General features: G+C 56.7%; 52 protein-coding genes, 4 tRNA genes, 1 pseudogene and 1 riboswitch (1 of these 58 running past the window's edge). Of the genes and pseudogenes, 38 read left to right on the forward strand and 19 right to left on the reverse strand.

Annotated elements, in window-relative coordinates:
• From HHJ16_RS02620 to HHJ16_RS02645, 6 genes and pseudogenes are all read left to right on the forward strand, one after another.
• Positions 1-351: F0F1 ATP synthase subunit epsilon (locus HHJ16_RS02620; RefSeq protein ID WP_293640418.1), on the forward strand; the 351-nt coding region annotated here is incomplete at its 5' end.
• Positions 344-667: an AtpZ/AtpI family protein gene (locus tag HHJ16_RS02625; protein ID WP_293640419.1), complete on the forward strand. Its 324-nt coding sequence runs from the start codon at positions 344-346 to the stop codon at positions 665-667. The genes HHJ16_RS02620 and HHJ16_RS02625, both read left to right, overlap by 8 nt.
• A gap of 16 nt (positions 668-683) precedes the next feature.
• Complete coding sequence (locus HHJ16_RS02630; protein ID WP_293640775.1) at positions 684-923, forward strand: VirB8/TrbF family protein; 240 nt, start codon at positions 684-686, stop codon at positions 921-923.
• The gene (trbG, locus tag HHJ16_RS02635; RefSeq protein ID WP_293640421.1) at positions 920-1,780 is read left to right on the forward strand and encodes a P-type conjugative transfer protein TrbG; all 861 of its coding nucleotides are present in this window, start codon (positions 920-922) and stop codon (positions 1,778-1,780) included. The genes HHJ16_RS02630 and trbG overlap by 4 nt, the downstream gene beginning before the upstream one ends.
• A 2-nt stretch (positions 1,781-1,782) precedes the next feature.
• A pseudogene (locus HHJ16_RS02640) lies at positions 1,783-3,043 on the forward strand (TrbI/VirB10 family protein).
• On the forward strand, positions 3,040-3,306 hold the full coding sequence (locus HHJ16_RS02645) for a DUF2274 domain-containing protein (protein WP_293640422.1): 267 nt from the start codon (positions 3,040-3,042) through the stop codon (positions 3,304-3,306). The pseudogene HHJ16_RS02640 and the gene HHJ16_RS02645 overlap by 4 nt, the downstream one beginning before the upstream one ends.
• 840 nt (positions 3,307-4,146) lie before the next feature.
• Here the strand turns inward: HHJ16_RS02645 and HHJ16_RS02650 are convergent.
• From HHJ16_RS02650 to HHJ16_RS02690, 9 genes are all read right to left on the reverse strand, one after another.
• Positions 4,147-4,220, reverse strand: a tRNA-Cys gene (locus HHJ16_RS02650).
• Between the two features lie 85 nt (positions 4,221-4,305).
• Positions 4,306-4,381 (reverse strand) — tRNA-Gly (locus HHJ16_RS02655).
• A 63-nt stretch (positions 4,382-4,444) separates the two neighbouring features.
• Positions 4,445-6,892: an endopeptidase La gene (gene lon / locus HHJ16_RS02660; RefSeq protein ID WP_293640423.1), complete on the reverse strand. Its 2,448-nt coding sequence runs from the start codon at positions 6,890-6,892 to the stop codon at positions 4,445-4,447.
• A gap of 117 nt (positions 6,893-7,009) precedes the next feature.
• Positions 7,010-8,275 carry an ATP-dependent Clp protease ATP-binding subunit ClpX gene (gene clpX, locus HHJ16_RS02665; RefSeq protein ID WP_293640776.1) on the reverse strand — a complete coding sequence of 422 codons (1,266 nt, stop codon included), beginning with the start codon at positions 8,273-8,275 and terminating at the stop codon, positions 7,010-7,012.
• Positions 8,276-8,397: 122 nt separating this feature from the next.
• Positions 8,398-9,054 carry an ATP-dependent Clp endopeptidase proteolytic subunit ClpP gene (gene clpP, locus HHJ16_RS02670; RefSeq protein ID WP_293640424.1) on the reverse strand — a complete coding sequence of 219 codons (657 nt, stop codon included), beginning with the start codon at positions 9,052-9,054 and terminating at the stop codon, positions 8,398-8,400.
• Positions 9,055-9,145: 91 nt separating this feature from the next.
• On the reverse strand, positions 9,146-10,456 hold the full coding sequence (gene tig, locus HHJ16_RS02675; RefSeq protein WP_293640425.1) for a trigger factor: 1,311 nt from the start codon (positions 10,454-10,456) through the stop codon (positions 9,146-9,148).
• Between the two features lie 115 nt (positions 10,457-10,571).
• Positions 10,572-10,658: transfer RNA gene (locus HHJ16_RS02680), tRNA-Leu, on the reverse strand.
• 52 nt (positions 10,659-10,710) lie between these two features.
• Positions 10,711-13,977, reverse strand: coding sequence for an efflux RND transporter permease subunit (locus HHJ16_RS02685; protein ID WP_293640427.1), 3,267 nt, complete (start codon positions 13,975-13,977; stop codon positions 10,711-10,713).
• Positions 13,978-13,984: 7 nt separating this feature from the next.
• Positions 13,985-15,103, reverse strand: a complete 1,119-nt coding sequence (locus HHJ16_RS02690; protein WP_293640429.1) for an efflux RND transporter periplasmic adaptor subunit — start codon at positions 15,101-15,103, stop codon at positions 13,985-13,987.
• A 122-nt stretch (positions 15,104-15,225) separates the two neighbouring features.
• On the opposite strand from HHJ16_RS02690, the gene hpnC reads away from it, so the two are divergent.
• The 3 genes from hpnC to hpnE are packed head-to-tail and all read left to right on the forward strand — an operon-like array spanning position 15,226 to position 18,282.
• Positions 15,226-16,074, forward strand: coding sequence for a squalene synthase HpnC (hpnC, locus tag HHJ16_RS02695; RefSeq protein WP_293640430.1), 849 nt, complete (start codon positions 15,226-15,228; stop codon positions 16,072-16,074).
• Between the two features lie 52 nt (positions 16,075-16,126).
• Positions 16,127-16,969, forward strand: a complete 843-nt coding sequence (gene hpnD / locus HHJ16_RS02700; RefSeq protein WP_293640431.1) for a presqualene diphosphate synthase HpnD — start codon at positions 16,127-16,129, stop codon at positions 16,967-16,969.
• 17 nt (positions 16,970-16,986) lie between these two features.
• Positions 16,987-18,282, forward strand: coding sequence for a hydroxysqualene dehydroxylase HpnE (hpnE, locus tag HHJ16_RS02705; RefSeq protein WP_293640432.1), 1,296 nt, complete (start codon positions 16,987-16,989; stop codon positions 18,280-18,282).
• Positions 18,283-18,319: 37 nt separating this feature from the next.
• On the opposite strand, the gene HHJ16_RS02710 is transcribed toward hpnE, so the two are convergent.
• On the reverse strand, positions 18,320-19,015 hold the full coding sequence (locus HHJ16_RS02710; protein ID WP_293640433.1) for an HAD-IA family hydrolase: 696 nt from the start codon (positions 19,013-19,015) through the stop codon (positions 18,320-18,322).
• Between the two features lie 19 nt (positions 19,016-19,034).
• Here HHJ16_RS02710 and hemH point away from each other — a divergent pair, with 19 nt between their 5' ends.
• The gene (hemH, locus tag HHJ16_RS02715; RefSeq protein ID WP_293640435.1) at positions 19,035-20,138 is read left to right on the forward strand and encodes a ferrochelatase; all 1,104 of its coding nucleotides are present in this window, start codon (positions 19,035-19,037) and stop codon (positions 20,136-20,138) included.
• Between the two features lie 233 nt (positions 20,139-20,371).
• Positions 20,372-20,785, forward strand: coding sequence for a S4 domain-containing protein (locus tag HHJ16_RS02720; protein WP_293640436.1), 414 nt, complete (start codon positions 20,372-20,374; stop codon positions 20,783-20,785).
• A 196-nt stretch (positions 20,786-20,981) separates the two neighbouring features.
• Here HHJ16_RS02720 and HHJ16_RS02725 read toward each other — a convergent pair.
• From HHJ16_RS02725 to cysS, 6 genes are all read right to left on the reverse strand, one after another.
• Positions 20,982-21,074: transfer RNA gene (locus HHJ16_RS02725), tRNA-Ser, on the reverse strand.
• A gap of 34 nt (positions 21,075-21,108) precedes the next feature.
• Complete coding sequence (locus HHJ16_RS02730) at positions 21,109-22,377, reverse strand: aspartate kinase (protein ID WP_293640437.1); 1,269 nt, start codon at positions 22,375-22,377, stop codon at positions 21,109-21,111.
• 135 nt (positions 22,378-22,512) lie between these two features.
• The gene (gene tilS / locus HHJ16_RS02735) at positions 22,513-23,472 is read right to left on the reverse strand and encodes a tRNA lysidine(34) synthetase TilS (protein WP_293640439.1); all 960 of its coding nucleotides are present in this window, start codon (positions 23,470-23,472) and stop codon (positions 22,513-22,515) included.
• 55 nt (positions 23,473-23,527) lie between these two features.
• Positions 23,528-24,508, reverse strand: coding sequence for an acetyl-CoA carboxylase carboxyltransferase subunit alpha (locus tag HHJ16_RS02740; protein ID WP_293640440.1), 981 nt, complete (start codon positions 24,506-24,508; stop codon positions 23,528-23,530).
• A 24-nt stretch (positions 24,509-24,532) separates the two neighbouring features.
• Positions 24,533-25,258, reverse strand: a complete 726-nt coding sequence (locus HHJ16_RS02745) for a DNA-3-methyladenine glycosylase 2 family protein (protein ID WP_293640441.1) — start codon at positions 25,256-25,258, stop codon at positions 24,533-24,535.
• 52 nt (positions 25,259-25,310) lie between these two features.
• Positions 25,311-26,699 (reverse strand): cysteine--tRNA ligase, encoded by a 1,389-nt coding sequence (gene cysS, locus HHJ16_RS02750; RefSeq protein WP_293640442.1) that lies wholly within the window; start codon positions 26,697-26,699, stop codon positions 25,311-25,313.
• A 294-nt stretch (positions 26,700-26,993) separates the two neighbouring features.
• Here cysS and HHJ16_RS02755 point away from each other — a divergent pair, with 294 nt between their 5' ends.
• The 7 genes from HHJ16_RS02755 to HHJ16_RS02785 all read left to right on the forward strand — a co-directional run bounded on the left by HHJ16_RS02755 (position 26,994) and on the right by HHJ16_RS02785 (position 33,066).
• Positions 26,994-28,040 carry a tetratricopeptide repeat protein gene (locus HHJ16_RS02755; protein ID WP_293640444.1) on the forward strand — a complete coding sequence of 349 codons (1,047 nt, stop codon included), beginning with the start codon at positions 26,994-26,996 and terminating at the stop codon, positions 28,038-28,040.
• Between the two features lie 79 nt (positions 28,041-28,119).
• A complete protein-coding gene (locus tag HHJ16_RS02760) occupies positions 28,120-29,400 on the forward strand; it encodes a L,D-transpeptidase family protein (protein ID WP_293640445.1) in 1,281 nt (426 codons plus the stop codon).
• Entirely contained in the window at positions 29,400-30,050 is a 651-nt protein-coding gene (locus HHJ16_RS02765) for a peptidylprolyl isomerase (protein WP_293640778.1), read from the forward strand. The genes HHJ16_RS02760 and HHJ16_RS02765 overlap by 1 nt, the downstream gene beginning before the upstream one ends.
• A gap of 20 nt (positions 30,051-30,070) precedes the next feature.
• Positions 30,071-30,577 (forward strand): peptidylprolyl isomerase, encoded by a 507-nt coding sequence (locus HHJ16_RS02770; RefSeq protein ID WP_293640446.1) that lies wholly within the window; start codon positions 30,071-30,073, stop codon positions 30,575-30,577.
• Between the two features lie 33 nt (positions 30,578-30,610).
• Complete coding sequence (locus tag HHJ16_RS02775; protein ID WP_293640447.1) at positions 30,611-31,447, forward strand: UDP-2,3-diacylglucosamine diphosphatase; 837 nt, start codon at positions 30,611-30,613, stop codon at positions 31,445-31,447.
• A 36-nt stretch (positions 31,448-31,483) separates the two neighbouring features.
• A complete protein-coding gene (locus HHJ16_RS02780; RefSeq protein WP_293640449.1) occupies positions 31,484-32,269 on the forward strand; it encodes a M90 family metallopeptidase in 786 nt (261 codons plus the stop codon).
• 248 nt (positions 32,270-32,517) lie between these two features.
• Complete coding sequence (locus HHJ16_RS02785) at positions 32,518-33,066, forward strand: cytochrome b/b6 domain-containing protein (RefSeq protein WP_293640450.1); 549 nt, start codon at positions 32,518-32,520, stop codon at positions 33,064-33,066.
• Between the two features lie 332 nt (positions 33,067-33,398).
• Here the strand turns inward: HHJ16_RS02785 and HHJ16_RS02790 are convergent, their stop codons facing one another.
• The gene (locus HHJ16_RS02790) at positions 33,399-34,088 is read right to left on the reverse strand and encodes a hemolysin III family protein (RefSeq protein WP_293640451.1); all 690 of its coding nucleotides are present in this window, start codon (positions 34,086-34,088) and stop codon (positions 33,399-33,401) included.
• The gene (locus HHJ16_RS02795) at positions 34,085-36,958 is read right to left on the reverse strand and encodes a DUF349 domain-containing protein (RefSeq protein ID WP_293640452.1); all 2,874 of its coding nucleotides are present in this window, start codon (positions 36,956-36,958) and stop codon (positions 34,085-34,087) included. The genes HHJ16_RS02790 and HHJ16_RS02795 overlap by 4 nt, the downstream gene beginning before the upstream one ends.
• A 1,439-nt stretch (positions 36,959-38,397) precedes the next feature.
• Here HHJ16_RS02795 and HHJ16_RS02800 point away from each other — a divergent pair.
• The 20 genes from HHJ16_RS02800 to tolA all read left to right on the forward strand — a co-directional run bounded on the left by HHJ16_RS02800 (position 38,398) and on the right by tolA (position 56,204).
• Entirely contained in the window at positions 38,398-39,282 is an 885-nt protein-coding gene (locus tag HHJ16_RS02800; protein WP_293640453.1) for a lytic transglycosylase domain-containing protein, read from the forward strand.
• Between the two features lie 26 nt (positions 39,283-39,308).
• Positions 39,309-39,439, forward strand: a riboswitch (ZMP/ZTP riboswitch).
• A gap of 47 nt (positions 39,440-39,486) precedes the next feature.
• A complete protein-coding gene (gene glyA, locus HHJ16_RS02805) occupies positions 39,487-40,731 on the forward strand; it encodes a serine hydroxymethyltransferase (RefSeq protein ID WP_293640455.1) in 1,245 nt (414 codons plus the stop codon).
• Positions 40,732-40,767: 36 nt separating this feature from the next.
• Complete coding sequence (nrdR, locus tag HHJ16_RS02810; RefSeq protein ID WP_293640457.1) at positions 40,768-41,217, forward strand: transcriptional regulator NrdR; 450 nt, start codon at positions 40,768-40,770, stop codon at positions 41,215-41,217.
• An 84-nt stretch (positions 41,218-41,301) separates the two neighbouring features.
• Positions 41,302-41,844 (forward strand): GspH/FimT family protein, encoded by a 543-nt coding sequence (locus HHJ16_RS02815; RefSeq protein WP_293640458.1) that lies wholly within the window; start codon positions 41,302-41,304, stop codon positions 41,842-41,844.
• Positions 41,841-42,401 (forward strand): type IV pilus modification protein PilV, encoded by a 561-nt coding sequence (gene pilV / locus HHJ16_RS02820; RefSeq protein ID WP_293640459.1) that lies wholly within the window; start codon positions 41,841-41,843, stop codon positions 42,399-42,401. The genes HHJ16_RS02815 and pilV overlap by 4 nt, the downstream gene beginning before the upstream one ends.
• A 50-nt stretch (positions 42,402-42,451) precedes the next feature.
• The gene (locus HHJ16_RS02825) at positions 42,452-43,390 is read left to right on the forward strand and encodes a PilW family protein (protein WP_293640461.1); all 939 of its coding nucleotides are present in this window, start codon (positions 42,452-42,454) and stop codon (positions 43,388-43,390) included.
• A gap of 22 nt (positions 43,391-43,412) precedes the next feature.
• Complete coding sequence (locus tag HHJ16_RS02830) at positions 43,413-44,141, forward strand: PilX N-terminal domain-containing pilus assembly protein (RefSeq protein WP_293640463.1); 729 nt, start codon at positions 43,413-43,415, stop codon at positions 44,139-44,141.
• A gap of 127 nt (positions 44,142-44,268) precedes the next feature.
• Positions 44,269-45,630 carry a hypothetical protein gene (locus tag HHJ16_RS02835; RefSeq protein ID WP_293640465.1) on the forward strand — a complete coding sequence of 454 codons (1,362 nt, stop codon included), beginning with the start codon at positions 44,269-44,271 and terminating at the stop codon, positions 45,628-45,630.
• Positions 45,631-45,712: 82 nt separating this feature from the next.
• Positions 45,713-46,177: a type IV pilin protein gene (locus HHJ16_RS02840; protein ID WP_293640466.1), complete on the forward strand. Its 465-nt coding sequence runs from the start codon at positions 45,713-45,715 to the stop codon at positions 46,175-46,177.
• A gap of 59 nt (positions 46,178-46,236) precedes the next feature.
• A complete protein-coding gene (gene ribD, locus HHJ16_RS02845; RefSeq protein WP_293640779.1) occupies positions 46,237-47,322 on the forward strand; it encodes a bifunctional diaminohydroxyphosphoribosylaminopyrimidine deaminase/5-amino-6-(5-phosphoribosylamino)uracil reductase RibD in 1,086 nt (361 codons plus the stop codon).
• Positions 47,323-49,476 (forward strand): O-antigen ligase family protein, encoded by a 2,154-nt coding sequence (locus HHJ16_RS02850; protein WP_293640467.1) that lies wholly within the window; start codon positions 47,323-47,325, stop codon positions 49,474-49,476. It begins immediately after the preceding gene.
• 87 nt (positions 49,477-49,563) lie between these two features.
• A complete protein-coding gene (locus HHJ16_RS02855; protein WP_293640469.1) occupies positions 49,564-50,214 on the forward strand; it encodes a riboflavin synthase in 651 nt (216 codons plus the stop codon).
• Positions 50,211-51,317 carry a bifunctional 3,4-dihydroxy-2-butanone-4-phosphate synthase/GTP cyclohydrolase II gene (gene ribBA / locus HHJ16_RS02860; protein WP_293640470.1) on the forward strand — a complete coding sequence of 369 codons (1,107 nt, stop codon included), beginning with the start codon at positions 50,211-50,213 and terminating at the stop codon, positions 51,315-51,317. The genes HHJ16_RS02855 and ribBA overlap by 4 nt, the downstream gene beginning before the upstream one ends.
• 25 nt (positions 51,318-51,342) lie before the next feature.
• Positions 51,343-51,807 (forward strand): 6,7-dimethyl-8-ribityllumazine synthase, encoded by a 465-nt coding sequence (ribH, locus tag HHJ16_RS02865; protein WP_293640471.1) that lies wholly within the window; start codon positions 51,343-51,345, stop codon positions 51,805-51,807.
• A gap of 38 nt (positions 51,808-51,845) precedes the next feature.
• Entirely contained in the window at positions 51,846-52,361 is a 516-nt protein-coding gene (gene nusB / locus HHJ16_RS02870; protein WP_293640472.1) for a transcription antitermination factor NusB, read from the forward strand.
• A 36-nt stretch (positions 52,362-52,397) separates the two neighbouring features.
• Positions 52,398-53,594 carry a pyridoxal phosphate-dependent aminotransferase gene (locus HHJ16_RS02875; protein WP_293640473.1) on the forward strand — a complete coding sequence of 399 codons (1,197 nt, stop codon included), beginning with the start codon at positions 52,398-52,400 and terminating at the stop codon, positions 53,592-53,594.
• A complete protein-coding gene (locus HHJ16_RS02880) occupies positions 53,587-54,066 on the forward strand; it encodes a tol-pal system-associated acyl-CoA thioesterase (protein ID WP_293640475.1) in 480 nt (159 codons plus the stop codon). Before HHJ16_RS02875 ends, HHJ16_RS02880 begins: the two co-directional genes overlap by 8 nt.
• Before the next feature lie 13 nt (positions 54,067-54,079).
• Entirely contained in the window at positions 54,080-54,772 is a 693-nt protein-coding gene (gene tolQ / locus HHJ16_RS02885; protein WP_293640477.1) for a protein TolQ, read from the forward strand.
• Between the two features lie 17 nt (positions 54,773-54,789).
• On the forward strand, positions 54,790-55,224 hold the full coding sequence (locus HHJ16_RS02890; RefSeq protein WP_293640479.1) for a biopolymer transporter ExbD: 435 nt from the start codon (positions 54,790-54,792) through the stop codon (positions 55,222-55,224).
• Between the two features lie 335 nt (positions 55,225-55,559).
• The gene (tolA, locus tag HHJ16_RS02895) at positions 55,560-56,204 is read left to right on the forward strand and encodes a cell envelope integrity protein TolA (RefSeq protein ID WP_366557453.1); all 645 of its coding nucleotides are present in this window, start codon (positions 55,560-55,562) and stop codon (positions 56,202-56,204) included.
• Between the two features lie 68 nt (positions 56,205-56,272).
• On the opposite strand, the gene dnaE is transcribed toward tolA, so the two are convergent.
• Positions 56,273-57,671, reverse strand: the 3' end of a protein-coding gene (dnaE, locus tag HHJ16_RS02900) for a DNA polymerase III subunit alpha (RefSeq protein WP_293640481.1). 2,111 nt of this gene lie beyond the right edge of the window; only the last 1,399 of its 3,510 coding nucleotides appear in the window; its start codon lies off the right edge, out of view; it ends in the stop codon at positions 56,273-56,275.

Raw genomic sequence — 57,671 nt, forward strand, 5'->3', positions numbered from 1 at the left:
GACGAGGCCGATGTGTCGCGCATCGTCGCGCAGACCCCCGAGGGATCGTACGGCCTGTTGCCGCACCGGCTCGACTGCGTCGCGGCGCTGGCGCCGGGCATCCTGATCTACGAGAACGCGGGCGGCCACGAGGTCTGCCTCGCTGTGGATGAAGGCGTGATGGTCGAGACCGGGGCGCAGGTGCTCGTGTCCGTACGGCGCGCCACGCCCGGCAAGGACCTGGGCCAGCTGCTGGACGCAGTGACGCAGCAGTTCCTGGCCCAGGACGCGCAGGACCGCAGCCTGCGCTCGGTGCTGGACCAGCTCGAGAGCGGCTTCCGGCACCGCTTCGCGGGGTTCCAGTATGAATGAGAACCGCACGGATGGCCCCAGCCTGGCCGACCAGGTCGGCGTCAAGGCGCAGCGCAAGCTCAAGGCGCGTCGCGACGGAACGCCTGGCGTGTGGCTCGGCCTCGGGACAATGGGCATCATCGGCTGGTCGGTCGCGGTGCCTACGCTGCTGGGCGCGGCTCTGGGCCTGTGGCTGGACCGCCACCATCCGGGCACCCATTCGTGGACGCTGGCGCTGCTAGTGGCGTGCCTGACCCTGGGCTGCCTGAACGCGTGGCACTGGGTCGCACGCGAAGACCGGGCCATGCGCGACGACCGCGAGGACGGCGATGCCTGACACGCTACCCGCACTGATGCCGTCGCTGCTGGCCGTCCTGGCCGGCGCAGCGATCGGCGCCGTGTTCTACGGTGGCCTCTGGTGGACGGTGCGCCGTGCGGCGAAGTTTCGCCGGCCGGGCCTGGCCGTGCTGTCCGTGGTGTTGCAGCCGCCGCGCACCGAAGAGCGACTGCGCAAAAACCCGCTCGGAATTTATATCAACGGCCTGTCCTGGAGCCGTGAACTCGACGCGACCGAAGGAGTGAAGAAACCATGAAAACCCAAATCCGCATTGTCGCTTTGCCGCTGATCCTGAGTGTCAACTTGGCATCCGTCACCTGCTGCGCCACGCATGGACAGCCGCCACCTGACTTCACGCTGGATGATTCTGTCGCGGCACACGCGTTAGCCGAACCGCCCAAACCCATTGAGGTGGTCGAAGTGCCGAAACTGCTGCCGCTGCCCAAGCAGTTGAAGTCCTTGCGGAACGCACCCGAGGACAAAACGGTGGCTGAATCACTCGACGAGAAAACTCGTGTGGCGCGCGCCAATGCCAAAGCCACTGTGCGCTGGATCGTCGGCGACACGACCAGCGGTGCGGGCACCAACCAGCGTGTGAATATTCTCGTGAAACCAACGCGCATCGGGCTGAAGACGAACCTGGTCATCACCACCAATCGCCGCACCTACCTGCTCGAACTGTCTTCGACGCCGCAGGCATGGATGGCGTCCGCATCGTGGGACTATCCGAAAGACCGCCTGCTGGCCTTGCAAAAGCAAGCGCAGCAAGCTCAGACGGCTGCGCCGGTGGACTCCGGCTTGTCGCTGGAGCAGATCAAGTTCCGCTACGCGATTTCCGGCGACAGCCCACCGTGGAAGCCGCTGCGCGCCTTCGACGACGGCAAGCGGGTTTACATCCAGTTCCCCGCTGGCATCGCGCAAGGCGAGTTGCCGCCGCTGTTCGTGATCGGAGCGCAGGGCGATGGCCAGCTCGTGAACTACCGCTTCCGCTCGCCGTACTATGTGGTGGATCGGTTGTTCGGTGCGGCCGAGTTGCGGCTGGGTGCGGATAAGGCTGTCGTGGTTCGCATCGAGCGCACCGATGGCGTGGGCAGTCCGGCACGGAGGCATTGAGCATGAGCACGTCCGCCACGCCGCAGATACCACCAATTGGGCCGAATAAGGCAGACCCGGACACATTGGCTCTGCGCGCTTCGCCGCGCCCGGTCACGCGACTGAACCGACGCATGCTGGCCGTCCTTGCGGGAACGCTGGGTGCTGTCGTGTTGGGTGGCACGCTATGGTCGCTGCAATCGCACAAGCGCGAGCGCAACGCTGCCGCCGAGCTGTACAACGTGGATCGCGTCTCTCGTGCCGAGAGTCTCGACCAGTTGCCCAAGGACTATTCCAAGGTGCCGTCGGCTGCCAAGCCGGTACCCGTTTTGGGCGAGCTATTGCCGGGCGACTTGGGTCCGGCCATCGTGGCGCAGCGTAATGCGGGAGCGCCCGCACAGACTGGGCGCATTGCACAGTCGGGTGATGCCGAGGAGGCAGCACGCTCAGCGGTTTTCTTTCGCAGCGGTGCGGTGAAGGCAGCACCGTCGCCCACTGCGAGTACGGCCATGCCCGAGCCGGTATCGGGCAACCAGCCGTTGAATCCGATGGCATCGGCGTCGGCACAGCCTGCTGACCCAACGGCGGTACAGAACCGACGGGATCAGAAACAAGCCTTCGTCGCCACTGGCGGCGACACCGCCACCCGCAATCCGCAATCCGGCCAGCCTGCAACTACCAGTCTCGCCCTACCAAGTGATGGCGGGCACCATCATTCCGGCAGCGCTGGTAACGGGCATCAACTCCGACTTGACCGGACAGGTCATCGCCAACGTCACCGAGGCGGTCTACGACACGGCCACCGGTCGCTTCCTGCTGATTCCGCAGGGGTCGCGCCCGATCGGCCGCTACGACAGCCAGGTGTCATTCGGTCAGCGGCGCGTATTACTTGTGTGGACGCGGCTGATCCTGCCCGACACGTCGTCCATTTCGCTCGACCGCCTGCCCGGCATTGACCCGGCCGGCTATGCCGGGCTGGAGGATGGCGTCGATTGGCATTGGGATCGCATCCTCGCCGGTGCTGCGTTGTCCACGCTGCTCGGCGTGGGCGCCGAGCTGGCTGCGCCTGATCGTGGCGGCAGCGACGGCAAGGTCGTCATCGCCACGCGCCAGAGCGCGCAGGACACCGTGAACCAGGTCGGTCAGGAGATCACCAAGCGCAACGTGAGCATCCAGCCGACGCTGCCCATCCGGCCCGGTTTCCCGATGCGGGTCATGGTGAACAAGGATCTGGTCCTGCGGCCGTACCATCCGCTGTTCTTCCAGAGGGGATCGTCGCAATGAGCCAGTCTGCCGGCAAGCTGCGGCTGGGGCCGCTGCCCAAGGTCGCGAACGTCAAAGTCACCATCGCGCTCACCACGACGTTGAAGGCCGATTTGGAACGCTATGCCGCGTTGCATGCGCAGACCTACGGCGAGCCGATTGATGCCACCACGCTGATCCCGCACATGCTCGAAGCGTTCATGGCGCGGGATCGAGGATTCAAGCGAGCAGCGCGACCGCGCACCGTCGCCACGCAGCGAAATGAAAAAGCCGTCCCTGATTGAACAAGGACGGCTCTCCAAATTGGTGCCCGAGGCCGGAATCGAACCGGCACGACCATTTCGAGTCGAGGGATTTTCTTACCACTTCGACTTTCGCCGCCAGCGTAACCGCTGTTCGTGGTCTGGAGCACGCCTTCACCATAGTCTTGCGACCGTAGGTGCCCGCCGTCTGCTCTCTACACCTTCCATCGAACCTTTCGGATCGAGGCTTGGCTCGGCGTTGGCTCGGATGCTTGCAGCATCCAGGGCTTTCGCCGAATTTGACGGGCTTCACCTCCGAGGTTTCCCCTGGAGGGCTCAAATTGCTTTAAGTCCCTTGTGTCTACCGATTTCACCACTCGGGCTAGCTTGGTTCGTTACCGAACCGATGTTTCGCCTAGCTACGCTAGGCTTGTTCCAACTGTACCTCTCTACTGACCCCTACATGACACCTAGAAGCCGGAGGGCTGTTGGTGCCATTTGCACTAAAGCCCGGGAAACCCGCGCCATTTCAAGCTCTGCGCCGACATCCCCGATGAGAAAAAGACTTAACAAAGGAGATTTTAAGTCCCATGCGGCTACCATTACGCCACTCCCGCCACAAGAAAACGTTCACGATGAACTGCATCTCTTTTCTGGTTCCAGCTAAACCCTATACATTTAATAATTAAGCTTATTTCCGTGAAAAATGCAGGAAAGGGAAGATTCTAGTCCCGCATAACATGACTTAACTTGTTGAGTTTTTTGCCAGTGCGTTTAAATACGGAGCAATTCGGATTTGCTGTTCATGCCCAGTTCACTACGCCGGAAAAAGATGCGGGTGAACATAAAATTCAGTATGGCAGGCTACGGGCGTCGACTTAATGGAGGCGCGGCCCAGAGTCGAACTGGGCTAGCCGGATTTGCAATCCGGTACATAACCGCTTTGTTACCGCGCCCTATTCTTTCTGCTTTGGCAAAGCCAATAAATTTACCAACTACTCCAACAAAAAAGGGCAGCATTTTAAGTGCTGCCCTTTGAACTGGAGCGGGAGAAGAGTCTCGAACTCTCGACCTCAACCTTGGCAAGGTTGCGCTCTACCAACTGAGCTACTCCCGCGATGACATGGTCAAATTATAACGTAATTTTTAAGCTTTCCGAGGGCCGCTTAAAGAGTTTCATTCAATGTTTTACGGGTCCCGCTGCTTCGCCGGGAACAGCAACTCCGGCAGGCGAAGCGACACCAGCAGCAGAGGCAACTATGACCTCTTCATCGGTCAGCGGAATAGGTTGGCGCTCAAGCGCCACCTGCAACACCTGGTCTATCCATTTCACTGGCACGATCTTCAGACCGGTCTTCACATTGTCAGGAATCTCTTGCAGATCTTTGGCGTTCTCCTCAGGGATCAGCACCGTCTTGATTCCACCACGCAAAGCAGCCAGTAACTTTTCCTTCAAACCACCGATGGCGGTCACCTCGCCACGAAGAGTAATCTCCCCGGTCATGGCAACATCGCCGCGGACAGGAATGCCTGTCAGTGCGGAGACAAACGCAGTCGTCATGGCGGCGCCGGCGCTCGGCCCATCTTTGGGCGTCGCACCATCCGGCACGTGAATATGGATGTCCCGTTTTTCAAACATCTCATCCTTGATGCCTAAAAGTTTTGCGCGACTGCGAACCACCGTACGGGCGGCCTCGACGGATTCCTTCATGACATCGCCGAGCGATCCGGTACGGGTAATCACACCTTTACCAGGCATGACCGCCGCCTCAATCGTCAGCAAATCGCCGCCAACTTCGGTCCATGCCAGCCCGACCACCTGGCCCACCTGGTTTTGCTGCTCTGCACGGCCATAACTAAATTTTTGAACACCCAGAAAATCGTTAAGGTTGTCCGCTGTAACAACCACCTTGGGCTCCATTTTCTTGAGTTGAATACCTTTGACCACCTTGCGGCAAATTTTGGAGAGTTCCCGCTCGAGAGAGCGTACGCCCGCTTCACGCGTGTAATAACGCACGATGTCACGCACCGCCGACTCGGAAACATCCAGTTCGTTTTCCTTGACGCCATTGTTCTTCAACTGCTTGGGCAAAAGGTAACGCATGGCAATGCTGGTTTTTTCGTCTTCCGTATAGCCTGAAAGTCGAATAACCTCCATGCGGTCCAGCAGCGCAGAGGGAATATTCATCGAATTCGAAGTTGCCACAAACATCACATCGCTCAGGTCGAAATCGACTTCAACGTAATGATCACCGAAGGTGTGGTTCTGTTCAGGGTCCAGCACTTCCAGCAAGGCGCTGGAAGGGTCTCCGCGGAAGTCCGTTCCCAGCTTGTCGATTTCGTCCAGCAGAAACAGCGGATTGCGCGTTCCTGCCTTCGCCAGACTTTGCAGCACCTTGCCGGGTAAGGCGCCAATGTAGGTGCGGCGATGACCGCGAATTTCTGCCTCATCTCGCATACCGCCCAAAGCCATGCGCACATACTTGCGCCCTGTGGCGTTGGCAATGGACTGTCCAAGCGAGGTTTTACCAACGCCCGGTGGGCCTACCAGGCAAAGAATAGGCGCTTTAAGTTTATCGACGCGTTGCTGCACCGCAAGATATTCAACAATGCGATCTTTGACTTTTTCAAGGCCATAGTGGTCTTCATTAAGCACCTTCTCTGCATTGACCAGATCATGCTTGATCTTGGTTTTTTTGCTCCATGGCAAGCTGGTTAAGACATCTAAATACGTGCGCACCACCGTCGCCTCAGCAGACATGGGCGACATGAGCTTGAGTTTTTTAAGCTCGCTCTCGGCTTTTTTGCGCGCCTCCTGCGGCATTTTGGCCGCCTTGATCTTCTTTTCAATCTCTTCGATGTCGGCGCCATCTTCGCCCTCACCGAGTTCTTTCTGGATCGCTTTTACCTGCTCATTCAGGTAAAAGTCGCGCTGGTTCTTTTCCATCTGGCGCTTGACACGACCACGAATTTTTTTGTCAACATTAAGGATGTCGACCTCACGCTCAAGCTTCTCATAAAGATTTTCTAGACGCGCTTTGACATTGTCGAGATCGAGAATCACTTGCTTGGCATCGAGTTTGAGAGGCAAGTGAGCCGCAATCGTATCGGCCAAACGGCCCGCATCGTCAATGCTTGAGATTGACGTCAGGATTTCTGGAGGAATCTTTTTATTCAGTTTGACATAGTGATCAAACTGCTGCATCACGGCGCGGCGCAGGGCCTCGATTTCACTTCCCTTGTCGCCGGCGACCGCGGCTGCCGGTTCAACAGGCGTGACGCTGGCCGTAAAGTGCTGCTCGCCTTCTTCAATTTTGTTGACCTTGGCGCGCTGTTGCCCCTCGACCAGGACTTTGACCGTACCGTCTGGCAACTTGAGTAGCTGCAGGATAGTGGCAACACAGCCCACCTCGAACATATCCTCCACCGAAGGCTCATCCTTGGCTGCAGTTTTTTGGGCCACCAGCATGATGCGTCGTTCGGCTTCCATGGCCGATTCCAGCGCCTTGATACTCTTGGGACGACCCACGAAAAGAGGAATCACCATGTGCGGGAACACCACCACATCGCGCAAAGGCAACAGCGGCAGATCGAGCGGGGCGGAAGGTAAGAAAGTTTGTCCGGACATATAACCCTTAAACGTAATACGCTCAGACCTTTTTCGCGGTCTGGCGGAACTCAGTCAATTCAGAAGTGGGGCGAAGGGCCCGCTTTTCAAGCGTTCCCGCCTAGCCCTTTCTCACGTTCAGGCTTTCTTTGCAGTTTCGCGATAGACCAGCAGCGGCGCCTTGTTTTCATCGATCGTCGATTCATCGACAACCACTTTGTCTACATTACTGGTATTCGGCAAGTCAAACATGGTGTCGATCAAGGATTGTTCCAAAATGGAGCGCAAGCCACGCGCACCCGTTTTACGTGCCAAGGCTTTTCGGGCAATGGCTTTCAAGGCGGAAGGCCGAATCTCCAAATCCACACCTTCCATCGAGAGCAGTTTGCTGAACTGCTTGACCACGGCATTTTTCGGTTCAGTCAGAATTCGCACCAGCGCATCTTCACTGAGTTCGGCCAATGTAGCAATCACCGGCATACGGCCCACCAACTCTGGTATCAGTCCGAACTTGATGAGATCTTCTGGCTCGACCTCTTTGAACGCATCAGTCAGAGTACGTGTCTTTTTGCTTTTGACGGTGGCGCCAAAACCAATACCGGAAGCCTCGGTTCGATTTTCGATAACCTTTTCCAACCCCGAGAAAGCGCCTCCGCAAATAAACAGGATGTTGGTGGTATCCACCTGCAAGAAATCCTGGTTAGGGTGCTTGCGCCCGCCTTGTGGTGGCACCGATGCCATCGTGCCTTCGATCAGCTTGAGCAGCGCCTGCTGTACCCCTTCGCCTGAAACGTCACGGGTAATGGAAGGGTTGTCGGATTTACGGGAAATCTTGTCGATCTCGTCGATATACACAATACCTTGCTGTGCGCGATCAACTTCGTAATTACAACTCTGCAACAATTTTTGGATGATATTTTCCACGTCCTCACCCACATATCCCGCTTCGGTCAACGTAGTGGCGTCGGCCATGACGAAGGGGACGTTAAGTGTGCGCGCCAGCGTTTGAGCCAGCAAAGTCTTACCTGAGCCGGTCGGTCCAATCAGCAAAATATTGCTTTTGGTCAGCTCCACATCATCTTTTTTGGCGATTTCCTTGTGGCGCAGGCGTTTGTAGTGGTTGTACACGGCAACCGCCAGCGTCCGCTTTGCCGGGTCCTGTCCAATCACGTACCCATCCAGCGTCGCCTTGATTTCTGCGGGCGTCGGCAACTCACTGCGCGTCTCGCGCACATCACCTCCAGCCGGCAGTTCGTCACGGATGATCTCGTTGCAAAGATCTATACATTCATCGCAGACAAAAACCGACGGGCCAGCGATCAGTTTCTTTACTTCGTGCTGGCTCTTACCGCAGAAGGAGCAGTAGAGAGTTTTTTCGCTGGAGGAGCCTTTTTTCTCGGCCATTGGTGGGATGCCTTTAACGTGACTTGGGAAACTATTGGCTAATGATAACCAATAAAAAAACGGCGTTTCTGTTGCCAAAAACGCCGCTGTTGCAGTGCAACTTCAGACTATTTCGCTCTCAATCAGGCACGCTTGGAGATAACCTGGTCCACCAGGCCGTATTCTTTAGCATCCTCTGCAAACATGAAATAGTCGCGTTCCGTGTCGCGTTCAATTTTTTCAATGGTTTGCCCTGTGTTGGCTGCCAGAATGCGATTGAGTTGGTCCCGCGTTTTCAGAATGTCACGGGCATGAATTTCAATGTCCGATGCCTGCCCTTGTGCGCCGCCCGAGGGCTGGTGAATCATCACGCGCGAATTAGGCAAAGTAAACCGCTTACCCTTGGCGCCGGCTGACAATAAAAACGCGCCCATGCTGGCTGCCATCCCCACGCACAGGGTAGATACATCCGGCTTGATGAATTGCATGGTGTCGTAAATCGCCATGCCAGCCGTCACAGAGCCGCCAGGCGAGTTGATGTAGAAAGAAATATCCTTGTCAGGATTTTCGCTTTCCAAGAACAGCAGCTGGGCCACCACCAGATTCGCCGTCTGATCATTGACGGGGCCGACCAGAAAAATGACGCGCTCCTTCAGCAGGCGCGAATAAATATCGTATGACCGCTCACCCCGGCCGGATTGCTCAATCACCATCGGCACCATGCCCAGGCCTTGCGTTTCCTGGGAAACGGATGGTGAGTGACCGTAGGCACCCTCGTATAAACTGTTTCGAATCATCATGTTTTCTCCAGAGATGTATGTACTGTACCGAACATGAATTGGGGTCTGTAGCGCAAAGCACAAGCCCCCAAGCCGGGAGGAACTAGCCTCGTTAGTTCTGCCCCATGAGCTCATCGAAAGAAATAACCTTGTCCTGGATCTTCGCCTTGTTCAAGACAAAGTCGGTCACGTTGTTCTCGATGACCACGGCTTCCACCTCGGCCATACGGCGGTTGTCACCCAGATACCAACGCACCACGTCTTGCGGCTTTTCGTAGCTGGCAGCCAACTCTTCAATGTGTGCTTTGAGCTGCTCCGGTTTGGCTTGCAGGTCGTTGCCTCGCACCAGTTCGGCAACGACCAAGCCCAGCCTTACGCGCTTTTCAGCTTGCGGACGAAAAATGTCATCTGGAATCGGTGCTTTATCGGCGTCCTTGATGCCGCGCTGTTTTAGATCGGCTCGCGCGCCTTCAATCATCCGGTCAACTTCGGCTTGCACGCTGGACTTGGGCAAGTCGAGTTCGGCGTTTGCGACCAACGCCTCCATCACGGCGTTTTTATTGCGTGCCAACACGCGAAACTTAACTTCACGTTCCAGGTTTTTCTTGATGTCGGCGCGCAGACCTTCCACGGTTGCATCCGCAATACCGAGCGATTTAGCCAGCGCCTCGTTGATCTCAGGCAGGTGGGCCGCTTCGATTTTCTTGACCGTGACCAAGAAGTCCGCCTGTTTGCCAGCGACGTCTTTGCCATGGTAATCGGCGGGGAAGCTTAGCGGGAAAGTCTTGCTTTCACCACTTTTCATGCCGCGCACGGCCGCTTCAAACTCCTTCAGCATCTGGCCTTCGCCGACCAGAAACTGGTAAGCCTCAGCTTTACCACCGGCGAAAGTCTCGCCGTCGATCTTGCCTTCAAAGTCGATAGTGGCTCGGTCACCTTCCTGTGCCGGCGCATCGGCGGCACGCTGGGCAAAAGTACGGCGTTGCTTGCGCAGAATGTCTACCGTTTTGTCAATCGCTGCGTCGCTGACTTCAGCGCTTACTTTTTCCACTTCAGCACCTGCGAGATCGCCGATCTTGACTTCAGGGTAAATCTCAAACACCGCATCGAAAACCAGTTCGCCCTCCGGAGAACCTTCTTTTTCACTGATACGGGGCTGACCAGCCACACGCAGTTTGGCTTCATTGGCCGCAACGGAAAATGCCTCGCCCACTTTGTCATTCATGACTTCGTAATGAACCGAATAACCATATCGCTGTGTCACCACGCTCATGGGCACTTTACCCGGTCGGAAACCGTCCATTTTCACCGTACGGGCCAGACGTTTCAGGCGCGAGTCGACTTCCGACTTGATGGTATTAATGGGCAGCGTCAGCGTCATTTTGCGCTCTAGCTTTTCAAGAGTTTCAACGGTCAAAGCCATGGTAGTTTCCTAAAATCAAAAATATTCAAAACAGGGCTTGAACCTGACATGCTGCGTAAGTGCAGCAAAACCTGATCGCTCAAAGGCCCAAATGCCGCCCGTGAAGCCTCAGGGTTGGTGCGCGGGGGGGGACTCGAACCCCCATACCATTGCTGGCGTCAGGACCTAAACCTGGTGCGTCTACCAATTTCGCCACCCGCGCGCCTGAAATACCCACTGAAGTCCGAAATTCCAGATTTTTCGTTTGAAATCAGTTAGCTTTCTATTTTAGCCTGTATCGACGTTGTTTTAAGAGCACCGACTTCCCGGTTAACGCGAAACCATGCGGCATACATGGCCGGTAGCGCGAGCAGCGTTAGCGCGGTAGCTACCACAAGCCCCCCCATAATTGCGACGGCCATCGGGCCCCAGAACACACTGCGCGACAGCGGAATCATGGCAAGCACAGCCGCAGCTGCCGTCAGCATGATCGGCCGCGAACGGCGCACCGCTGACTCAACAATCGCGTCCCATGGCGGCACACCCCGAGCACGGTCCTGTTCGATTTGGTCAATCAATATGACGGAATTGCGCTGAATCATTCCCATGAGCGCGATCACGCCCAGCAGAGCTACAAAGCCGAAGGGCCGGCCCAGCACAATCAACGCGCCGGCCACACCGGCAATGCCGAGCGGCCCTGTCAAAAATACCAGCATCGCGCGGCTGAAACTGTGCAGCTGCAGCATCAGCAGTGTGAAGATCAGAAACAGCATGATGGGAATCCCGGCGGCGATGGATGCCGAGCCTTTACTACTTTCTTCCACCGCACCTGCCACCTGGATGCGATAGCCCGTCATACCACTGCTCAGCCACCTGGCTTCCAAGGCTTTCAACTTTGGCTGCAATTCCTGCGTCACAGTGGCGCCCTGCAGACCCTCGACGATGTCACTCTGAACGGTAATCGCGTATTCGCGGTTTTCGCGCCACATGACCCCCGGCTCCCAGGCAAACACCGGTTTAGCGATCTGAGTCAGAGGGATCGATTTACCCGCGCTGGTCGGCAGATAGGCATTGCCGACAGCGGTAATCGCGTTGCGTTCATCCAGCGGCTGACGCAGTACGATGTCGATCAGCTTGTCGTCCTCCCGAAACTGGCCTACCGTTGTGCCCGACAAGAGCGTCCGGGAAGCCTGCGCGATCGACTGGCTGGTGACACCCAGCGCGCGCGCCTTGGACTGATCCACCTCCAGACGCAGCACCTTGACCGACTCATTCCAGTTGTCGTTGACGCCGCGCGTGTTGGTGCTTTCGCGCATCACCGCCTTGACTTCATCGGCGCGCTCTCGCAACACCAGCGGGTCGGCTCCCAGTACGCGAAACTGCACCGGATACGGCACTGGCGGCCCGTTGGGCAATAACTTGACTCGACCGCGCACCTCGGGAAATTCCGTTGCCAGCAGGGCCGGCAGCTTGATACGCAAGGACTCGCGTAGCGCTAAATCCCTGGGCAAGACGATCATTTGTGAGACGTTGGTCTGCGGGAACACCTGGTCCAGCGGTAAATAGAATCGCGGCACGCCCGAACCCACCCAGGTGCTCACGGAAGTTACCCCCTCCTCTCGCATCAGGCGCTGCTCGACGCGTTTGGCGGTCCGTTCATTGGCCGCAAAGGAAGTGCCCTCGGGAAACCAGATATCCACCATGATTTCGGGTCGGCTGGAATCCGGGAAAAATTGTTGCTGCACGCGACTCATACCCACCACGCCTAAAACAAACAGCAGCACCGTGGCGCCAATCGTGATCCAGCGGTACTGGACACACCAGTTCACAGCCCGACGAAAGTGGTTGTAAAACGGACTGTCAAACATCTCGTGCGGACCCTCGTTGTGAATAGCCCCTTCTTTCACGTGTGGCGGCACTTTGAGCAGCAGCGTGCCGAGGTACGGAACGAAGTACACCGAGACGATCCAGCTAAGCACCAGCGCAATAACGGTTACCGCGAAAATCGCGAAGGTGTATTCGCCAGTGACTGATTTGGCGAGGCCAATGGGCAAAAACCCGGCAGCGGTGATCAGCGTCCCGGTCAACATCGGCATGGCCGTAATTTCGTAGGCGAAGGTGGCGGCACGCACTTTGTCATAGCCCTCCTCCATCTTTCGCACCATCATCTCAACGGAAATGATGGCATCGTCGACCAGCAGACCCAACGCAATAATGAGAGAACCCAGCGATATCTTGTGCAGGCCAATGCCGAAATACCACATGGCAAGAAACGTCATGCCCAGCACCAGCGGTATGGTGATACCCACCACCAGGCCTGGCCGAATATCTATGTAATATCGCCTCCACAGGGGTAACGGGTGAGCGCTTTCACCCGCGTTGGGACTGGTGCGTTTGTGAAAACCCAAGCTAACGAAACTGACCACCAGAACAATCGCGACAGCCTCGATCAGCGCTCGGACGAACTCATTGACAGACGTTGACACCGCTTTGGGCTGATCCTGAATGTCAACGAGCCGGATGCCGGCGGGCAACGTTTTAGCGAAACCTTGCGACAATTTCGTCAGTGCCTTACCCAGTGCAATGATGTCACCGCCTTTGGACATCGACACCCCCAACGCAATCACTTCCTTGCCCTGAAAGTGAACCTTGACGGTCGGTGGATCGACATACCCGCGCTTGATGTCGGCTATATCACCCAGGCGCAATTCGTTACCCGAGCTGCCGCGAATCGGCATGGCGCGCAGCTGCTCCACCGCTTCAAACTGGCCCGCTACACGCACTTGCACCACGTCCAGCGGGGTCTGCACCGCCCCCGCTGATTCAATTGCGTTTTGCTGGTTCAACTGCGCTAGCACCTGATTCAGATCCAAGCCGAGTTGCGACAAACGTTTCTGTGAAATTTCAACGAAAACCTGTTCATCCTGCACGCCGAACAGCTCCACCTTGCTCACATCGGGCACGCGCAACAGTTGCTGGCGCACGTCGTCGGCAAAGGTCTTGAGTTCAGCGTAGTTGAAACCGTCGGATTCCAGGGCGTAAATAACGCCAAAGACATCGCCAAAATCATCGTTGAAGAACGGCCCCTGAACTCCCCCAGGCAGCGTGTTTCGCATGTCCCCGATTTTCTTCCGGACCGAATACCACGCATTGGGGACCTCCGCCGACTTGGAAGAATCCTTAATCTGGAAAATGATCTGCGACTCTCCGGGTTTTGAGTAGCTGCGTATCCTGTCGGCATAGGGGACTTCCTGAAGCGTGCGCTCCAGTTTGTCGGTCACTTGTTCCGCGACCTGCTGCGCCGTGGCGCCCGGCCAGTAGGTGCGTACCACCATGGCGCGGAAAGTAAACGGAGGATCTTCGTCCTGCCCCAGCTGGAAGTAGGCCGCAATGCCCAGCACCGTCAGCACCAGCAACAGGTAACGGGTCAAAGCCGAGTGATCGAGCGCCCACTTGGACAAATTAAACTTGGAGGCCCGGGCGCCGCTGTCAGCGGGCGCACTGCTCGCAGCATGGCCGGTGTCGTCGTTTGGTTGCGTCATATCAGCTTCACTTCGCGGCGGACGCTGCTCGGGAAGAAACCGCCGGGGCAGGCATCTCTTTTGCTTGATAAATAGTGACTTTCTGGCCGGGTGACAATACGTGAACGCCGGCACTGACCACCAGCATGCCGGGCTGCAAACCCGCCGCCACAACGACCTGGTTGCCGTCGGCTGTGGCGATCTGGATCGCCTGCAATTTGACGGTCATGAGGCTTTTGTCGAGTACCCACACCGCCGTGTTCTTGCCCTGCTGCACCAAGGCGGAGCTTGGGAGTTTGATGAGCGGCACAGCCGCCGCGACGCCGATTTCTGGGACCACATAGACCGTGGCACCCAGCGGCGGCGGCGCTTCTGTACCAATGGCAACCTTGACGAGATAGGTTCGCGTGACCGGATCGCTGCTCGCGGCCACCTCGCGCACTTTACCCGGCAGCTCGGTATCTTTTGCCCACACACGAATCCTCACTGGTGCGCCGACCTTTATGTCGGCTATCCGGTCTTCGGGCACGGAGAACACCGCATCGCGCGCGCCGTCTGCCGCTATGCGCACCACTGGCGAACCAGCCGCCACAACTTGACCCGGTTCGGCTTCGATGGCAGTCACGAAGCCCGACACATCGGCCAGCAGTGACGTATAGGTGGCCTGATTCCCTTGCACCGCCAGCTGGGACTGGGCCTGGTCCAGTTGCGCCTGGGCGGCCTTGAGCGTGGTCTCGCGCCGTTCCAGCTCAGCACCACTGATGAAGCTCTGGTCTTTCAGTAGTTTGTAGCGCTTGAAATCCGCGACCGCCAAATCCCGGTTGGTCGCTGCTACAGCGACTTGGGCTCGGGCTGCATCCGCGGCGAGCCTGTAGTCCTGCGGGTCCAATTGCGCCAACACCTGGCCCGACTTGACGTGCTGACCAAGTTCGGCTTGCCGTTTGATGAGCTTGCCGCCGACCCGAAAACCCAGCCGAGACTCGAGCTGTGCCCTGACTTCACCCGAGTACTCGTGGCGCCAAGACAGGTCGTTGGCTCCGACCCTGATTACTTTGACAGCCCGAACTGGCTCTGCAGGCGGCGCGGGTTTAGAACAGGCTGCCAACAAGACGGCCATGCTAGCCAAAATTAAAACAATTTTTTTCATGCTCTTATGAAATGAGAAACCCGGGAGGAATCGAAGCGCTAAGTGCTTAAAGCGCCAGTTAATGACTGACTGGTTAGTAATTTAGGTTAAAGACGCAGGGGTGTCAAGCGACAATCTGCTGTATGAAACACGGCACACCGCAACCATTTGGCCAGGGCGTGAGCCATTATGAGAATTTTCCGGTGGCGTCCCGCTTGTGTCCTCCGCATCTGCGCCCGGCTATTGTCGCGATTTACTGGTTCGCGCGGACCGCTGATGACCTTGCAGACGAGGGCAATGCCACACCCCAGATGCGCCTTACTGCCCTTGCGGCCTATCGCGCCGACTTGATGGCCACCGACGCCGGCCAGCCCCCCTCGCTCCGCTGGGCCTCTGTGTTCAATCGTCTGCGACCGATGATTTTGAAATTCGGGCTGCCCATCCAGTTGCTGGCCGACCTGCTCAGCGCCTTTGAGCAGGACATTGTCAAGCAGCGCTATGCCACAGAGGATGAACTACTCGCTTACTGCAAGCTCTCGGCCAACTCGGTGGGACGCCTGCTGTTGCATCTCTACGGAGTTCACGACGAGCGCTCGCTGCAACAGAGCGACTGCATCTGCACCGCCCTGCAACTTATCAATTTCTGGCAAGATCTGAGCCTGGATATCGCACGCGGACGTCTCTATCTACCCGCCGATGCTTTGCAAGCGCACGGCGTGGATGAAGCACAGTTACTGGCACTCAGCCTCCACCCAAGCACTATTAGTCTGATCGCTGACTGCGTCATATCAGCAAGAGCCAGAATGCTAAAAGGGTCAGACTTGGTAAAGAAAATACCGGGTCGTGGCGGCTGGGAGTTGCGGCTGGTGGTGCAAGGAGGTCTACGCATTCTGGACAAGATTGAGGCGTTGAACTTCAACACGCTCACACAACGTCCCACGCTAGGCCCCTGGGACATCGTGGTGATGGGCTGGCGTGCTTTATGGATGTAAGCGCCATCCCAGCGCCTCTGCAAGCGCCGTTTTCGCATGCAACAATCAGCGTATGACGCCCGAGCAATATGTCCAGCAAAAAGCCGCCGCCTCCGGTAGCAGTTTCTATTACGCGTTTCTGTTTTTACCTCAAGAGCGCCGGGCCGCCATAACGGCGTTTTACGCTTTCTGCCGCGAGATTGACGATGTGGTGGATGAAGTCGCTGACCCCGGCGTGGCGCGAACCAAGCTGGCCTGGTGGCACGGCGAAGTCGTCAAGTCCTATGCCGGCAACCCCACCCATCCTGTCATGAAGGCGCTCATGCCGCGGGCAGCCAGGTACCACATCGAGGCGCATCATCTGGAGGCGGTTATTGAAGGCTGCCAGATGGACCTGGAGCAAAATCGTTATCTCGACTTTCCCGGACTCACCCGCTACTGCCACTTGGTGGCGGGCATCGTTGGCGAGGTGGCTGCCCGCATTTTTGGCCAGACACAAGAAGCGACCACAGCTTACGCGCACAAGCTCGGCCTGGCGTTTCAGCTCACCAACATCATCCGTGATGTGGGTGAAGACGCACGACGAGGCCGCATTTACCTGCCGATGAATGAGTTGCAGCAGTTTGAAGTGAAGACCCACGAAATTTTGAATCGTCAGTATTCGGAACGCTTCAACGCGCTGATGAAGTTCCAGACCCAGCGCGCGCTAACCCTTTATGACGAGGCGTTGGCGCTGCTACCCGAAACTGACCGCCGGGCCCAAAAACCTGGCCTCATGATGGCCAGCATTTACCGCACGCTGCTGCGGGAAATTGCAGCCGACGGCTACCAGGTGCTGCACCAGCGCGTGAGCCTTACGCCGTTGCGCAAATTCTGGCTGGCGTGGAAAACGCAAGCCTTTGGTCGCGTGGTGTAGGGCATGTCATTCAGATCATGAAGGTCGCGGTTGTCGGAGCAGGATGGGCGGGCTGCGCAGCTGCGGTCGAGAGCATGCGACTGGGTCACCAGGCCACCCTGTTTGAGACCGCGCGCACAGCCGGTGGGCGCGCCCGGCGGGTTGCCGCGACAGTATCGGGCCAGCCTGTCACCCTCGACAACGGCCAGCACATCCTGATTGGCGCGTATTCCGAAACCCTGCGTCTGATGACCGAACTTGGCATAGACGTGGAGGCTTCCTTGCTGCGTTTGCCGCTGACGCTGCAGTCCTTTGACGGCAGCGGAATCAAATTACCCCGGCTGCCCGCTCCGCTAGACGCATTCACAGGCATCCTGACCGCACGAGGATGGTCTTGGGCTGACAAGCACTCGCTCCTCAAGGTAGCGATTGGCTGGCAACTCCGCGGGTTTAAATGCGGGACCGGTGAATCGGTCACCGACTTGAGCAAAGCCCTGACACCGGGTGTCATCGCCTCATTGATCGAGCCGCTATGCGTCTCCGCGCTGAACACGCCGCCAGAACGCGCCAGCGGGCAGGTGTTCTTGCGGGTGCTGCGTGATGCGCTATTTTCGAAAAGTGGTGGCTCCAACCTACTGCTGCCGCGGGTAGACCTGAGCACCCTGTTGCCCGACGCCGCGCTGGCTTGGCTCGCCGTTCGAGGTGGACTCACGCATCTGGGCGCGCGGGTGCATTCTGTGACCCCCGCCGCCTCGGGCTGGAGGGTCATTACCGACACCCACACCATTTTTGACCGCGTGATATTGGCCTGCCCCCCGCACGAGGCGGCGCGCCTCGTCGAAGGAAGCGGCGTTGCGGCTGACGGATGGCTGGCGCAGGCGCGCAGTTTGCAACACGAGGCACTGACCACGGTGTATGCCCAAGCGCCTGATGCGCGCCTGAGCCAGCCGATGCTGCTCCTGCGTCCCGGCATCAACGAACCAGCCCAGTTTGTATTCGACCGCGGCCAACTGGGAGGTCCGGCGGGTTTACTCGCTTTCGTGATCAGTGCCAGCTTGGGCGACAGCGCAACCTTGACGTCGCAAGTGCTGGCGCAAGCCGCCCGGCAATTAGGACTCAGCACGCCTAAATCCGTGCAAACCATTGTGGAAAAGCGCGCGACCTTTGCCTGCACACCGGGACTGCAACGCCCCGCAGCAGAAGTGGCAGCGGGCCTGCTGGCGTGCGGTGACTACATTGCCGGGCCCTATCCGGCCACCCTGGAAGGGGCCGTGCGCTCGGGCTTGGAAGCGGCCCGCCGAGGTTCTGCAAAGCCATGCCCGCGTTTTATTTGAGCGTCATTTGAGACGGCTCCAAAACAGCTTGCCGAACTCAGGTGGGGAACAACGCACACAGTTCCGTCAGCGTGGCGACGGTCTTATGCGGTACGGCAGCGTGCGTCCATACCTGCTCAGACCGATTAACCCACACGGTCTGCATGCCGCAATTGAGTGCGCCCAGTACATCCAAAGCAGCGTCGTCCCCAACATGCAGCACCTGACTCGGTGCGACCTCAGCGGCGGCGGCGGCTGCGTGAAAAATGCGGGGATCGGGCTTGCCCACCCCAAGCTGTTGGGCACTAATGCTGGCGCAAAAATACGAATCAATTCCAATGCGTTTGATGTCCGCATTGCCATTGGACACTGCCACCAACGGAAAACGAGTAGCTAAAAATTTAAGTGTCGGTAAAGCGCAGTCAAATAGCGTGACCCGGTTACGCTCCACAAAAAAAACATCGAAAGCGATTTCAGCCAAGGAAGAATTTTCCCCGGCACGGAGAAGCGCCAGTCGTATCGTCTCCAGGCGAATCGCACTCAAGTTGTGCTTCAGGTCTGGCCGAGAACGAATCACCTGTTCGCGAACTTCATGCCGTGTTGCGGGGTTCAAAAACAGCGCTGCGGTCATCGGCGCATACCGACCTAACCAGCCATCCAGCGCCTTCTCGGCCCGTTCAATGGCAGGCCAGATGGGCCAGAGGGTATCGTCAAGATCCAGGGTTATGGCTTTTATGATTGTCAGATCGAGCATAGGTAGGCGAGAATAACCCATGACTTTTGCACCTGAGCCTTCCTTTAGCCATGGCGCTCCGCCGGCGACCTCTTCATCCACCGCCATCCTGCTCTGCAATCTAGGTACACCGGATGCGCCCACCACCCCCGCGCTGCGCCGCTACCTCGCTGAATTTCTAAGCGACTCACGCGTAGTCGAAATTCCGAGGCCGATTTGGTGGCTCATATTACACGGCATTATTCTGCGTTTCCGACCAAAAAAATCGGCGGCCAAATACGCCAGCATCTGGATGCCCGAAGGCTCGCCACTCAAGGTCTGGACACAAAAACAGTCGGTTATGCTGTGCGGCTACCTGGGTGTGCGAGGGCATACGGTAGAAGTGCGCTACGCCATGCGTTACGGCAACCCGTCCATTGCTTCGCAGCTCGATCAGCTCAAGGCTGATGGCGTGACTCGCGTCCTTATTTTGCCGGCCTACCCGCAGTACAGCGCGGCTACCACCGCCAGTGTGTTTGACGCGGTGTACAGCTGGGCCGCCCGAGCGCGCCAGATTCCCGAGTTTCGGTTTATCAACCATTACCACGATACGCCGGGCTACATCGCTGCATTGGCCGACAAAATTCGTGCCTACTGGCGGAAAAACGGGCAGGCGGAACAGCTCGTCATGAGCTTTCACGGCGTACCAGAACGCACGCTCATGCTGGGCGACCCCTACCACTGCGAATGCCAAAAAACCGCGCGCCTGCTGGCCGAAAAACTCGGATTGACAAAAGACCGTTATAAAGTCACCTTCCAGTCACGCTTTGGCAGAGCCAAATGGCTGCAGCCCTACACCGAACCCACCCTGATCAAGATGGCGCAAGCCGGTGTAAAAAGCGTCGACGTGCTATGCCCCGGCTTCACTGGCGATTGCCTGGAAACCCTTGAAGAAATTTCGATGGAAGCGCGCCACGCTTTTTTAGAGGCAGGCGGTAAAACCTTCAATTACATTCCCTGCCTGAATGACAGCCCGGAGTGGTTAGCCGCTTTGGCAGAATTCAGTGTTCAGCACCTGGCTGGCTGGCCAACCCAGACCGGACCGAATGAGGCAATGCTTGCGGCCTCCCGCGCAGCCGCATTGGCGCTCGGGGCGAAGCAATAGGGCGATAACAAATCGCTGTAACTACATTTATAACTTACGTTGCACGCCTTTAATTTTTGTCACTGGCTGACTTCAGAAGTTTCCAGCTGTTTAAGCCCTGTCCGCTGCCGCACAGCGCGCACAAATTGGGTGCCAAGGAATCGCCAGTGCCTTCATTCGCACGAAAAAGTCACTCTTTGGGGCAAGACCGCCGACTCAGCCGACAACAAAAAAGCAGTTCAAAATAGCGTGCAATGGAAAAATTACGTATCGACAAGTGGCTTTGGGCGGCCCGCTTTTACAAAACCCGATCGCTCGCTGTCGAAGAAATCGGCAAGGGGCGCGTGCGTATCAATGGGCAGGAAGTCAAGCCGGCGCGCGAGATCAAAGTGGGTGACACGGTGGCCCTCCGGCAAGGCACGGTGATTCGTACCTTGGTCGTGCGTGGCATCGTCAACCAACGAGGCGCAGCGCCTGTTGCGCAGCAACTTTATGAAGAGACCGAAGAAAGCCTCCGCTTGAGAGCCGATGCGAGCGAGCAGCGCCAACTGGGCAACGGGTCTGCGACCAGTCAAGAACACGGACGCCCCACCAAACGAGACCGTCGCTCAATAGACAAGGCCCAAGACAAAGCTTGGAACAACCGCTGGAGTGCGTCGGCCGATTAGCGCGTCGCTACATTTTTTTGAGCGCAAGGTGAGTTCCCGGGTTCGCCAGCGCTTTGTCGCCCCTTTTCGGCCACCTATCACCTCGCCCAAGCCAGAACCGGTGCCGCCCGCGCCGCCCCCTCTCGTCCATTTGATTCGGGGCAGAAATATGAGTAAAAAAACAAAAACGCCCCGTGGGGCGTCATTGTTTGTTCCTTGGCGGAAACGGAGAGATTCGAACTCTCGATGAGGCTCTACACCCCATACTCCCTTAGCAGGGGAGCACCTTCGGCCACTCGGTCACGTTTCCAATATTTGGATTATCTCACGACTTCCGAGCCATTTCAGGCAATGGGTTGGTCTAAGTCAAAAGCTTTGTGCAGCGACCGCACGGCCAGTTCCATATATTTTTCGGCGATGACGACCGAGGTCTTGATTTCACTGGTTGAAATCATCTGAATGTTGATGCCCTCTTCACTCAAAACACGGAACATCTTGCTGGCGATCCCTACATGGCTGCGCATGCCGATACCGACGATGCTAACCTTGCAAATTTTGGCATCACCGATAACTTCCTGCGCACCCAGCGAGGGCAGCACCTTCGCCTTTAACAAATCGAGCGCTTTGGCGTAATCGTTGCGGTGCAGGGTAAAACTGAAGTCGGTTTTACCGTCTTTGCTGATATTTTGGATGATCACGTCAACTTCGATGTTGGCGTCGGCCACGGCACCGAGAATCTGATAGGCAATGCCTGGGGTGTCTGGCACGCCGAGTACTGAAATTTTGGCTTCATCCCGGTTGAATGCGATACCCGATACGATGGCTTGTTCCATATTTTCGTCTTCCTCAAAACTGATCAAAGTGCCTGATTTGGCTTCTACGCCGATATCCATGTCCCAGTCGGTGAAGCTGGACAGCACGCGCAGGGGTACCTTGTACTTCCCAGCAAACTCAACCGAGCGAATCTGCAGCACCTTGGAGCCCATGGAGGCCATCTCCAGCATCTCTTCAAAGCTCACGGTTTGCAGGCGACGCGCTTCAGGCACGACGCGAGGGTCGGTTGTGTAGACACCATCCACGTCGGTGTAGATCAGACATTCATGGGCTTTAAGTGCTGCCGCAATCGCCACGGCCGACGTGTCTGAACCGCCGCGACCCAGCGTGGTGACGTTGCCGCCCTCGTCCATACCCTGGAAGCCGGTGACGACCACAATCTTGCCAGCGTCCAGGTCAGCGCGAACTCTCTCGTCGTCAATCGACTCGATGCGGGCTTTGGTGTAAGCACTGTTGGTCTTGATAGTGACTTGCCAACCGGCATAACTCACCGCCTGCATGCCTTCAGCCTGCAGCGCAATCGCCAGCAACGCGCTGGAGGCCTGCTCGCCAGTCGCAGCCAGCGCATCAAGTTCCCGGCCGTACGCCTCCGTAAATTTTGCGGGTGCCAGTTCTTTGGCCAAACCCAACAAGCGATTGGTTTCGCCGCTCATGGCGCTAGGGACGACGACCATCTGGTGACCTGCCCGCGCCCACTTGGCGACGCGCTTAGCCACATTGCGGATGCGCTCGGTCGAGCCCATCGAAGTACCGCCGTATTTATGAACGATCAATGCCATTGCAGAATGTCAATCAGAAGTTTGTTGCAAACATTTTTTGCAGGGATTCGTCGTTCAAAACGCGGTTACACGCGTCGTAAAACAGCCTGTTGGCTACCCGCGAAGCCTTAAATTATACCTAGGACAGCGACGTATCTAGAGCGTTTTGTCCGCCACGATGGTGTAGTTCAGCACGGCCCCCATGCGCGTCACGTGACCCGTGCCCGCCTTGAGATGAATCTGGTGTCCACGGGTGGTGCACGCAGCAATTTGCGCCAACAACTGTTTAAGCTGCGCGGCACTGGGCGTGGCGCGCTGCTGCAGTAACCAGTAGCGCAGCACATTGGCTTGGCGCGGCGGCGACAGGGCTTGCAACGCTCGGATGGCCGGCGGCGCACCGACCACCATCAAATCCTGCTGGGCAATTTCAAGTAACAAAACTTGTGCCTGCGCGGCGTGCTGGGCACTGCGCGCAAAGGTGGTTCGAAACTGTGGAAACGTTGCCGCCAGCGCAGGCATCAACCGCGCCCGAATACGGTTGCGGGTATAGCGCTCATCGGTGTTGCTCGGGTCATCAACAAAAGAAATCTTCTGGTGAACCAGCCATTCACGCAAATTTACCGAAGACATTTGCAGCAGCGGGCGATAAAACTCCACGCCACCACGCTCAAACCGCTCGGGCATGGCCGACAGGCCCGGCAAACCGGCGCCGCGACTGAGCGCCAACAAGATAGTCTCCGCTTGGTCATCCGCATGCTGGCCCAGCAATACGCCCCCCAAGCCCTGTTGCTTCGCACTGCGCGCGAGCGCCGCGTAGCGCGCCCGTCGCGCCGCGTCTTCAGGACTTTCGCCCGGCGCGTGGCCAGCGTCCACATTCAGGACATGCAGCGGAACCCCTACGTCCGAACAGGTTGATTGGCAAATGAGCACGAAGTCATCGGCTGCGTTTTGAAGCCCATGGTGAATATGAATGGCCTGAACCTGGCCCGGCCAGCACTGCACGGCGGCCAGCAGCAGCGCGGTGGAATCTGCTCCGCCGCTGTAGGCCACGCCTATAGGCAATACCAGCGAAGAAATGTTCGCCAGCTGCTGCACGGCCGGAAGCGCCGGATTCACGGGTTGAACCGGGCTGGCAGGCTTGCCGCGAGCAGTTGGTAATGACGCCGAAAGCTTATTTGCCAGCGTCGGCTTTGGTGTCGGTGAAGCGGCCATAGCTTTGCAGGCGTTCATAACGACGGTCCAGCAACTCCTTGACCTTCAAGTCGCTCACCTGCCGGAACGCGTCGTTCAGCGCGCGCTTCAAGAATGCCGCCATCTGCTTGGGGTCGCGGTGCGCACCGCCCACCGGTTCGTTGACAATCTTGTCGATCACTCCCAAGGCCTTTAGCCGGTGCGCTGTGATGCCCAGCGCTTCAGCGGCTAATTGCGCTTTTTCCGAGGTTTTCCAGAGGATGGACGCACAGCCTTCCGGGCTGATGACAGAGTAAATAGAGTACTGCAGCATCACCACTTGATCGCCGACCGAGATCGCCAGCGCGCCACCGGACCCGCCTTCACCAATGATGGTGGTGATGATGGGGACTTCGAGTTGCGCCATTTCAAAAATATTGCGTCCAATAGCTTCGGACTGTCCACGCTCTTCGGCTTCAATACCTGGATAAGCGCCAGGAGTGTCGACAAATGTGAACACCGGCAACTTGAACTTTTCGGCCGTTTTCATGAGACGCAGCGCTTTGCGGTAGCCCTCTGGTTTGCTCATGCCGAAATTGCGCAGGCCGCGCTCTTTGGTGTCGCGCCCTTTCTGGTGGCCCAGCACCATGCAGGCCGTGCCGTTAAAACGGGCCAGGCCGCCCACAATGCTCAAGTCGTCGGCAAAGTGCCGGTCGCCATGCAGTTCTACAAAATCCGTGAAGATCTCTTTGACATAGTCGAGCGTGTAGGGACGCTCTGCGTGGCGGGCGATCTTGGTAATCTGCCACGGGGTCAAGACACTGTAAATGTCCTTGGTGAGTTGCTGGCTCTTTTTGGCCAGCTGATCAATTTCTTCCGAAATATCAACTGCTGACTCGGTCTGCACATAACGCAGTTCTTCAATTTTTCCTTCAAGTTCCGCAATTGGCTGCTCGAAATCAAGGAAGGTTTTTTTTGCCATGGACTGCTCCTCAAGCTTCTTAACTTACATCAACTCAGTGGTCTGCTCTACACCCTGAGCCGGTAGGGGGTCCAGAGATCGCCAAATATACCAAGTTGCCACACTGCAGTAGGGCGCCCAGGCAGCAGCGACTTCTCTTGCATCACTGCGGCTGACCGATTCGCCGGAAAAATAGTTTTGGCTGATACCGTTGATCAAGCCGACATCGTCCAGCGGCAATACGTTAGGACGAGTCAGGTAGAAAATCAGGAACATCTCGGCCGTCCATCGGCCGATGCCGCGAATGGCCACCAGCTCGGCAATGATGGCGTCGTCGTCCATGGACTGCCAGTCCGTCACGTGGACGGTGCCCGCGTCAAAGTGAATCGACAAGTCGACCAAATACTCGATCTTGCGCGGACTCAGGCCCGCAGCGCGCATGTCATCGACCTTGAGCCGGAGCACATGGCCCGGCGACATTTCTTTAGGCAAAGCGGCAAAGCGGTGCCAAACGGTCTGCGCCGCCTTGACAGAGATCTGCTGCCCCACAATGCTGCGCGCCAGCGTGCTGAAGGCGTCGCCGCCCGCATGCAGGCAGGTGTCGCCAAATTGCGGGATCAACCGTTTCATCACCCGGTCTTTGGTTACCAAGTGCTTGCAAGCCTCGGCCCAATACGCAGGCACCGTGGCGGTTGCCCCTAGGGTGCCTGCCGTCTCCGGCAGTTCGATCAATTCGGTACTGGCAGGGCCACTTCTCACTATCTTTTTCATAGCTGCTTGCGCCCGTCATGGAAAGACTGCTGATAAAAATGTTTTAAACAATTCACGACTGCACCTCCCAGGTGGTGCCTAGGGGCGAGTCCTTCAATACAATGCCCTTGTCCAGCAACTTGTTGCGAATGCAGTCCGCGGCCACAAAGTCTTTAGTTTTTTTGGCGTCCGCGCGCTGCGCAATCAGGCTCTGGATGTGGGCGTCGTCGAGCATGGAGCCGGCCTGAAGGTAGCTATCCGGTGCACTTTGAAGCAGGCCCAGGCAACCGCCCAAGGCCTTCAGTAAACCCGCCAATTTCGCTGAACCAGTCTTGTTGACATCACTCGCCAGTTCAAACAGCACAGCAACCGCTTCCGGCGTTCCAAAATCATCATCCATGGCCACTTTGAAACGGGCGGCAAATGGCTCCCGCCAGTCAATCGTCAGCGGGACGGGGGGCACCAGACTGAGGGCGGTGTACAGACGTTTGAGGGAATTGCGGGCATCGTCCAAGTGTGCATCGCTGTAATTCAGCGGACTTCGGTAGTGCGCGCGGATAATAAAAAAGCGTACTGTTTCGGCCTCGTATTTAGCCAGAATTTCGCGAATGGTGAAAAAATTTCCAATCGATTTGGACATCTTCTCTTCGTCAATCTGCACGAAACCGTTGTGCATCCAGACGCGAGCCAGCGGCTTGGCAAAAGCGCCTTCAGACTGGGCAATTTCGTTCTCATGATGCGGAAACTGCAGGTCGGCGCCGCCCCCATGAATATCAAACGATTCCCCCAATAACTGGCAGGCCATGGCGGAGCATTCAATGTGCCAGCCGGGGCGGCCGCGGCCATAGGCGCTCTCCCATTGGGCGTCAGCCGGCTCGTTGGGCTTCGCGCTTTTCCAGAGCACAAAGTCCAGCGGATCGTCCTTTCCGTCCGCAACATGCACTCGTTCACCGGCTCGCAACTCATCAAGCGACTTCCCCGAGAGCTTGCCGTAGCCCTCAAACTTGCGCACCGCATAGTTCACATCGCCCTTGTTCTGGCCCGTATGGGACTGGTAAGCCAACCCCTTCTTTTCGAGCAGGCCGATGAGTTGGAGCATTTCCGGCACAAATTCGGTAGCGCGTGGCTCATGGGTAGGGCGCTCTATTCCGAGCGCATCGGCATCTTCATGTAATGCCTCAACCATGCGGTCGGTCAGAGCTCGTATGGTTTCACCGTTTTCAACCGCTCGCTTGATGATTTTGTCATCAATGTCGGTCACGTTGCGCACATACGTCACCTGCAAGCCACTGACTCGAAGCCAGCGCTGAACCACATCAAAAGCCAGCATCGCGCGTGCATGACCCAAGTGGCAGAGGTCATACACCGTCATGCCGCACACATACATGCGTACGTGACCGGGTACCAGGGGAGAAAAATTTTCTACGGCACGCGAGAGCGTGTTGTAAATGCGAAGGCTCATGAGTTGTCTGGGGCGTGGCCTGACGTCAATCGGTCAGTAGAGGGAAAGCCTTATCTTACGGCTTCCCCGAAGAGCGGGGAACAATAAAGCGGAGGCACAAGAACTTGCGGTAAAGCGGGGAAAGTACGAAATCCGGATCGTCGTGAACTATACCCCTCAGCTACAATGCGGCAGTATATCCAGCTTGTGAAACAGCAGCCAATTGTCCTCCTTGCGCCTTAAAAGGCCGGACTATTGATGCCGAGCTTTCCTCCAAAGGCTGTCCAGCGCTCCAAAATAATAGCGAGAGTCCCTATGCCCACGCCAGCATTCTTTTTACGCAACCCACTGTCCGCCGCCTTGCGGATGCTGATGTTGGCTGCCACGCTGTCAGTTTCTACAGTGTATGCCGACGACTACGCCGATGTCAGCCGCCTGGTACGCGCTAGCCAGTACCCGGAGGCGCTCGCCAAGGCCGAACAGTACCTTGCCAGCAAGCCGCGCGATCCCCAAATGCGTTTTCTCAAAGGGGTGATCCAGACCGAAACCGGCAAGACCAGCGACGCGATTGCAACTTTTACCCAAATTACAGGGGACTACCCCGAACTGCCGGAGCCTTACAACAACCTGGCGGTGCTGTACGCCGGCCAAAGCCAGTTTGACAAAGCCAGGGCCGCACTTGAAATGGCGATACGCACCAACCCTAGTTATGCCACCGCCCATGAAAATCTCGGCGATGTTTACGCCCGGCTCGCCAGCCGGGCTTACAGCAAGGCCCTGCAACTAGATGGCAGCAACACGGGCGTGCAACCCAAGCTGGCTTTGATTCGCACCTTGTTTTCTGCTGACCCCAAAGGGCAGCATAAGCCTGCAGTCATGGCTGCTCCACCGTCCCCTGCAGTCAAGTCAATTCCGGCTCCTGCAGCAACTCCCCCGACAGTCGCTGTGCCGCCCTCAACCGCCAAACCGGCGCCTGCAGCAAGCTCCCCAGCCACAGCACCCTCGGCCTCGACTACTCTCGATACCGAAAAAGAGGTAACGGCGGCCGTGCACGCTTGGGCCGAAGCCTGGTCGAGTAAAAATATCAAGTCCTACCTGTCTAGCTATGGCCAGAACTTTGACACCCCGGGCAAGCAGTCGCGTAAAGACTGGGAAATCGATCGCCGCGCACGCATTGTTGGCAAGTCGCACATTAGCGTGAAACTATCCAATCTATCGATTGCAGTGCAAGGGCGCAAGGCCACCGCTAAATTCAAGCAGGACTACAGCGCCGAATCGCTCAACGTTTCAAGCCGCAAGACACTCGAAATGGCCAAGGTCGGTGACCATTGGCTTATCGTCAAGGAATTTACGGGTAGTTGATGACCGGTGGCCAATTGACCAGCGTTCCAGCCCTCGCGCGTCTGTTTTTATCCACCGGAAATTTCCTGTGGAATTCCTTATGAAAAAGATCATAGCCGCTCTTTTTTTTACCGCACCTGGCTTGGCCTTGGCCGCGCAATCTGCACACGGTGAAGGCCATAACCCTACCCATGTCCGAGCACATCGCCAAGCCGCGAACAAGCTGCCCCTCTCAGTGCAATCCGCCAGCGTTCCAGTCCGGCGCGAAGCGCGAGATGGCGAAGCCGAGGCGCGGCTAATTGAAATTTACAAACTGATAGGTCAGGCGAACACCCGCGAAGCGCTGCGGCAAGCTGAAGTCTTGATTCAGGACCATCCCAACTTCCAGCTTGCACAGTTGGCGTATGGTGATTTGCTGGTGAACCGCACCCGTTCGGAACACATGCCTGGCAATGCGCTGGAGTCGGCTGCTAAAGCCGCAGGACCTTTACTGGCTGAGTTGCGTCAAGAGTCACAACTGCGCCTGCGCGCTTTGCGCGAGAGGCCGGCGCCCGGCATGGTGCCATCGCAGTTTCTTGCGCTCTCACTGCGCACCAAACACGCAATTGCCATCGACACCTCACGGTCACGTCTTTACCTGTTTGAGAACACCCCGGCGGGCATCAAACTACTGGCGGATTACTATATCTCGGTCGGCAAATCAGGGATTGAAAAATCCGTCGAAGGCGACATGCGCACGCCGCTGGGGGTGTATTTCATTAGCAGCAACCTCAACCCAAAATCGTTGCGCGATTTTTATGGTTCGGGGGCGCTGCCCATTAATTACCCCAATCAGCTGGATGTCAAACGCGGTAAAACTGGCGGTGGTATCTGGCTGCATGGCACACCACCGGCGCAGTTCGCGCGGGCACCGCTGGCCACCGATGGTTGTGTAGTGCTGGCCAATCCGGACTTGAATCGCCTCATCAGCACGGTCGAAATCCGCAGCACGCCAGTCGTGATTGCCAAAAACCTCACATGGGTCGCGCCGCAATCCTTGAAAGCCGACGTCAAATCTTTCGAGGATGTCCTCCAGGGCTGGCACAACGCAAAATCGAGCGGCGACATGGCGCGGCTAACGACTTGGTACACACCCGACTTCACCAGCTACGGCAAAACGCTAACCGAATGGACACCTACGCTGCAAGCCGAACTCAAGCAGCTGGGCGGGCGCGACATCCAGATGAAAGATGTGTCTTACCTCCGCTGGACCGACAGCGCCGACACCATGGTGGTAACCTTTGGCGAGCTGATCAAAGGCGCTACTACCGGTCGCACCAAGCGCCAGTATTGGACTCGTCAAGGCAACCAGTGGAAAATATTTTTTGAAGGAACGATTTGATGGCAGCGCTACTAGGATTCTCGAAGTCATTCACCTTTTTCAGGCAAATCAGAAGCGTCAATTCGCAGCGTCGCGCATGGCTTGCTGCGGCAGCCCTTGTATGGTTGAGTTCCCTCGCCGGCCCGGCACTAGCGCAAACCTCACCGAGAGTAAAGTTTGTTACTACCGAGGGAAGCTTCGTGGTTGAGGTCTATCCCGACAAAGCACCCAAGACGGTGGAGAACTTCCTGCAGTATGTAAAAGAAAAACATTATGACGGCACCGTTTTTCATCGCGTGATCGACAACTTCATGGTTCAGGGTGGCGGCTTCGACGCAAACTATGTCCAGAAAGCCACTCGCGCGCCGGTAGTGCACGAAGGCCGTGAAGCTCTCGCCAAAGGCGGTTCCAAAAACGTGGTCGGCACGCTCGCCATGGCTCGCGCCAACGACCCCAACTCCGCCTCGTCGCAGTTCTTCATCAACGTCAAGGACAACGACTTCCTGAATCCAACGCCAAATGCTTACGGCTATACCGTGTTCGGCAAGGTCGTCAGCGGCATGGAAGTGGTCAACAAGATCAAATCGGTCCCGACTGGCGCAGGGGGTCCCTTCCCTTCAGACGTACCCAAAACGCCGGTAATCATTAAATCTGCCTCCCTCGTTAACTAATTCACCGATACAGGAATTCCATGACCAATCCAAAAGTAGAACTCCACATCACAAACTACGGCGTCATCACGCTTGAGCTGGACGCCGTCAAAGCGCCCTTGTCTGTCGCCAACTTCCTGAACTATGTCAATAAAGGCCATTACACGAACACAGTATTTCACCGCGTGATCCCTGGCTTTATGGTGCAAGGCGGTGGTTTTGAGGTGGGCATGAAGCAAAAAGCGACCGATGGCGAAATCGAAAACGAAGCCAACAATGGCCTGAAAAACGACAACTACACCGTCGCAATGGCCCGCACCAATGCACCACACTCGGCCAGCTCACAGTTTTTCATCAACATTTCTGACAACGGCTTTCTAAACCACACCGCACCGAGCGCTTCGGGCTGGGGTTATGCCGTGTTTGGCAAAGTGATAGCGGGCAAAGAGGTTGTTGACAAAATCAAGGCTGTCAAAACCGGCCGCAAGGGCTTTCATGACGACGTGCCGATGGACGACGTGGTGATCGAAAAAGCCGTCGCACTCTAATCTTCCAAGCCACCCACTTCCCTCCCCTTTGTTATGGCCCAGGCCTTGCCCCAGATTGCGGAGCTCCACGCCTCCGCTAATTGGCGCACAGTCGACTTCATTTCAGACCTGCACTTAAGCGCCGATGAGCCGGCTACATTCACGGTCTGGCAGCACTACCTGGAAAGTACTCCGGCAGATGCACTGTTTATTTTGGGAGATCTGTTTGAAGTTTGGGTGGGCGACGACTCGGTAAGCCAAGACTTACGGCATGGCAGCTCTTTGGATGCCGATTTAGCGCCGTCCACAGCGGGCTTTGAAGATCGCTGCGCCCAGCTTCTGGGCGACACGGCAGGCCGTCTGGCGCTCTTTTTCATGCGCGGCAACCGCGACTTTCTGGTCGACAAAAGGCTGATGAATCTGTGCAACACCACCTTGCTGGCTGATCCGACCGTGCTCGTGTTTCATGGCCACGGCGGCGCCAAAGACCAACGCTGGCTGCTCTCGCATGGGGACGCGCTATGTCTGGGTGATGTCGACTACCTACAATTTCGCCACCAGGTACGTAGCCCAATATGGCAGCACGCCTTCCTGGCCAAACCACTGGCAGAGCGCCACGCCATCGCCCGTAGTTTGCGGCAGCAGAGTGAAGCGCGCAAGCATTTAGGAGCAAAGTATGTCGACGTGGACACCCAAGAGGCCCGCTATTGGTTGCACGCCGCCAATGCCCACACCCTGATTCATGGTCACACTCACCAGCCCGCCGAGCATGACCTCGGCGAGGGCTTGACGCGCGTGGTACTGAGCGACTGGGATGCCCGAGCTAAGGTGCCGCGCGCCGAAGTGCTGCGACTCTCCGGCAGCGGCCTGCAGCGCATTCCCCTGCTCTAAGCTTCCCTGCAACCTTCTAATCGAGGCGCCCGACGTATGCCGAACTGGTTGCAAACGCTGTTTCAGCGCCCGAGCGTCCGCCCCGGCACCATTCCCGATGCCTTGTGGCTCGCCACCTTGCTGCGCTACCCTTTTCTGGCCCGCCGTTCTGTCGCCGATCACTTGCGCCTGCGCAGCCTCGTCAGCCAGTTTTTGAGGCATAAAGAGTTCACGGGAGCGCATGGTCTGACGGTGACAGACGAGATGGCGGTTGCAATTGCGGCACAAGCCTGCCTGCCTGTCCTGCACTTAGGCCTGCGCTGGTATGACGACTTTAAAGGCATCGTCGTACACCCCGGCGCCATGCTGGCCCGACGTGTGGTCACAGACGACAACGGCGTGGTGCACCGATATAACGAAGTGCTGCAGGGTGAAGCCATGGTGCTCGGCCCGGTCACCCTAAGCTGGCAGGATGTGGCGGCAGCAGGCAAGTCTGCTGAAAGCGGCTACAACGTCGTGATTCACGAGTTCATTCACAAAATCGACATGCGCAGTGGGGCTGCTGACGGCTGCCCGCCCTTGCCCTCGCGCGCTGCTCACACAGCATGGCACGCTGTAATGCAACCCGCCTACGATACCTTTTGCGAGAAGGTGGTTGTCGCGGAACGCTTTGGCGGCGCGTTGCCATGGCTGGACCGGTATGGCACCGAATCTCCCGCTGAATTTTTTGCGGTGGCCTCTGAGGCCTATTTCGTCAACCGGCCGCGCTTCACACAGGACTTCCCAACTCTGACTGCACTATTTGACCAGTTCTTTGAGTCTGATACGGCCCTGTCCAAATAGATAAGAGCGCAAGCAGCTATATATTTAAATGCGAACTCAAATCTTTGTTCAGTCTGGAAAAAATCCAGGCTCTTAGACATCCGTGATGTTGGCTGAAGTGCAGGCCATCCTGCATTTCGACACCCGAGGCGGTTTAATATTTCTTTAATATTTGCCTCGTAAGATAAAACACTCAAAATTTAGCTGATCCGCTTCTGCTACCCAACAGCTTTGTCCAGATTTATGAAAGTCAAAATATGAGTTCAACATTGTTCACCACTGCCAACAAGACCGCACCCTACGCATCCCCAGCCGTTTTTCTTCATTGGACGCTGGCCATCCTCATCACCGGCATGATTGGTCTGGGCTGGTACATGATGTCGATTGAAGAGGATCCGGGCAGTGCCTGGTATTTCAACCTGCACAAATCAATCGGACTCATAATCGCTTTGCTCGTTCTTTTACGCTTGGTCTGGCGCCTTGGTCATAAGCCAACCTCTCTGCCCGCAAGCACTCAGCCCTGGGAGGTCACCGCATCTGCCGCGAGCCACTTCGTGCTGTATGCATCAATGATTGCAATGCCTATTTTCGGGATCATGGGTTCCCTGTTGAGTAAAAAAGACTTTTTGTTTTTCGGACTGCCACTGCCGCGTGTGTTTGAAGCTAACCACGGTTTTGCAGAAATTTTCTTTACCGCCCATTCGATCACTACGTGGGTTCTTGTCGGCCTGATTTCGCTACACACCTTGGCTGCGCTAAAGCATCTTGTCATCAATAAAGATGCAGTTTTTCAGCGCATGTGGTTTTCTAAAAGTTGATTTTTCTCAACTCGCCGCAGTGACTCGCAAGAACGCTGGTTCAAGGCGGAATCAACCCATTCACCCAGGTAGGTAATCCATCCCTCAGCGCGCCCGCAGTTTTGGCTGGGCCGAGACGTAGACGTTGGGGCACCGATTTCAATCGGTCGCATCTACACGAGTCTGTCTTCAACAAGCTGCAGATCGAATAACTGCAGCGACTTCCCCGAACAGCATGCTTCGTTGTAGGAAATTCACGCCATCGATTTTTTTAACCATCTACATCTGTAACCCGACAAGACGCTGAACCACTGGCGATTAATTAAATTGCACGATCAGTCTTGTCCAAGGTTTCAGCCAGCGTATTCGAGGACGGCGATAAAGTGGCACGCAGTGCCGCCCGCCACAAACAGGTGCCACACAAAATGCCCATAGCGAAGCCGCCCATCGGTGGCAAAAAAGGCCACCCCCAAGGTGTAAGAAGCACCACCCGCCAGCAACCAGAACAGCCCCCAAGCGGGCATTAACTGCAACATGGGTTTGACGGCTATCACAGCAATCCAGCCCATAGCCAGATAGAGGCCCGTGGAAATCCAAGGGTAGCGAATGCCGGCTATCGCCTTGACCGCCATCCCCGCTAGCGCCATCGCCCAGACCAGCCCAAACAAAGTCCAGCCCCACGCTCCGCGCAGCACGCCGAGCGTGAACGGGGTGTAGGTGCCGGCAATCAACAGGTAAATTGCGCTGTGGTCGAGGATCTGAAACACCTTCTTGGCGCGCATGGCCCGCACGGCTGGCAGGGCGTGGTACAGCATGGAGGTGAAATAAAGCAACACCATGGTGGCGGCAAAAACACTGGCACCGACAATGCCGGCGGTGTCGCCGCGATGTGCCGCGGCCACTATCAGAAAAGGGGCCGCGACCGCAGCGGCCAACAAAGCCACGCCATGACTGAGGCTGTTGGCAATCTCCTCGCCCAGCGACTGCGGCCGCTCCTGCGGCAAGGTCGCAGCAACCAACGCAGTCGGCGCTAGAGAGGTCATCGTTTGAGCAACACTTTCAGCACGTTTTGTACGCGCCGGGCATTGCTGGCGTCAAAGTCGCCCGACAGCACTTTGGCGGCATCTTCACCCCAGGTTTCCGCCGGAGTGGGTGCATTGCGCTTGGTCAGTAATTGCAGCTGCAACATGCGCCGGGCGCTGATGTGCTCAGCTGGCGTCGGAAGCTCGGCCGCCATTTCCAGGCGCAGTAGTGCTTCGGGGGCTTCGGATACCGCCTTGCCAGACGGCACACTGAGTGCCTGAACCCAGCTACTACGCACAGCGGCGGTAACTTGCTTGCCTAATTCCTGCGCGCCAGGCAGTTGCACCGGATCACGTGTCTCCCAGGCGGTGAGGAGGTGGGTCAGTACTTCGCCATGTGCCAGCATCGCGAGCTTTTTCAAGGCCATGTTGGCGCTTTCAAAGGCCTCGCGTTGCGCGCGGAAGGCAGCGTCACCCAGACGCGGGCCGCGGTCTTCGAAGGCCGGACGGTCGTTGAAGCGATCACCCCGGTTCTCACGGTCAGCCCGGTACGGCTCAAACTTGTTGTCGCTACTGGCGCGCGGGCCACCGGGTTTGCTGCCCGGGCGCGAATCTTTACGGTCACCAAATTTTCCGCCACGACCTGTCGTTGCGGACTCGGTTTTTCTCATGCCAGGGCGATCATCGCCGCGCATCGCCACAACGGGCTTGGCGGGCTTGGCGGCTGGGGCGGGCGCAGATTCAGCGGGCTCTACTGCAGGCTCGACGGCAGGAGCGATCTCTTCTGCTATATTTTCTGTAGCAGGTAGCGTCTGCGCTTCTGAGGCTTCAGACTGATATTCTTCAGAAATTAACACTGCGTCAGCGCTGACTACCGCGTCTGCAGTCGCGACAGCGCCACCCGCTTCAACGGCTTTAACTGAGGCGGCTGCGGGCGCAGCCGCTACTGGCAGTTGCCCGCGAATAATGGCCTCAAGCGACTTGGCGGCGGCGTGAATTTTCTGCGCATCGCCACTGGCATTGGCGGCGTCCAGGGCCTTAGCGGCCTCCACCACGTAGCGATCGTGCTCGCCAAGCGATGCCGCGGCCTTTTCACGGTCGGCAGTTTTGCGCTGGAAGGCGTCGTCAATGGGCTTGCGGAAAGCGTCCCACAGTTTTTGCTCTTGCTTGCGCTCAATCGGCACGCTTTGTGCCTCGTGTTGCCAGCGCTGCTGCAGGGCTTTCACGGTATCAATCCGAAGTTGCGGCTCGGCGCCCAGCACTTGCGCCTCTTCAATCATGGCTTTGCGGCGTGCCAAGCTTTCGTTGCGCGCGGCGGTTAGCGGTGCGTCGGCCGAATCCATCGCGGCTTTCCAGACCGGCTGGATTTCCGCGAAGGCTTTTTCACCCAGATGCCCCGCTTCGCGCCATTTATCCACAAATCCGTTCAGGCTGCGAATCTGGTGCTTCCAATCGGTGTTGGTCTTGTGGGTTTCGGCCCAAGCCAGCACCTCATCAATCAATACGTGTCGTTGGGCCAGGGCAGCCTCGGTCTGCTCTTTGGATTTTTCAAGCCAGACTTCGACGACTTTGTGGGCTTCGTTACAAGCGTCGTCAAAACGTTTCCACAGCGCGTGGTTGGGCGTACCGCCCTGGTCGCTCGTCTTCCACTGGTCTCGCATGACGCGCAAGGTGTCCTGCTGCTTGCGGCCACCCATGGGTTTGGCCACCAGCGCTTCGGCCTTGACGACCAGCTCTTCGCGGATCTGGTCGGCGCGCCAGCGCTGCCAACCTTCAAGCTCGCCCGCTGCGGTCAGTGCGGCGTGCGCCGCCGCTTCAAGCTTGCTGTCGATGTTGCGAATATTCTCTTTTAGTACCTGGCGCAAGTCTGCGGCTACCTTGGGTGTGGCTTTGCCGTGACCTTCGGTGACTTCATGCTCCAGTTTTAATAGCGCTTCGTGCACGATGGCTGAAGACTTCTCTCGCATTTCCTTCAAAACAGCCGGGTCGATTTTGGTTTTTGGCGCACGGGCGGGCGGGCTGACCTCGTTAACGCCGTTGTACTCAGTTTTTGACACCACGCTTCCCACACCGCGTGCAGCGCGCAACTCGTTAGCCCAGACGGGAACGGCGGGCAATGGCGCCGCGGCGTCCATAGAGGCTTTCACGGCCAGCGCCAGCGCGCCCTGGAACGCGTCCCAGACCGCCAGCAACTGGCCGCGCGAAGCGTCAAGCAGCGGCGGAAATTTGGCATCCACGCTGGTCCAATTGGAATCTCGCGTGAGCTCATCGGCCTGGGCCTGCCAACGCGCCACATCGGCGAGCAAGGTGTCAAGCACCACTTCCGCTTCGCGCCAGGGTTTGATGGACAACACCTCAATGCGCTGCGAAATCAAGACGGCGGCCTCGCGCTGCACCTGGGTGCGGTGCTGCAAGTCTTCAATAGTTTTCACGCGGTCTGCCAGTTGCACTTTCAGTCCGGCCAAGGGTTCCTTGGATAAAGGCGCACCGGCCTTGGCTGCATCGCGCTGCCAAGCCAAGGCATTAGCGAGGTTGAGCTTGGGCAAATCCAAAAGACCCTGCGCTTTTTGAGCCCATTCGGCGGCGACCGCTTCCTGTCCTTTGCTGCGCTTGACTTCGTCGAGCTTTTCCTTCAACGGTTTGGCGGCACCCTTGTCACGATTCGCTAGATCTTTGTATACCTCGGCCATTTGATCGGACGTAGGCTCGGTGGTCAGCCACTGGCGAATGCGCGCGACACGCTCACCCGATGTGGCTGCTGAAAAGGCGCCGCCCGTCAGTCCGTCCAACGGATGGACTTCAGTGGATTTGGCCGCACCGATTTTCACGGCAGAAGCTCCGGCCGGGGTGGTTTCAGCTTTGGAAGATTTGGACAGGGGGAAACGCAGCATAAAAAATCAACAATCAGTTCAAAAAAATAATCAACAACGGTACGCACACCGAGCACTCAAAGCCCCGGAGTTTGTAAGCCTGCCACTACCGACAGCAATGGATGGGGGGATAAACCGGGCGAGAGACAGGGGACGATGAGTGGGGAAAAATTTGGGCCAGGACTTGGAAGGCCCGAATACCTTTAGCTCAAAAAATAAAGCAATGCGTGTATTTTCGCTGTTTTTACGGCAGCACCAAATTAAGTTCGGTGCAAGGGCTCCAACGAGCCTTCGGTCGCACGGCTTTGCCGACTCCCGGAAAGGGTAACTCGCTCGACAAATTTTGGGCGGCGAAGCAATCTCCGACGTCCGCTGCGTGTTGAGCCGCTAAGTGCAGTGATGCTTCTATACAGATACGTTGGACCTTGCGCTGGGGGCTGACCAGGAAAAGCTGGGCACTGCCAGGGGCTCGGGTACCTTCTGGCCTCGAAGAGGCGGCGATCTGGCTTTGGCGATTTCCCAGTCATCGATTGTCAGCGTCAGTGATCAAAGCTTGAATCCGACCATGCTTAGCGTGACCTGCCGATCTAACTTTTCTGACGCGATTTTCTGCGACTTCGAAATCGAAGGCGCTACGACTGCAGAGACTGAGCAGCAACGCTGATTTTCCAGTTGAAAACTTCCTGAAACGCACCGCTTGTTCTTGAACTCATGGTTTTTGAGTCTTTAACGCCTCAACGCGAAAGGTGAATGATCTAATTGGAAAAAAGACGGACCAACCAAAAAAAACCCCGGTCAGCTTGACTAACCGGGGTTGACGGCGAGCATTTATGCTCATGCCGTCGGGTTTCGCAACGGAGAGAGTACTCGTCTCGCAGTGCGGTGAAAGCAAGTGATTGCTTCCAGTTTTACCGGGGTTGGTTACCCAGTCAGCGCCCGAATTAACCGGACAACTGCAGATTAAGCTTCTTGAGTCGCACAAGCAATCTCAAGTTCTCAATCACAAGACCGGGTGCGATTGAAATCTTCTTGGTTTTCTAGCCCTGTTCTGGTCCAGCTCCGAACTAAAAACAGGCGGCTTACTCACACCTCTACGATCAAAAAATTCGAATAACAAAATCGACGCCCGGATTGTGTCGCAATTACGACCAACAAACGTTACTCAAAGAAACCCCAAAAAAAGCCCCGCTAAACGCTTGAATTCAGTTATCTTTGTTGAAAAGAAGGTTTATATATTCAGTAATTTGTATATAGATTTGACTTGTTATCCTTGACAGGTTATTTAACAGGACAATAGAATCCCGCCAGCCCCCCGAGAATCTCAGGGGCAACCCACAGCGCTACCCGATTCGGTAGCGTTAACGAATGGTCAGCACGCACAAGGCAGCACCTTGATTTGATGGCGACCCAATCAAAGTCTGCTGGGCCTCATCGGCCCGGCATGCAAAGAAAGGAGTGCTATGACGGCGCTAAGTAACTTCAGTTCTAAACTCCATGCCAGGGCGCACTTAAACAGTGTACGCAGCAGTCTTAGCAATATTGCTGACGACATTGCCCAGGGCTTATTCGAAATCACCCACAACAGCTTTGCCATTTTGGGACTGGCAGTGGTGTTCGGTGTCATTACGTTAACGGCCAGACCCGACCTGCGTGACGCCGGTGAACTCAAGCTCATAACCTGGCTGCAAGAGCGGCAGGAAGCAACGATCGGCTTTACCGAGCCCGCCGCCATTGATCGCGCCACAGCGTCCGATCCAAAAGACCTGCCCTCCGCCCAAGCGGCAGTAGCCTACTGGCTGAGCAAAAAATACAATGTTGCCCCTGAACCTCTCAGCGTTTTGGTCGCCCAGGCCTTTGAAATTGGACAGAAAGCCAAGCTTGACCCTACCCTGATTTTGGCCATCATGGCCATCGAGTCGGGATTCAACCCATTTGCTCAAAGCCCGGTAGGTGCGCAAGGCCTGATGCAGGTGATGACCCAGGTGCATAACGATAAGTACGAGAATTTCGGCGGAAAACTGGCGGCTTTTGATCCCGTTACCAATCTTCGCGTCGGCGTCAAGGTGTTGCAGGAATGCATTACACGCGCCGGCTCCATTGAAGGTGGCTTGAAATACTACGTCGGCGCGGCCAATTTGGCTGATGACGGCGGCTACGCTGGTAAAGTCATGGCGGAACATGCCCGCCTGCTGGCGGTTGCGACGGGCAAGCGCATGCCCTCTTCGCGCTTCTTCAGCTTACCCACCCCCATACGCCCCACGCCAGCAGCATTGCCTGCGGGGTCCACTCAGTTGGAATCTGACGGAAAAACGTCCGACAAAGTAGCCCTTCTGAACCAGTCCTGACCAGATCCAGCGCTCTAAGTTACACTCAACGGGTGCGCGACTGGCGATAGGCATCCTGGTTTTCTCAACTACTGGTGCCGACGTGGGACACCACCGGGGAGCGCACCGCTGAACGCCATTTGGCCAAAGCGTTTAGCCGTTCGCCTGGGCAGCCCTTGATTCCTTGACGCTCAAGGACAAGGATTCAAGTCTTGAAGGACTGCCGTGTACCACCGAAACATTCTGATCGAACAGACCGACCCCGAAATTTTCGCTGTTATCCAAGCTGAAAACGCTCGGCAAGAACACCACATCGAGCTGATTGCCAGCGAGAACTATGCTTCGCCGGCGGTGATGGCCGCGCAAGGCTCACAGCTCACTAACAAATACGCTGAAGGCTACCCTGGTCGCCGCTATTACGGCGGCTGCGAACATGTGGATGTGGCCGAGCAACTCGCCATTAACCGCGTCAAACAGATTTTTGGGGCAGAGGCCGCCAACGTGCAGCCACATTGCGGCGCGTCAGCTAACGAGGCCGTGTTTCTCGCTTTTCTCAAACCCGGCGACACCATCATGGGCATGTCATTGGCCGAAGGCGGCCACCTGACTCATGGTATGCCGCTCAATATAAGCGGTAAGTGGTTCAACGTCGTTTCCTATGGCCTTAATGCCAAAGAAGAGATCGACTACGACGCCATGGAGCGTAAGGCGCATGAAGCCAAACCCAAGCTGCTCATTGCCGGCGCTTCCGCCTACAGCCTGCGCATCGATTTCGAGCGCTTCGCAAAAGTTGCCAAGGCGGTGGGCGCAATCTTCATGGTGGACATAGCCCACTACGCAGGCCTGGTTGCAGCCGGCGTGTACCCCAACCCGGTGCCGCATGCCGACATCGTCACATCCACTACCCACAAGAGCCTGCGTGGCCCGCGCGGCGGCATCATTTTGATGAAGGCCGAGCACGAAAAAGCAATCAACAGCGCTATCTTTCCCGGCTTGCAAGGCGGCCCGCTGATGCACGTGATTGCCGCTAAAGCCGTGGCTTTCAAGGAAGCGCTCTCACCCGAGTTCAAGGTCTATCAGCAGCAAGTCCTGAAAAACGCCCAAATCGTGGCCGAAACGCTCACAAAGCGGGGTCTGCGCATTGTCAGCGGCCGCACTGAAAGCCATCTGATGCTGGTCGATTTGCGCGCCAAAGGGATTACCGGCAAGGAAGCCGAGGCTGTATTGGGCAGCGCCCACATGACCATCAATAAAAATGCGATTCCGAATGATCCGGAAAAACCAATGGTCACCAGCGGCGTGCGAATTGGCACCCCAGCCATGACTACTCGCGGCTTTAAAGACGAGGAAGCGCGCCTCACAGCCAACCTGATTGCCGATGTGTTGGACAACCCTCGGGACACCGCCAATATTGAAGCGGTTCGCGCCAAAGTCAATGCGCTGACGGCCCGCTTTCCGGTTTACGGCTGATCTGAGGCCCGAAGTGACGACTGGAGTTGCGCTCCAATGAAATGCCCCTTTTGCGGTCACCTTGAGACCCAGGTGGTCGAAACCCGGGTTACTGAAGAAGCAGATTTCATACGCCGCCGTCGCCAGTGCGGCGCGTGTGAAAAACGCTTCACCACCTATGAACGGCCAGACGTCAACTTTCCATCCATCGTCAAAAAAGACGGTCGACGGACCGAATACAAGCGCGGCAAAATCCAGGACTCCATGACGCTAGCGCTGCGTAAACGCCCGGTAAGTACGGAACAGGTTGACTCGGCCATTGAACGCGTCGAGGAAAAACTGCTGACTTTGGGTCTGCGCGAAGTTGCCTCAAGTCGGCTCGGCGAACTGGTGATGCGCGAGCTGAAAAAGCTGGACAAAGTCGCTTACGTGCGCTTCGCAAGCGTTTACCGGAGTTTCGAAGACATCGACGAATTCAAGACACTCGTAGACGAGGTGCGGCGGTAAATTTCTTCGCCGCTGGTCAACCCAGGACTGCCGGCTGTCCATTTCGGCTCCCCGTAACCCCAGCGGTCAATCAAACTGAGTCCCATGGACAAACGTCGTGGATTTACGTTGATCGAACTTTTGGTTGTGTTGGCTGTCGTCGCAGTCCTGGCCACACTTGCTGCGCCCTCGTTCAAGCGGCAGATCCAATCGACAACAATATCCAGCACGGTAAATACCTTTTTGGCGGATATGCGCTATGCCCGCAGTGAGTCGATACGGCGCGGGGGCGGCGTGATCATGTGCCACAGCAATTCCCCCGAAGCAGCAAATCCTGTTTGCGACAACGATTCCGGTCCGGGAGGCAACGGATGGATCAGTGGTTGGATTGTTTTTCAAGACCTGGGAGGTGGCGGAAAGGCACTGTTGCGCGTTCAGCCTCCAATCACCTCAATGGACTCTATCAAGGAAGGGGATAACTTAACTACCACCACCCAATTCGCATTCACTGCGACGGGAAGAATTCCGCCTTCGGAGACGTCAATGATTTTTGGCGGAAGCAACTATCCCAGCGACGTTCAACGCCGCGTCTGTATCAACGCTAGCGGCCGCCCCCGAATATCCGCTTCTGTTGCAACATGCTCATGAAGACGTCCTATATGAATCGCCATACCCACTCGGGCGCCTCACTGATCGAAGTCCTGGTTGCCATACTGATATTGTCTTTTGGAATGCTTTCACTCGGCGCCATGCTGTCTTTTTCAGTGCAACTGCCCAAGTTATCCGGCTACCGTGCGACGGCTGCCAACTTAGCCTCCAGTCATATTGAGCGTATTCGGGCCAACACCGTGGGATTTGCAAATAACTTATACAGTGTGCCCATAAGTTATGTCGGGACATTCAATGACGACATCGCGCTGGTGGAGTGCGCTTATCCCAATTGCAATGCGGCATCACTAGCGACTATGGATAACACATACACGCAAAAAGCGGTTCGCAATGAACTCCCTGCAGGAGGCATGCTCTTAACATGCGATACCGATACCACCACGCCATGCAGTCCGACCTCATATGGCAACCTGTGGATTATGTGGCGAGAGCCCAGCACCTATGCCGCGCTCAACCCAACGTCCTCTGACAACTGCCCCCCCGGGATCAACTTCACTCCCCAGCCTCGCTGCCTCTACGTGAGATTCAAGTTATGACATGTCATTGCCATTGCCATTGCCATTGCCTTTCACCCAGTGTGCGAGCCATGAAAGGTTTTTCGCTGATCGAATTGATGGTGTCGCTGACGATCGGGCTCATCATTGCTGTCGCCGCTATGTCAGCCTACATGGGAGCATCTGGGGCCAGTAGAGTGGCAGCAGCGCAAGGCCGCATGTACGAAGACGCGCAAGCAGCCTTGATTATTCTGACCCAGCAACTGCGGATGGCGGGGAACAATCCGGATCAGGCCAACCGTACCGCCGGGTCTCTGCGCAACCCCGTCTACAGCCCCCTTGGCCCAGCGAACTTTATTATCCGCGGCTGCGATGGAAATTTCATTGACGGCCCCAACCTCGACAACCTGAACTGTGTTGCCGGCCCAACGGGATCAATTGCGGTCAACTATGAAGCTGATATTTTTAATACCATTCCAACGAGTACGACACCCACAGCGCCGTCAGACTGCGTAGGAAATCGCTTAGGTTCGATCTCAGCCACAGTCCCTACAGTTATTACCACAACAATTCCATTCTCAACAGTAACCTCGACGGTGAATTACAGCGTAGCAGTCAACCAGTTTTATATTGGCTCCTCAAATAATATCCCCAGCCTTTTTTGCAGAGGCAACGGCGGTTCCGGGAACGAACCGCCGCAAGCGCTGGTTGAAAACATCGAGGACATGCAATTCAGCTATGGAACCATGCCACTTCCAACCGTGCCCGCATCCACCGCCACGGCACAAGTAGCTGGCTACCAGACCGCTACTCAACTCGCTTTACTTACTCCAGCAACTGATGCAATCCGCTGGGGAGCAGTTCTCACAGTTCGTCTCTGCGTGCTGGTGCGCAGCGAACGACCAGTGGTTTTTGACGCAACCTCTGCACGTTACCTTACCTGCAACGGTAATCCGGACAACACTCAAACAGACCTTCGGCTGCGGCGTGCCTTTTACACCACAGTGGTATTGAGAAATCGGCAGATTTAGAACTTACTAAAAACGAATTGCCATGACAACACTTGCTAACCTCGTAGGCAAAACACCAACTGGTCGTAACTTACCGCGCGCTCGACAACGGCATTCCCAACGAGGCGTGGTATTGATCATTGCACTGGTTATGTTGGTCATTATCTCGCTGCTCGCGGTAAGCAGTATGCGCAACTCTGGATCCACGGAAGAGGTTTTGGGGAACGTGCGAACCACGGAACTGGCTACGCAGGCTGCTGAAATTGCTTTGCGCCGCTGCGAAGGACTTGCCCTTGGTGGCGGCATACCGCCAGCGACCACCCCTGGACAATGGAGAAACCTTTCCACATGGGACAGCACCTCGACGGCCACTATCGTACTTAGTTTGAACGAAGTCAATCAGCCGGGGCTGTCTAGCAGTTACCAGCGGCCTCCAGAATGTATGGCAGAGGCTATGCCAGTAATGCTTACGAACCTTCCGGTAACGAGTACTGGTATTACCGGCACAGTTACGTACACCGGCACTGGCATGAGCAATACCCAGACCTTTGTCATCACTGCCCGCGGGTTTGGCCCTGAAGTAGCGGCTGCTAATGCGAGTCGCAGCCGTCCGTCGGGAAGCGAAGTCTGGCTTCAATCCTATATTGAATTAACGGGCGGCACCATCACTGGCGGCGGCGGCGGCGGCGGCGGCGGCGGCGACGACGGCGGCGGCAGCGACGGCGGCGGCAGCCACCCAGCACACCCGACATCTGTGGTAGGCGACAATTAAATTATATGTTTACTTCCACTCGCTTTCCCAACAGCATCCGTGTGTCCTTGTAGGTTAAGTCTTGTGCCCACTGGGTTTTCTCCGAAAGTGGTTGGATAGTCGTTGTTATATTAAACAGGAATTCCCCATGATTACCGCCTTCTGCGCCATTCTTTGCTCCATACGATTTTCTGGTCGATGGCTATTGCAGTTCTTCGCGCTGTCGCTGCTGCTACTGGCTGGGCTACCAGCACAGGCGCAATCCCATAACTACACCTTTCCAGGCAATCTTCCGGAGACCTGTCGCAACGTTATTAGCGACACCTATAGTTGCAGTACGCTATCGCTTATATCTGGTGACACGATTACCATCAGCTCGTATTCACCGACTTTGATAACGATCGAGGGTGACTTTACGACCGTTGACAACAAGATCAATTCACCGGGTAAAGCACTTACCCTGCAATTGCACGTTAAAGGAAAAACCGCCTTGGGAAATGGGGCTACTGTTAATGCAATTATTATCAGCAACAGCACCATTACTTTAGGCTCAAAGGTAACTTTTACAGGTAACATCAATGCGACCAACATCCTTGTTGACAGTCTCACTGTCGGAGAAAATAGCACCATTGTTGGAAATATCAGCTCCATCGCCAGTGTCATATTTATTGGTGATAATTATAAATCCACTGGTGATATTACAACGACATCCGCGGCTATTAATATAGGAAACAAGAGTAACGTAACGGGAGTGTTAACCACTACTACTGCCGGCGTGATAACGGTAGGAGATGACAGCACGGTTACAGGAAGTCTCAAAACACGGGCCGGCGCAATTAATGTCGGGAATAGAAGCAAGGTCACCGGCGATCTCATTAGCAGCGTCGCGGGCGTGGTAAAAGTTGGCTATAACTCCGAAGTCGGTGGCAAGATTTCTACTGGTGCAGGAGCCGTTAACATCGGGGCCAGTAGCGTAGTCAACAACGGTATTACCACTGGCTCTGGCGTCGTTACCATTGGGGCGGATAGCACAATCAGGGGAAATGTCAACAATCTCGACACCAGTATTGCTGGCGCAGTCAATCTAGGTGCCGGCGCAACGGTCACGGGTACCATCATTACAAACGCAGGTGCCGTTACACTGGCGGCCGGAGCGAAAGCAGGCGCTATCTCCACTAACGTCGGCGCTATTACCGTGTTAGCTAAATCGAAAGTTTTTGGATCAGTATGCACCGGCATAGCGGGTGCTATTACTATTGGAGCAGGCTCAACCGTCGAGGGTAACGTCTCAACCGCCGTTGCTGGTGCTATCACAGTAGAAAGCGGCGCTACAGTCGAAGGCTCAGTTGAGGCGCTGGGCGCTGGCGCGGTCTCTATTGCAGTTGATGCAAAGGTTGGATTAAAAAAGAAGGACGCTGCGTGCGGTATAGTCCCCCCCATTATTGACCCCGACCTCATTGGCCCTAGACGCATTAAATCACGCGAGTGGCGTCAGATTTTCATGCGCTAGCATGACGCAGCAATCTCCAAAGCTTCAATCAGGAGTAACGTTCATGCATATTAGTTTCAGGCCCTGTAAGCCCTCAATCCGAATGTCCGGATTCACGTTGATTGAGCTCATGGTCACCGTGGCTATCGTTGCTATTTTGGCCAGCGTCGCCCTGCCGGCCTATACCAGCTACATCGCGCGGGCCCGTCGTGCGGATGCCAGAACCCAGTTGGTGCAGGCGGCACAATTCATGCAGCGCTTCTATGCTGCGAACGACCAATATGTTCAAGATCGCGCCGGAAACAACATACTCGGCGCCTCTGTCGGGATGCCCGACAATCTGAGAAGGTCGCCAGCCGACGGTACTGCGGTGTACCAACTTAATACCAGTATCACAACGTCGGGAAACTACACCGCGACCGTGGCCATCGACGGCTACACCCTGAGCATGGCGCCTATTTCCGGCGGCAGCGCAGCGACCGATCCTTGTGGCATATTCACTCTTTCATCAACCGGCATACGGGACGTATCGGGCGCAACCAAAACTCGCGCTGAATGCTGGAAGTAGTCCCGCCGCAATCCTGACCTGGCAACGCTTACTGACTCATGCTTGAAACCGAGCGCCTGATGGCGCAAGCCTTGGCGCAGGCTGCCAAAGGCCTGCGCATCACTTCTCCCAACCCGCATGTCGGCTGCGTGATCGCGAACTCCCAAGGGCACGTTCTGGGCCAGGGCCATACCCAGCTGGCGGGTGGAGCCCATGCCGAAATCATGGCCCTGCGCGACGCCGAGGCAAAGGGTCACAGCGTGGTTGGGGCCACCGCTTATGTCACGCTGGAACCCTGCTCGCACCACGGTCGCACCGGGCCTTGCTGCGATGCGTTGGTAGCCGCCGGTATCAAACGGGTTGTGGCATCCACAGCCGATCCCAACCCCCTGGTTTCCAGTCAAGGTTTCGACCGGTTGCGGGCTGCGGGTATTGAGGTCGAAGTGGGCTGTGGCGCGGCGCAATCACGCGAATTAAACCTCGGTTTTTTCAGCCGCATGATCCGTAAAACGCCGTGGGTATGGATAAAAGTAGCCGCGTCGCTGGATGGCAAAACCGCGCTAAACAATGGCCGTAGCCAGTGGATCACGTCCGACGCGGCGCGTGCCGACGGGCATGCCTGGCGCGCGCGCTCTTGCGCGGTACTCACCGGCATTGGTACGGTGCTTGAAGACAATCCTCGGCTGGATGTGCGGCTTGTTGAAACACACCGCCAACCACATCTGATCGTGGTCGACAGTCGCCTCGAGACGCCGCTGGACGCCAATCTTTTTATACCGCGTCGCAAGGTCTACATCTATGCTGCTGCCGAAAATGCCGCAAAGAAATCAGCACTCGAAGCCCGCGGCGCTACCGTCATCTATTTGCCCGGCGCTAATGGGAAAGTCGATCTGGCGGCCATGCTGTGCGATCTGGCGCAGCGTGAAGTCAACGAACTGCACGTGGAGGCTGGACAAAAACTCAGCGGCTCTTTTATTCGCGAATGTCTGGTGGACGAGTTCGTGGTGTATCTGGCGCCCAAACTTATCGGTCAAGGGCGCGGGATGGCTGACTTTGGGCCCTTGGATGATTTGGCAAACGCGGTCCCGCTGGAATTTAAATCCACGGAAATACTGGGCCCGGATCTGCGCATCGTGGCGCGAGTTTGCGGTCGCGACCGGTTTTAGGTGACCGCTCAAAAGCCCACAGGGACAGTCCTGCTGCTGTCGCTGATGATGATCCTGGTGCCTGCGATGGGGGTTCCGAGCGAAGAATTGTTGCAAGACACCTTGAAGTCCATCGGGGTTTCATTTTTTGCATTAGCCGCCTCGTTCACCTTCTTTTGGCACTGCCACAAGCACAGCAACTATTTGCAATTTCACAGTTTGCTGTGTTTGCCAATTGGACTCATGACTTACGCGCTGGGCAGCATGGCGTGGTCGCATACCTACCTTGGCGGCGTGGAGGCGGTTCGCTGGTTTGTATTCAGCCTAATTCTTTTTTTGGGCTTGAACTCGTTGACCAACGCCCGGGTCACTTACTTGGCCTGGGGCATTCACCTTGGCGGGGTGCTGGCGGCGCTGTGGGCGGCCTTGCAATTCTGGTTTGATTTCAAGTTATTTGCACAAGGACCCAACCCGGCATCCACCTTTGTCAATCGCAATTTTTTTGCTGAATATCTGGTTTGTACCTTGCCTTTTTCTATGCTGCTGGTAAGCCGAGTCAGGGACAAGACATCGGCTTTTCTGTTGACGTTTTCTCTGGGCTTTAATGTTGCAGCGCTGATGATGACCGGCACCCGCTCCGCACTAATCGGTCTGGGGCTATTGGTGTTACTACTTCCGGCCATTGTTTTTTTGTACCGACGACAGTGTGTGTCAACCGGCTGGCGCGCCGGCCATTGCCTTGCCCTGGTGGCGCTGTTCATCGCCGCGGTTTGGGGTTTGGGCTCTATCAATACGGCCAATCCGAAGCTGATCGCCGAGTCAGGCTATGGGAACGCACTGGAGCGGGCGACCCAGCGTACCCTTTCGATGACGAAGTCCAGCGAGTACAGCACCGGTTCTTTTTCAATCCGCACCTTGCTGTGGCAGGCGACAGGTCGAATGATCCAGGCCCACCCGGTCACCGGAGTCGGCGCAGGCGCGTGGGAGGTGCAAGCCCCGCTCTACCAGGAGCCGGGAAGCCAGCTGGAGACAGACTATTACGCCCACAATGAAATTCTGCAATTGGTAGCCGAGTACGGGCTGGTCGGCTGGTTTTTTCTTTTGAGTCTGGCGACCTACCTCGCGTGGGCGGCGTACAAAACCTGGTCGGACAAGACGCTCGAGGGCCAGCGGGAAGCGCCGTTACGCGCGTTCACGCTGGCCAGTCTGCTGGTCTTTTTGTTGGTCAGCAATGCCGGCTTTCCGTGGCGCATGGCGACCACTGGCGCCTTGTTCGCATTGAGTCTGTCGATCCTTGCTGCCTCGGATGCGCGTCTGGGTGCGGGCAAAAGTTTTCTCTTGTTTTCCATTAACTGCAAGTCGCACTGCGCCGTCTGGGCCTTGTCCGCGACCGCTGTTTGCACCGGACTCGCTTTGTACATCGCGCAGCAAGCGATCGAGTGCGAGGCCAAGCTGGTACAAGCCATCAGGACAGCATTAACCATTGCCCAGTCTGGCCACCCCAACGACCCGCGCTGGGACAACGAAAAGATAAAAATTCTCCAGCTCATGCGGCAAGGCATCGCCATCAATCCGCATTATCGAAAACTCACACCCATGGTCGCTGACACCCTGGCGGGTTGGAATGACTGGAAAAACGCAACCTGGATTTGGGAATCTGTTCTTGACTCGCGCCCCAATGTGGTGGCCCTTCTCGCCAACGTGGCACGTGGATACCTGAAAGCTGACAACTTTCAGAAGGCCCAGGAATACCTCAACCGGGCCAAGAAGCTGCAACCAACCGCGCCGACTCTGGCCTCTTTGGAGGTCATGCTTTGGAGCCGAACCGGGAAAGACCGGGAAGCCGCAGTGCGGGCAAAGGAGCTCCTTCGGGCGGGCATTTTTGACTACGACCTGGTTCAAGCGGCGTATTTTTTAGGCCTAAGAAATCGGGATTCGGAACTTGCCATTCTGGCCTTGCAATCGCAAATAAAGACGTGGCCGAGTCAGGCAACGGACGGATGGCTCAAGTTGGGAAATATTTATGCGTCGGTTGAAGCAAAAAACGAGACCAAAGCGCAGCAAGCCTATACGGCGGCACTCGAGGCCGCTCCGCCAGCTTACGGAACTGCAACCTGGGCCATGATCCCCCCCAACTATCGCGCCAAAATTCAGTCACGCGCCAATCCTCATTGAGAGGTCCAGGGCGCCAGACCATGGGCGGCTACAGACATTTTTAGCCAGCTCCCGGTCAATGGGCCAGTTCCCTGCGAAAATAGCACCATGTTTACCGGAATCATCACCGGCATGGGGCGCATCGTCGCCGTCCATAGCCAGGGCAGCTCTTCAGATCATGGCAAGCGGCTCACCATTGAGACGCCTGCTGGCTACCTCGACGACGTGGGTCTGGGCGACAGCATCGCACTCAACGGCGCCTGCATGACGGCCACTGCACTGGACAGCACCCACAACCAGTTTTCCATCGATATTTCGGCTGAATCTCTTGCCAAAACCTGCGGTTTTGGTGAGACCGACGTCGTTAATCTGGAGAAAGCCCTTCGAGCCCATGACCGTCTTGGCGGGCATCTGGTTTCCGGTCACGTGGACGGTATAGGGTGCGTCACACATTTTGCTCAAGTGGGTGAAAGCTGGGAACTGCGCCTGCACGCTCCCCAAGAACTTAGTAAATATCTGGCCTACAAGGGCTCCATCACGGTGAACGGCGTGAGCCTGACCGTCAACCGGGTCTTTGATTTGACCGGGGATGCGGCAGGCAGCGAGATAAGTCTTAACATCATTCCCCACACAATTCAAAACACGGCGCTAGGCCAGCTCGCGAAGGGCTCTCAGGTCAACCTGGAAATCGACCTGATTGCCCGCTATGTGGAGCGAATGCTCAAAGACACCCCTACACAAAAAAAGGTTGACCCATGACGACTGTAATTTCTCCCATTGAGGACATTGTGGCCGACATGCGTGCAGGCCGCATGGTCATCCTCGTCGACGAAGAAGACCGCGAAAACGAGGGTGATTTGGTTCTGGCTGCAGACCACGTGACACCTGCCGCCGTCAATTTTATGGCGCGTTTTGGCCGTGGTCTGATCTGCTTGACCCTGACACGCGAACGCTGCGAATTGCTGCAACTGTCGCCCATGACGGCCCGAAACGGCGCTCAATATTCAACCGCGTTTACGGTGTCCATCGAAGCTGCCGAGGGCGTTACAACCGGTATTTCCGCAGCCGACCGCGCCCGCACCGTGCAAGCCGCAGTCGCCCAAAATGCCAAGATCAGTGACTTGGTGCAGCCGGGCCATATATTTCCTTTACAGGCGGTGGATGGCGGCGTTCTGATGAGGGCCGGCCACACCGAGGCCGGCTGCGATTTGGCAGGCATAGCGGGCTGCACACCTGCTGCCGTGATTTGCGAAATCATGAAGGACGACGGCACCATGGCCCGGTTGCCTGATTTGCAGGTATTTGCGACCGAACACGGCCTGAAGATCGGAACCATAGCCGATTTGATTCAGCACCGTAGCCGCAACGAGTCGCTGATCGAGAAGGTCGGCAGTCGCAGCCTTCAAACCGCGTTCGGAGAATTCACCGCCCACGCCTTCAAAGACAAACCGAGTCAGGGGTTGCACCTGGCGCTGGTGCGCGGGCAGTGGTCAGCTGACGATACCGTAACGGCGCGCGTACACGAGCCGCTATCGGTGCTGGACGTGCTGGAAACAGGTCGCCCGATGCATTCATGGAGCCTGGACCAGAGCCTAAAGCACATCGCCGACGAAGGCCGGGGCGTGGTGGTGCTGCTTAACTGCGGTGAAAGCGCCACGCAGCTACTGGCGCAGTTCGAAGGCACTGCACGCGCCAGCCAGGCCCCCGAACACGGCCGCATGGACTTGCGCACCTACGGCGTGGGCGCACAGATTTTGCAGGCCTGTGGCGTGCACAAAATGAACCTCATGGGCAAGCCCCGTCGCATGCCGAGCATGACGGGCTACGGCCTCGAAATCGTCGGTTACATCACAAAAAAATAAGTCAATCAATCAAAGGAGCTTCATCGTGTTTGGTGCAGAAAAAGGTTCGGCTGACAAGCTCGACGGCAAAAAACTTTTCATTGGTATTGTGCAGGCGCGCTTTAATGAAACCATTACAAACGCCTTGGCCGATGCCTGCAAACAGGAACTTGCCGCTTTGGGCGTAGAAGAAAAAAATATTACGCACGTGAAGGTACACGGTGCGTTGGAAATTCCTTGTGCGCTGCAAGCCCTGGCTGAGAGCGACAAATACGATGCCTTGGTGGCCCTCGGCTGCATTATTCGCGGTGAGACCTATCACTTTGAACTGGTGGCCAATGAAAGCGGTTCTGCCGTGACTCGGCTGGCGCTGGACTACCAATTGCCGATTGCGAACGCTATTTTGACCACCGAAAACATCTTGCAGGCAGAGGCGCGCCAACACGAAAAAGGGTGCGACGCAGCGCGTGTTGCGGTCGAGATGGCCAACCTGATGCGCGAACTTTCCTGATTCCCTGAACTCCAAATCAATTACCTCACCGACGCTTCATGGCCGAATCCATTATCAAACTCAAACGCCCTCCACAAACCCGTACCGGCCTCACTGACACCGGCGTCAAAAAAGCGGCTGACAAGTCGGCCCGTACCCGCGCACGCGAATTTGCATTGCAGGCCTTGTATCAACATCTGGTCGGCAGAAACGATGCAGAGTCTATTGATACGTTCACTCGCGATTTGGTAGGTTTTCACAAAGCGGACTCGGCTCACTACGATGCGCTGCTGCACGGCTGTATCCGCGACGCAAAAATACTCGACGAAAGTATTACCCCTTTGCTCGACCGGAAAATGGCCGAGATTTCGCCAGTCGAGCATGCCGTGCTGTGGATTGGCGTTTATGAATTTACCCATTGCCTGGATGTTCCTTACCGTGTCGTGATTAACGAATGCATTGAGCTTGCCAAGGCATTTGGCGGCACCGACGGCCATAAATACGTCAACGGCGTACTCCACAAAATGGCCCCTTCACTCCGCGGCGCAGAAGTCGCTGCAGATCAATCCAAATAAAACGGATGGGCCAACCCAGACCATGAAAGACTTGCAGTGAACATTGCGCAGCGGGCTCAAAGAATCGAGCCGTTTTATGTGATGGAGGTTGCCAAGGCAGCCTCCGCGATGGCGAAAGAGCTTTCCAACACGTCCTCGCCGATGATCTTTCTGAATATCGGCGAGCCCGACTTCACCGCGCCACCGCTGGTGCAAGAGGCGGCAATACGCGCCATTTCGCAGGGCGCGACGCAATACACCCAGGCCACAGGTCTGCCCGCCTTGCGGGAGCGCATCAGTCACTGGTACGCGACCCGCTTTAACGCACAGGTGGCTCCCAGCCGCATCATCATTACGGCGGGGGCCTCTGCGGCGCTCCAGCTTGCCTGCCTGGCATTGATTGACTCGGGTGACGAAATCCTCATGCCTGATCCGAGCTATCCGTGCAATCGGCACTTTGTCAGCGCCGCTGAAGGCACGGCCGTGTTAATTCCCACGACGTCTGACGAACGCTTTCAACTCACCCGGGAGAAGGTGCAAGCCGCATGGAACCGTAAATCGCGCGGCGTTCTGCTGGCTTCTCCTTCCAATCCCACCGGCACGTCGATCGCGCCGGAGGAGCTGCAGCGCATTCACGAATTTGTGCATAGCCAGGGCGGTGTCACCTTGATTGACGAGATCTACCTCGGATTAAGTTACGAGGAGCACTTCGGCCACACGGCGCTGGCCATGCCAGGCGACTTGGGCCAGAGCGTTATCAGCATTAACAGCTTCAGCAAATACTTCAATATGACGGGCTGGCGGCTCGGCTGGCTGGTAGTGCCAGAGGCGCTGGCACCGGTGATTGAACGAATTGCGCAAAACCTCTTTATCTGCGCCAGCACCGTGGCGCAGCATGCCGCGCTGGCCTGCTTTGAGCCCGACAGCCTGCTGGAGTACGAGCGCCGCCGTGCCGAGTTCAAGGCGCGGCGCGACTACTTCATTCCCGAGCTCAACCGCCTCGGGCTTCGCGTGCCCGTGATGCCCGACGGCGCTTTCTACGCCTACGCCGACTGCACTGCAGCCGCCGCGCGGCTGGGCGTGAGTGGTAGCTGGGACTTTGCCTTTGAACTGATGCAGCGCGCCCATCTCGCGGTGACACCAGGGCGCGATTTCGGACGCGTCGCGCCTGAACAGTTTGTTCGGTTTTCTACCGCCAGCTCCCTGAATCATTTGCAGGAAGCCGTGACGCGACTGGAGTCGTTGCTTGGCTAAACGAGACACCGAGGCACTTGTGCAGACGCGTCAGACGGCTGGATTCCAGTGGCCCGTACGCGTGTACTGGGAAGACACAGATGCCGGTGGTATCGTTTTTTATGCCAATTATTTGAAGTTTTTCGAGCGGGCTCGCACTGAGTGGCTCCGGTCGCTGGGCATTGAGCAACGCTGTCTGAAGGACAGCACGGGGGGCCTCTTCGTGGTGGCTGAAACCAGTATTCGTTACCACCGCCCCGCACGTCTTGACGATGAACTGATTGTTACGGCGAGCCTGATCGAAAAAGGCCGTGCGTCCCTGACAATCAAACAACAGGCGCTATTAAAAACAGAGCAGCAAACTACGGGAAATGCCGATGTGCAGGCCGCTACCCTGCTCTGCGAAGGAACGATACGAATTGGCTGGGTGAACGCCTCCAGTCTGCAGCCCGAACGCATTCCAGCGGCCATCCTTGGCAGCTTAAAAACTTGATACAAGCTTCAACATGAACCAAGACCTTTCCATTGTCACTCTCATTCTTAACGCAAGCTGGGTCGTCCAGGGCGTGGTTGCGTTGCTGGTGGGCGTTTCCATCGCCAGCTGGGCCGCGATTTTCAGAAAAATTGTTTCGCTCAAACAGGCGCAAAAGTTGAACGACGAGTTCGATCGCGAGTTCTGGTCTGGCACCAGTCTGAACGACCTGTTTGCGGGCGCGGCTCAAAACGCCAAACACTCGGGCTCCATGGAACGCATTTTTGCCAGCGGCATGCGTGAATATCAGAAATTGCGCGAGCGGCACATCAATGACGCCGGCACCTTGCTAGACGGGGCGCGCAGGGCCATGCGGGCCAGTTACCAACGCGAACTCGACACCATCGAAGTCAACCTCTCGTTTCTCGCCACCGTCGGATCGGTATCACCCTATGTGGGCCTGTTTGGTACGGTCTGGGGCATCATGCACGCCTTCACCGGGCTGGCAGCGCTTGAGCAGGTCACGCTGGCCACAGTAGCACCCGGTATTGCGGAGGCGCTGGTCGCAACGGCGATCGGTCTTTTTGCCGCGATTCCAGCCGTGGTTGCCTACAACCGCTTTTCGCACGATATTGACCGGATCGCAAATCGCCTGGAAACCTTTATAGAAGAGTTTTCCAACATCCTTCAGCGCAACCTGGGCGCCCAGTCACCCTCTGGTCACTAAGCCAGGAACAAACCGTTATGCCAGCAGTCAATTCCCGCGGCCGGGGTCGCCGCACCATTAGCGAAATTAACATGGTGCCGTTTATCGACGTCATGTTGGTGCTGCTCATCATCTTTATGGTGACCGCCCCGCTGATCACGCCCAGCATGATTGCCCTGCCCAAAGTAGGCAAGGCCTCCAAACAACCGTTGAACCCAGTGCAAATCGTCATTGGCAAGGACGAGACCGTTCAGATCAAGATCAAAACCGATGTCGTACCCAGCTCGGTGCGAAACGTGGCGAGCGAAATCGTGAAGAGGGAGCCGGCGGTCAAAGCGACAGGGGCTGAGGCAGTACCCGTTGTCATCACCGCAGACAAGTCCGTCAAGTACGAAACCGTGGTCCAGGTCATGGACACCTTGCAAAAAGCAGGGGTGTCGCGTGTGGGCCTTTCTGTGCAAACGGGCAAGTGACCAACGTCTGACCTGAAAGTTGCCCGAAGTTCACCATGCCCAGCGCTACAGATCGATTTGAATTTACCCCGCCTCGCGACACGGGATCTCTGCGGGCTTTCGGCTGGGCCTTGCTCGTCCACGCGTTACTCATCGCGGCATTGACCTGGGGGGTTAACTGGAAGCGCAGCGATCCGGCGGTTTCGTTTGAAGCCGAGATATGGTCCAGCCTGCCGCAGGAGGCCGCACCCAAACTCGTCGAGACAGCGCCGGTACCGCCGCCGCCCGAGCCAGCGCCAGTACCGAAGTCCGCGCCCACCCCCGTGGAAATCAAGGTGGCGCCACCCGCGCCTGACGTGGACATCGCCCTGAAGCAGGAGAAAAAGCGCAAATTGCTTCAGCAGCAAAAAGAAGCTGAATTACAAAAGGTAGAAAAGGCACAGAAGTTGCAAGAAGAGCTGAAGGCCGAACTGCAAGCAAAAAAAGAAAAAGAGAAGGAAAAAGAGAAAGAGAAATTACAGAAGGCCAAGGAAGATCTCGCCCAACGAAAAGCTTCTGAAGAGGTCAAAAAAGCCGATGCCAAAAAGCAGGATGCAAAAGACCAGGAGAAAGAAAAGCAGGCAGCGCTTGCTGGTAAAAAGCAGCGCCAGGATGCGCTCAACCGCATGATGGGCTTGGCCGGTGCTACCGGTGGCGCCGAGGCAAAGGGTTCCGCTCAAAAATCCGGTGGGCCTTCAGCCAGCTATGGCGGCAAAGTCAGAGCCGCCGTTAAACCCAACGTCGTTTTCACCGAAGACATTTCGGGCAACCCCAAAGCCGAGGTCGAGGTGCGGACCACCCTTGATGGCACTATCCTGAGCCAGCGCTTGCTCAAGTCGAGCGGAAACAAATCGTGGGATGAAGCGGTTATTAAAGCCATCATTCGAACCGGTACCTTGCCACCAGACATCGATGGCCGTGTTCCCACGCCCATGATTCTTGAATTCCGTCCCAAGGGATAGGCTATCGCTTCATTGAGCTATTAATAAAATAGCACGTCGCGCTTGTTTTTATTGGGTTAAACACTTTCTCATTCGTAAATTATGCTGGCCAAACCTCTGTCTGCCTGCGCCATCCAACTTGCCAGCGCGGCATCGGTTGGAAAGAATTTGGCAGCATCGCCCAGTTGAAGATCGGCGGTGACGCCCTCCCTGCGCAGGCTCAGACGCACCGGCAATCCACGGAACAACTCACCTTGTTCCGACATCTCTCGACGCGGAGGAAAATCCTTCACCAGCCGCGCAATATCTGGAACCGAGCCATTCACGGCCACACGCAGATACTTGCCAAACTTACAGCGTGCGGCCTCCAGATCCCACACCTGTGTCACCTTGAAGCGGCGCCCGAAGCGCTCGGACGCGCCCTGCAAAGTGCCTTGCACAATCACCAATTCGTCGTCTTTCAGAAGATTGCGGTTGGCGTTGAAAGTCGCCTCGTCCACCGACGCTTCCAGTACATCGGTTTTGTCGTCGAGCTTGAAAACAACCATCTTTCCGCGGTTGCCATTGATCACGCGCAAATCACTCACGATGGCCGCCAGCAATTGCGATTCACGAGAGTCGATCAGGTCTTCAATTTTTCGCTTGGCAAAGTGCCGTACTTCGGTCTCAACCTCGTCGAATAGGTGCCCTGACAGGTAAAAGCCAATTGCCGTTTTTTCAAGCACCAAGCGCGCCTTTACGCCGAAAGGAACAGCCGAGACCAGCGCCGGCTCTTGAGAGCTGGCCGCATGCGAATCCGACATGTCAAACAGTCCGCCCTGGTTGGCATTGGCTTCGGTGGCGGCAGAAAATTCGAAGGCGCGGTCTACCGAGGCCAGCAGTTCCGCGCGGTTCAAATGCAGATTGTCAAAAGCGCCGCCTTTAATGAGCGCCTCGACCGTGCGCTTGTTCATCTTGCTGCGGTCAACGCGCACACAAAAATCGTACAGCGAGGTGAACGGGCCGCTTGCCTTGCGAGCGGCGACGATGGCGGCAATCGCCTGCTGGCCGGTGCCCTTGATGGCGCCCAGCCCGTAACGCACGCTGGAATTGTTGATAGGCTCAAATCGGTAGTCACCACGGTTGACGTCAGGTGATTCGAACTGGATACCCATTTTCTGTGCATCGCCAAACAACACTTTCAGCTTGTCGGTGTCGTCCGCTTCAACGGTCATATTGGCCGCAAAGAACTCCGCCGTGTAGTGCACCTTGAGCCAGGCGGTGTGATAGGCCAGCAGGGCGTAAGCGGCAGAGTGCGACTTGTTGAAGCCGTACCCCGCAAACTTTTCCATCAAGTCAAATACTTCGTCGGCCTTTTCTTCACTCAGGCCGCCCTCGCCTGCGCCTTTGCGAAACACCTCGCGCTGGGCGTCCATCTCTTCTTTCTTTTTCTTGCCCATGGCGCGGCGCAGCATATCAGCGCCACCAAGTGAATAGCCGCCCAAAATC

The sequence above is a fragment of the Polaromonas sp. genome (assembly GCF_012927485.1).
In the GTDB taxonomy this organism is placed as follows: domain Bacteria; phylum Pseudomonadota; class Gammaproteobacteria; order Burkholderiales; family Burkholderiaceae_C; genus Polaromonas.

Excerpts from the sequence above, each read along its gene's own strand:
- HHJ16_RS02815 (WP_293640458.1), top strand. The coding sequence starts at position 41,302 with ATGGACAAACGTCGTGGATTTACGTTGATCGAACTTTTGGTTGTGTTG.
- HHJ16_RS02795 (WP_293640452.1), bottom strand. The coding sequence starts at position 36,958 with ATGCTGCGTTTCCCCCTGTCCAAATCTTCCAAAGCTGAAACCACCCCG.
- ribBA (WP_293640470.1), top strand. The coding sequence starts at position 50,211 with ATGACGACTGTAATTTCTCCCATTGAGGACATTGTGGCCGACATGCGT.
- cysS (WP_293640442.1), bottom strand. The coding sequence starts at position 26,699 with ATGAGCCTTCGCATTTACAACACGCTCTCGCGTGCCGTAGAAAATTTT.
- tolQ (WP_293640477.1), top strand. The coding sequence starts at position 54,080 with ATGAACCAAGACCTTTCCATTGTCACTCTCATTCTTAACGCAAGCTGG.
- hpnD (WP_293640431.1), top strand. The coding sequence starts at position 16,127 with ATGACGCCCGAGCAATATGTCCAGCAAAAAGCCGCCGCCTCCGGTAGC.
- nrdR (WP_293640457.1), top strand. The coding sequence starts at position 40,768 with ATGAAATGCCCCTTTTGCGGTCACCTTGAGACCCAGGTGGTCGAAACC.
- hpnE (WP_293640432.1), top strand. The coding sequence starts at position 16,987 with ATGAAGGTCGCGGTTGTCGGAGCAGGATGGGCGGGCTGCGCAGCTGCG.
- ribD (WP_293640779.1), top strand. The coding sequence starts at position 46,237 with ATGGCGCAAGCCTTGGCGCAGGCTGCCAAAGGCCTGCGCATCACTTCT.
- HHJ16_RS02790 (WP_293640451.1), bottom strand. The coding sequence starts at position 34,088 with ATGACCTCTCTAGCGCCGACTGCGTTGGTTGCTGCGACCTTGCCGCAG.
- HHJ16_RS02800 (WP_293640453.1), top strand. The coding sequence starts at position 38,398 with ATGACGGCGCTAAGTAACTTCAGTTCTAAACTCCATGCCAGGGCGCAC.
- HHJ16_RS02740 (WP_293640440.1), bottom strand. The coding sequence starts at position 24,508 with ATGGCAAAAAAAACCTTCCTTGATTTCGAGCAGCCAATTGCGGAACTT.
- trbG (WP_293640421.1), top strand. The coding sequence starts at position 920 with ATGAAAACCCAAATCCGCATTGTCGCTTTGCCGCTGATCCTGAGTGTC.
- HHJ16_RS02760 (WP_293640445.1), top strand. The coding sequence starts at position 28,120 with ATGAAAAAGATCATAGCCGCTCTTTTTTTTACCGCACCTGGCTTGGCC.
- pilV (WP_293640459.1), top strand. The coding sequence starts at position 41,841 with ATGAAGACGTCCTATATGAATCGCCATACCCACTCGGGCGCCTCACTG.
- HHJ16_RS02710 (WP_293640433.1), bottom strand. The coding sequence starts at position 19,015 with ATGCTCGATCTGACAATCATAAAAGCCATAACCCTGGATCTTGACGAT.
- HHJ16_RS02835 (WP_293640465.1), top strand. The coding sequence starts at position 44,269 with ATGATTACCGCCTTCTGCGCCATTCTTTGCTCCATACGATTTTCTGGT.
- clpP (WP_293640424.1), bottom strand. The coding sequence starts at position 9,054 with ATGATGATTCGAAACAGTTTATACGAGGGTGCCTACGGTCACTCACCA.
- hemH (WP_293640435.1), top strand. The coding sequence starts at position 19,035 with ATGACTTTTGCACCTGAGCCTTCCTTTAGCCATGGCGCTCCGCCGGCG.
- tig (WP_293640425.1), bottom strand. The coding sequence starts at position 10,456 with ATGGCTTTGACCGTTGAAACTCTTGAAAAGCTAGAGCGCAAAATGACG.
- HHJ16_RS02645 (WP_293640422.1), top strand. The coding sequence starts at position 3,040 with ATGAGCCAGTCTGCCGGCAAGCTGCGGCTGGGGCCGCTGCCCAAGGTC.
- HHJ16_RS02780 (WP_293640449.1), top strand. The coding sequence starts at position 31,484 with ATGCCGAACTGGTTGCAAACGCTGTTTCAGCGCCCGAGCGTCCGCCCC.
- HHJ16_RS02775 (WP_293640447.1), top strand. The coding sequence starts at position 30,611 with ATGGCCCAGGCCTTGCCCCAGATTGCGGAGCTCCACGCCTCCGCTAAT.
- HHJ16_RS02890 (WP_293640479.1), top strand. The coding sequence starts at position 54,790 with ATGCCAGCAGTCAATTCCCGCGGCCGGGGTCGCCGCACCATTAGCGAA.
- lon (WP_293640423.1), bottom strand. The coding sequence starts at position 6,892 with ATGTCCGGACAAACTTTCTTACCTTCCGCCCCGCTCGATCTGCCGCTG.
- HHJ16_RS02745 (WP_293640441.1), bottom strand. The coding sequence starts at position 25,258 with ATGAAAAAGATAGTGAGAAGTGGCCCTGCCAGTACCGAATTGATCGAA.
- HHJ16_RS02825 (WP_293640461.1), top strand. The coding sequence starts at position 42,452 with ATGAAAGGTTTTTCGCTGATCGAATTGATGGTGTCGCTGACGATCGGG.
- HHJ16_RS02855 (WP_293640469.1), top strand. The coding sequence starts at position 49,564 with ATGTTTACCGGAATCATCACCGGCATGGGGCGCATCGTCGCCGTCCAT.
- HHJ16_RS02730 (WP_293640437.1), bottom strand. The coding sequence starts at position 22,377 with ATGGCATTGATCGTTCATAAATACGGCGGTACTTCGATGGGCTCGACC.
- HHJ16_RS02625 (WP_293640419.1), top strand. The coding sequence starts at position 344 with ATGAATGAGAACCGCACGGATGGCCCCAGCCTGGCCGACCAGGTCGGC.
- HHJ16_RS02765 (WP_293640778.1), top strand. The coding sequence starts at position 29,400 with ATGGCAGCGCTACTAGGATTCTCGAAGTCATTCACCTTTTTCAGGCAA.
- HHJ16_RS02755 (WP_293640444.1), top strand. The coding sequence starts at position 26,994 with ATGCCCACGCCAGCATTCTTTTTACGCAACCCACTGTCCGCCGCCTTG.
- clpX (WP_293640776.1), bottom strand. The coding sequence starts at position 8,275 with ATGGCCGAGAAAAAAGGCTCCTCCAGCGAAAAAACTCTCTACTGCTCC.
- hpnC (WP_293640430.1), top strand. The coding sequence starts at position 15,226 with ATGAAACACGGCACACCGCAACCATTTGGCCAGGGCGTGAGCCATTAT.
- HHJ16_RS02685 (WP_293640427.1), bottom strand. The coding sequence starts at position 13,977 with ATGACGCAACCAAACGACGACACCGGCCATGCTGCGAGCAGTGCGCCC.
- HHJ16_RS02770 (WP_293640446.1), top strand. The coding sequence starts at position 30,071 with ATGACCAATCCAAAAGTAGAACTCCACATCACAAACTACGGCGTCATC.
- HHJ16_RS02690 (WP_293640429.1), bottom strand. The coding sequence starts at position 15,103 with ATGAAAAAAATTGTTTTAATTTTGGCTAGCATGGCCGTCTTGTTGGCA.
- HHJ16_RS02840 (WP_293640466.1), top strand. The coding sequence starts at position 45,713 with ATGTCCGGATTCACGTTGATTGAGCTCATGGTCACCGTGGCTATCGTT.
- HHJ16_RS02720 (WP_293640436.1), top strand. The coding sequence starts at position 20,372 with ATGGAAAAATTACGTATCGACAAGTGGCTTTGGGCGGCCCGCTTTTAC.
- nusB (WP_293640472.1), top strand. The coding sequence starts at position 51,846 with ATGGCCGAATCCATTATCAAACTCAAACGCCCTCCACAAACCCGTACC.
- HHJ16_RS02830 (WP_293640463.1), top strand. The coding sequence starts at position 43,413 with ATGACAACACTTGCTAACCTCGTAGGCAAAACACCAACTGGTCGTAAC.
- HHJ16_RS02630 (WP_293640775.1), top strand. The coding sequence starts at position 684 with ATGCCGTCGCTGCTGGCCGTCCTGGCCGGCGCAGCGATCGGCGCCGTG.